The sequence below is a fragment of the uncultured Brevundimonas sp. genome, assembly GCF_937870815.1.
Classification (GTDB): Bacteria; Pseudomonadota; Alphaproteobacteria; order Caulobacterales; family Caulobacteraceae; genus Brevundimonas.
On sequence record NZ_CALMZS010000181.1, the window covers coordinates 1 to 41,590 of the forward strand.

At 70.5% G+C, this 41,590-nt stretch carries 41 protein-coding genes; 24 read left to right on the forward strand and 17 right to left on the reverse strand.

What is annotated here, in order from left to right; translation table 11 throughout:
- Together fliS and fliD are read right to left on the reverse strand one after the other, a co-directional pair.
- Nucleotides 1-332 (reverse strand): flagellar export chaperone FliS (gene fliS / locus Q0588_RS12000; RefSeq protein WP_298746336.1); only part of this gene is annotated, 332 nt, incomplete at its 3' end.
- Nucleotides 333-367: 35 nt separating this feature from the next.
- Nucleotides 368-2,470 (reverse strand): flagellar filament capping protein FliD, encoded by a 2,103-nt coding sequence (gene fliD, locus Q0588_RS12005; protein ID WP_298746338.1) that lies wholly within the window; start codon nt 2,468-2,470, stop codon nt 368-370.
- A 219-nt stretch (nt 2,471-2,689) separates the two neighbouring features.
- Between fliD and Q0588_RS12010 the strand changes: the two genes are divergently transcribed.
- Genes Q0588_RS12010 through Q0588_RS12030 form a run of 5 tightly spaced genes read left to right on the forward strand, consistent with a single transcriptional unit; the run spans nt 2,690 to nt 5,600 of the window.
- Nucleotides 2,690-2,938: a MoaD/ThiS family protein gene (locus Q0588_RS12010; protein ID WP_298746340.1), complete on the forward strand. Its 249-nt coding sequence runs from the start codon at nt 2,690-2,692 to the stop codon at nt 2,936-2,938.
- 1 nt (nt 2,939) lies between these two features.
- Nucleotides 2,940-3,398, forward strand: coding sequence for a molybdenum cofactor biosynthesis protein MoaE (locus tag Q0588_RS12015; protein WP_298746342.1), 459 nt, complete (start codon nt 2,940-2,942; stop codon nt 3,396-3,398).
- A complete protein-coding gene (moaB, locus tag Q0588_RS12020; RefSeq protein ID WP_298746344.1) occupies nt 3,398-3,934 on the forward strand; it encodes a molybdenum cofactor biosynthesis protein B in 537 nt (178 codons plus the stop codon). Before Q0588_RS12015 ends, moaB begins: the two co-directional genes overlap by 1 nt.
- Nucleotides 3,931-4,416, forward strand: a complete 486-nt coding sequence (gene moaC / locus Q0588_RS12025) for a cyclic pyranopterin monophosphate synthase MoaC (RefSeq protein ID WP_298746346.1) — start codon at nt 3,931-3,933, stop codon at nt 4,414-4,416. Before moaB ends, moaC begins: the two co-directional genes overlap by 4 nt.
- The gene (locus tag Q0588_RS12030) at nt 4,413-5,600 is read left to right on the forward strand and encodes a molybdopterin molybdotransferase MoeA (RefSeq protein WP_298746348.1); all 1,188 of its coding nucleotides are present in this window, start codon (nt 4,413-4,415) and stop codon (nt 5,598-5,600) included. The genes moaC and Q0588_RS12030 overlap by 4 nt, the downstream gene beginning before the upstream one ends.
- Here the strand turns inward: Q0588_RS12030 and Q0588_RS12035 are convergent, their stop codons facing one another.
- From Q0588_RS12035 to moaA, 3 genes are read right to left on the reverse strand one after another with little or no spacing between them, the layout of a single operon-like run.
- Entirely contained in the window at nt 5,601-6,191 is a 591-nt protein-coding gene (locus tag Q0588_RS12035) for a molybdenum cofactor guanylyltransferase (protein ID WP_298746351.1), read from the reverse strand.
- Nucleotides 6,188-6,928 (reverse strand): sulfite exporter TauE/SafE family protein, encoded by a 741-nt coding sequence (locus Q0588_RS12040; protein WP_298746353.1) that lies wholly within the window; start codon nt 6,926-6,928, stop codon nt 6,188-6,190. The genes Q0588_RS12035 and Q0588_RS12040 overlap by 4 nt, the downstream gene beginning before the upstream one ends.
- Before the next feature lie 10 nt (nt 6,929-6,938).
- Nucleotides 6,939-7,943, reverse strand: coding sequence for a GTP 3',8-cyclase MoaA (gene moaA / locus Q0588_RS12045; protein WP_298746354.1), 1,005 nt, complete (start codon nt 7,941-7,943; stop codon nt 6,939-6,941).
- Nucleotides 7,944-8,155: 212 nt separating this feature from the next.
- Between moaA and Q0588_RS12050 the strand changes: the two genes are divergently transcribed.
- Genes Q0588_RS12050 through Q0588_RS12090 form a run of 9 tightly spaced genes read left to right on the forward strand, consistent with a single transcriptional unit; the run spans nt 8,156 to nt 19,504 of the window.
- Nucleotides 8,156-10,918, forward strand: coding sequence for an MFS transporter (locus tag Q0588_RS12050; RefSeq protein WP_298746356.1), 2,763 nt, complete (start codon nt 8,156-8,158; stop codon nt 10,916-10,918).
- A complete protein-coding gene (locus tag Q0588_RS12055) occupies nt 10,915-14,649 on the forward strand; it encodes a nitrate reductase subunit alpha (RefSeq protein WP_298746360.1) in 3,735 nt (1,244 codons plus the stop codon). The genes Q0588_RS12050 and Q0588_RS12055 overlap by 4 nt, the downstream gene beginning before the upstream one ends.
- Nucleotides 14,646-16,175, forward strand: a complete 1,530-nt coding sequence (gene narH, locus Q0588_RS12060; RefSeq protein WP_298746362.1) for a nitrate reductase subunit beta — start codon at nt 14,646-14,648, stop codon at nt 16,173-16,175. The genes Q0588_RS12055 and narH overlap by 4 nt, the downstream gene beginning before the upstream one ends.
- A complete protein-coding gene (narJ, locus tag Q0588_RS12065; protein WP_298746364.1) occupies nt 16,172-16,858 on the forward strand; it encodes a nitrate reductase molybdenum cofactor assembly chaperone in 687 nt (228 codons plus the stop codon). Before narH ends, narJ begins: the two co-directional genes overlap by 4 nt.
- A gap of 9 nt (nt 16,859-16,867) precedes the next feature.
- The gene (gene narI / locus Q0588_RS12070) at nt 16,868-17,656 is read left to right on the forward strand and encodes a respiratory nitrate reductase subunit gamma (protein ID WP_298746365.1); all 789 of its coding nucleotides are present in this window, start codon (nt 16,868-16,870) and stop codon (nt 17,654-17,656) included.
- Nucleotides 17,653-18,582: a peptidylprolyl isomerase gene (locus Q0588_RS12075; protein WP_298746367.1), complete on the forward strand. Its 930-nt coding sequence runs from the start codon at nt 17,653-17,655 to the stop codon at nt 18,580-18,582. The genes narI and Q0588_RS12075 overlap by 4 nt, the downstream gene beginning before the upstream one ends.
- Entirely contained in the window at nt 18,567-18,881 is a 315-nt protein-coding gene (locus Q0588_RS12080; protein WP_298746369.1) for a hypothetical protein, read from the forward strand. Before Q0588_RS12075 ends, Q0588_RS12080 begins: the two co-directional genes overlap by 16 nt.
- Nucleotides 18,881-19,096, forward strand: a complete 216-nt coding sequence (locus Q0588_RS12085) for a hypothetical protein (protein WP_298746371.1) — start codon at nt 18,881-18,883, stop codon at nt 19,094-19,096. Before Q0588_RS12080 ends, Q0588_RS12085 begins: the two co-directional genes overlap by 1 nt.
- Nucleotides 19,097-19,099: 3 nt before the next feature.
- Nucleotides 19,100-19,504: a ribonucleotide reductase subunit alpha gene (locus Q0588_RS12090; protein ID WP_298746373.1), complete on the forward strand. Its 405-nt coding sequence runs from the start codon at nt 19,100-19,102 to the stop codon at nt 19,502-19,504.
- Nucleotides 19,505-19,629: 125 nt separating this feature from the next.
- Here the strand turns inward: Q0588_RS12090 and Q0588_RS12095 are convergent, their stop codons facing one another.
- From Q0588_RS12095 to Q0588_RS12110, 4 genes are read right to left on the reverse strand one after another with little or no spacing between them, the layout of a single operon-like run.
- Entirely contained in the window at nt 19,630-20,013 is a 384-nt protein-coding gene (locus tag Q0588_RS12095; protein ID WP_298746375.1) for a DUF302 domain-containing protein, read from the reverse strand.
- Nucleotides 20,010-20,354, reverse strand: coding sequence for a metalloregulator ArsR/SmtB family transcription factor (locus tag Q0588_RS12100; protein WP_298746377.1), 345 nt, complete (start codon nt 20,352-20,354; stop codon nt 20,010-20,012). The genes Q0588_RS12095 and Q0588_RS12100 overlap by 4 nt, the downstream gene beginning before the upstream one ends.
- Nucleotides 20,351-23,578: an efflux RND transporter permease subunit gene (locus tag Q0588_RS12105; protein ID WP_298746379.1), complete on the reverse strand. Its 3,228-nt coding sequence runs from the start codon at nt 23,576-23,578 to the stop codon at nt 20,351-20,353. Before Q0588_RS12105 ends, Q0588_RS12100 begins: the two co-directional genes overlap by 4 nt.
- The gene (locus Q0588_RS12110; protein WP_298746381.1) at nt 23,575-24,609 is read right to left on the reverse strand and encodes an efflux RND transporter periplasmic adaptor subunit; all 1,035 of its coding nucleotides are present in this window, start codon (nt 24,607-24,609) and stop codon (nt 23,575-23,577) included. The genes Q0588_RS12105 and Q0588_RS12110 overlap by 4 nt, the downstream gene beginning before the upstream one ends.
- 136 nt (nt 24,610-24,745) lie before the next feature.
- On the opposite strand from Q0588_RS12110, the gene Q0588_RS12115 reads away from it, so the two are divergent.
- Together Q0588_RS12115 and Q0588_RS12120 are read left to right on the forward strand one after the other, a co-directional pair.
- Nucleotides 24,746-26,056 carry an FAD-dependent oxidoreductase gene (locus Q0588_RS12115; RefSeq protein WP_298746384.1) on the forward strand — a complete coding sequence of 437 codons (1,311 nt, stop codon included), beginning with the start codon at nt 24,746-24,748 and terminating at the stop codon, nt 26,054-26,056.
- Nucleotides 26,053-26,256: a DUF2892 domain-containing protein gene (locus Q0588_RS12120; RefSeq protein WP_298746386.1), complete on the forward strand. Its 204-nt coding sequence runs from the start codon at nt 26,053-26,055 to the stop codon at nt 26,254-26,256. Before Q0588_RS12115 ends, Q0588_RS12120 begins: the two co-directional genes overlap by 4 nt.
- Before the next feature lie 31 nt (nt 26,257-26,287).
- Here Q0588_RS12120 and acs read toward each other — a convergent pair whose 3' ends face one another.
- The 3 genes from acs to Q0588_RS12135 are packed head-to-tail and all read right to left on the reverse strand — an operon-like array spanning nt 26,288 to nt 30,221.
- A complete protein-coding gene (gene acs, locus Q0588_RS12125; RefSeq protein WP_298746388.1) occupies nt 26,288-28,249 on the reverse strand; it encodes an acetate--CoA ligase in 1,962 nt (653 codons plus the stop codon).
- Nucleotides 28,250-28,299: 50 nt separating this feature from the next.
- Nucleotides 28,300-28,920 carry a glutathione S-transferase gene (locus Q0588_RS12130; protein WP_298746390.1) on the reverse strand — a complete coding sequence of 207 codons (621 nt, stop codon included), beginning with the start codon at nt 28,918-28,920 and terminating at the stop codon, nt 28,300-28,302.
- Nucleotides 28,921-28,949: 29 nt separating this feature from the next.
- Nucleotides 28,950-30,221, reverse strand: coding sequence for a nucleoside transporter C-terminal domain-containing protein (locus Q0588_RS12135; protein WP_298746392.1), 1,272 nt, complete (start codon nt 30,219-30,221; stop codon nt 28,950-28,952).
- Between the two features lie 147 nt (nt 30,222-30,368).
- On the opposite strand from Q0588_RS12135, the gene Q0588_RS12140 reads away from it, so the two are divergent.
- Nucleotides 30,369-32,426, forward strand: a complete 2,058-nt coding sequence (locus Q0588_RS12140) for a TonB-dependent siderophore receptor (protein WP_298746394.1) — start codon at nt 30,369-30,371, stop codon at nt 32,424-32,426.
- Here the strand turns inward: Q0588_RS12140 and Q0588_RS12145 are convergent, their stop codons facing one another.
- A complete protein-coding gene (locus Q0588_RS12145) occupies nt 32,427-33,302 on the reverse strand; it encodes a branched-chain amino acid aminotransferase (RefSeq protein ID WP_298746395.1) in 876 nt (291 codons plus the stop codon).
- Nucleotides 33,303-33,390: 88 nt separating this feature from the next.
- Here Q0588_RS12145 and Q0588_RS12150 point away from each other — a divergent pair, with 88 nt between their 5' ends.
- The 3 genes from Q0588_RS12150 to Q0588_RS12160 all read left to right on the forward strand — a co-directional run bounded on the left by Q0588_RS12150 (nt 33,391) and on the right by Q0588_RS12160 (nt 36,351).
- Nucleotides 33,391-34,122: a response regulator transcription factor gene (locus Q0588_RS12150; protein ID WP_298746397.1), complete on the forward strand. Its 732-nt coding sequence runs from the start codon at nt 33,391-33,393 to the stop codon at nt 34,120-34,122.
- 184 nt (nt 34,123-34,306) lie between these two features.
- Nucleotides 34,307-35,650, forward strand: coding sequence for an ATP-binding protein (locus Q0588_RS12155; protein WP_298746399.1), 1,344 nt, complete (start codon nt 34,307-34,309; stop codon nt 35,648-35,650).
- A gap of 206 nt (nt 35,651-35,856) precedes the next feature.
- Nucleotides 35,857-36,351 carry a hypothetical protein gene (locus Q0588_RS12160; RefSeq protein WP_298746400.1) on the forward strand — a complete coding sequence of 165 codons (495 nt, stop codon included), beginning with the start codon at nt 35,857-35,859 and terminating at the stop codon, nt 36,349-36,351.
- On the opposite strand, the gene Q0588_RS12165 is transcribed toward Q0588_RS12160, so the two are convergent.
- The 3 genes from Q0588_RS12165 to Q0588_RS12175 all read right to left on the reverse strand — a co-directional run bounded on the left by Q0588_RS12165 (nt 36,341) and on the right by Q0588_RS12175 (nt 37,990).
- Nucleotides 36,341-37,141: a pyrroline-5-carboxylate reductase dimerization domain-containing protein gene (locus Q0588_RS12165; protein WP_298746402.1), complete on the reverse strand. Its 801-nt coding sequence runs from the start codon at nt 37,139-37,141 to the stop codon at nt 36,341-36,343. The two genes, Q0588_RS12160 and Q0588_RS12165, sit on opposite strands and share 11 nt — an antisense overlap.
- A 4-nt stretch (nt 37,142-37,145) precedes the next feature.
- Nucleotides 37,146-37,649, reverse strand: coding sequence for a YbjN domain-containing protein (locus tag Q0588_RS12170; protein WP_298746404.1), 504 nt, complete (start codon nt 37,647-37,649; stop codon nt 37,146-37,148).
- Between the two features lie 65 nt (nt 37,650-37,714).
- Nucleotides 37,715-37,990 (reverse strand): accessory factor UbiK family protein, encoded by a 276-nt coding sequence (locus Q0588_RS12175; RefSeq protein ID WP_298746406.1) that lies wholly within the window; start codon nt 37,988-37,990, stop codon nt 37,715-37,717.
- A gap of 185 nt (nt 37,991-38,175) precedes the next feature.
- Here Q0588_RS12175 and lgt point away from each other — a divergent pair, with 185 nt between their 5' ends.
- From lgt to pgeF, 4 genes are read left to right on the forward strand one after another with little or no spacing between them, the layout of a single operon-like run.
- Nucleotides 38,176-39,069: a prolipoprotein diacylglyceryl transferase gene (lgt, locus tag Q0588_RS12180; RefSeq protein WP_298746408.1), complete on the forward strand. Its 894-nt coding sequence runs from the start codon at nt 38,176-38,178 to the stop codon at nt 39,067-39,069.
- A complete protein-coding gene (locus Q0588_RS12185; protein WP_298746411.1) occupies nt 39,069-40,142 on the forward strand; it encodes an SAM-dependent methyltransferase in 1,074 nt (357 codons plus the stop codon). The genes lgt and Q0588_RS12185 overlap by 1 nt, the downstream gene beginning before the upstream one ends.
- Nucleotides 40,139-40,612: a WYL domain-containing protein gene (locus Q0588_RS12190; protein WP_298746414.1), complete on the forward strand. Its 474-nt coding sequence runs from the start codon at nt 40,139-40,141 to the stop codon at nt 40,610-40,612. Before Q0588_RS12185 ends, Q0588_RS12190 begins: the two co-directional genes overlap by 4 nt.
- Nucleotides 40,613-40,621: 9 nt before the next feature.
- Complete coding sequence (pgeF, locus tag Q0588_RS12195) at nt 40,622-41,404, forward strand: peptidoglycan editing factor PgeF (protein WP_298746416.1); 783 nt, start codon at nt 40,622-40,624, stop codon at nt 41,402-41,404.
- Between the two features lie 29 nt (nt 41,405-41,433).
- Here pgeF and Q0588_RS12200 read toward each other — a convergent pair.
- Nucleotides 41,434-41,590, reverse strand: a 157-nt coding sequence (locus Q0588_RS12200) for a UDP-3-O-acyl-N-acetylglucosamine deacetylase (protein ID WP_298746418.1), incomplete at its 5' end; no start/stop codon positions are given.

A 41,590-nucleotide genomic window follows, 5' to 3' on the forward strand; every position in this document is an offset into this window, starting at 1 on the left:
TCGAGCTCTTCCGGCTGGGTGTTCAGGTTGGGCGTCAGCAGGCGGCGGGCCATGTATTCGTACAGCGAGTCGAGGCCTTCGGCGATCTGGCCGCCGACTTCGCGGTCGAGGCTGGGGCGCAGGCCGTTTTCGATGATCTGGATCGCCTTCGAGATCGCCGCGCCTTTTTCCGGGATATTGCCTGCCTTCATGTGCGTCAGCCCGTTGCGCACGGCCGTGAGGGCGCCGTCGTACAGCATGACGATCAGCTTGTGGGGGCTCGCGGCCATCACGCCGGTTTCGACACCGACCTTGGCGTAGGCATTCGCGCCGCTTTTCATTGATCCGAACATGGTATTCCTTCCAAATGCCGTAGTTATCCGACTGCTTAGCTCGACGACAAGTTACTCAGTTGAGCTAATTGTTGCGTTAAATAGTTGCTAGTGCTCATCATGCGAGCGATTGATGTGTCCAGCGCAGTAAATTGCGCGCGCAGGCGTTTTTCGATGCCAGCCAGCTTCACGTTCATCGCATCGCGCGACTTGCCGATGTCCTTGATGGTGTTTTGCAGGCTGCTGGTCTGGCCATTGATCAGGCCAGTCGAGCTGGTGAAGTTGTCGACCAGCTTGGTCAGGATGTCGGCGTAACCCTGCGAGAAGCTGACGGTGCCGCGGTCGGCCGGCACAGGGCCGCCGGTAATCTCGATCTTCAGGCCCGACAGGGTCGAACCGATGCCGGCCGTCAGCAACTGGCCGGAACCCGTTGCAGGAACGCCGTCGATGGTGCCTGCCACATCGACGCCGTCGGTATCGGTCTGGGTGCCCAGCAAGCCGGCCGCGGCGCTGCCGCTGACGTCGACTTTCGACGCCGAGCCGTAGCGGTTCGACATGATGGTCAGTTTGCCGTCAACGTCGGCGCTGACCGCGACCGTCACGCCGGCGGCCTTGAATTCGGAGGCGCCGTTGATGGTCGTCTGCAAGTAGGCAGCAAGCGAAGTTGGGGTGTAGGTGTTCGGCGCGAGGGTCAGGCTGGTGCTGATGCCGTCGACGCTCATGTTCAGCAGGTCGTTGGCGCCGCCGGTGATGGTCAGCCGGCCCATGTCGTAGCTGGCCTCCCCGAACACCGCCATCTGCTCGATGTCGTAGGGGATGTCGGCGTTGTAGGGCGAATTGAGCGGGAAGCCGTTGGCCACGGCCGCCGATGTGCCAGCGCCGAAGCTGGCGTCGGTGTAGGCGTCATAGCCCGGCGTCGGCAGGCGCTGGCCGTAAACGCGGTCGACCTGGGAATAGAAGGCGCCGACCAGCCACTGGAAGGGGCCGTCCCCGCTGGAGCTGAGCCGCAGCTCCTGGGAGAACTGCTGAAGGTCGGTGGTGTCGACCAGGGTGGAAGGCAGGGTCACCGCCGCATCGGGGAAGCCCAGGTCCACCGACACGCTGCCGGTGAGGGAACTGGCGTCCCGGTTCAGGACAATGGCGCGGTCGATGTAGCTGGTCACCGAATCGAGCGTCACGGAGCCGAGGTCGAAGCTGGCGGTGACATCGGTCAGCAGGGTGTCGTCGGCGAAACTCTCGTCGAGCAGCAGATACTGCTCCCGCTCGCCCAGGGTGACGGGGGGCCGGGTCGTGGTGAAGGGGTTGGCGAAGAGGTTGAAGGCTTCCTGACGGTTGAAGCCGTCCGCGCGGATCTCCTGGTAGACGATCCGCGGCGTTATGCGGACGACGTCGTTGGGCTGGAACAGCAGGGCGATCCGGCCGCCCGAACGGTGGCCGCCGTTGACGTTGTCCTCGCGGGGGCCGCCCTCGCGCAGGGCGTCGACATAGCCGCCGTAGCTCGTGTGATAGCCCACCGCGCGCAGGGCCAGGGTCTCGCCGAGGGGCAGATTGACGGCGCCCTTGAGGTGGCCGCCGAGCGCGTCGCCGTCGACCTGGTTGAGGTTCCCCTCCAGCAGGCCGCCGGTCTCGTTCAGCCGGGGCTGGTTGGTGATGTACCGGATGGTGCCGCCGACCGAGCCCGAACCGAACAGCGTTCCCTGCGGGCCGCGCAGGGTCTCGACCCGGTTGAGGTCGAACAGATCGAGGTCGGGGGTGAACAGCGACAGCGAGATCACCGATTCGTCGAGATAGACGCCGACCTGCTCCTTGACCCCCGGCTGGTCCCGCACCACCTGGCCGGCCGAGACGCCGCGCACCGACACCTGGCTCTGCCCCGGCCCGAGGTTCTGGATGGTCAGGCCCGCCACATTGCGGGACAGGTCCTCGAGGTTGACCGCCCCGGAGCGCTGAATGTCCTCCTGGGTCTGCGCATTGATCGAGAAGGGCACGTCCTGGATCAGGGCGTCGCGCTTGGTGCCGGTGACGATCACATCGCCGAGGTCGGCGGCGGCCGGATCCTGCGCCGCCGCGACGGCCGGAGCGGCCAGAGCCACGGCCAGCGAGGTGGCGGCCAGAAGGGCCCGCCTGGACCTCCCGCCAAGGTTCGATTCACGGTCCATAGGCAACCCCCTACTCTTGTTCCTGACTCGGACCGTAGCCAGAAAATCCGAACAGCGATAGGTCGTCTTTCGGTGTTTGAACGGAGCGACCCCGGCCCGGCGGAAGCGCACCGGCGCGAGCCCCCGTCACCCCGTCGGGGCGGGTCCGGGACGGGGCATGGCCCTATGTCGCGGAGCGCCTGCGTTGACTCGCCGGGGATCGGCCCCGACAAGACGCGGATGACCATCCGGATCCTGTTTCTGGGCGAGTTCGGCGTCCGGTTCGGGCGCGAGCACACGCTGGACTGTGCGGAGCCCCTGAGCGTCGCCGAGCTGCGCGGGCGGATCGGCGCACAGGTCGAGGGCGCCGGCGCGGTCCTGGCGCGGCCGGACACCCGGCTGGCGGTCGACCAGACCATCGTCCCGGACAGCGCCCGCGTCGGGCCGGGCCAGGAGGTCGCCGTCCTGCCGATCTTCTCGGGCGGCTGAGATGGCGGTCACGGCCCTCCTCACGCGACAGCCGCCCGCGCCGGAGGCGGAGCTCGCGGCCTTCCTCGCCGGCCGCACGGTGGACGGGGCGGTGGTCGCCTTCGTCGGCCTGGCCCGCGACGAGTCCCGGTCCGGACCGGTCACCGGCCTTTATCTCGACCACTACCCCGGCTTCACGGAGCGGTCGCTCGAGCGCATGGCGGCGGACGCCGATGCACGCTTCGCGGTCAGCGACATCCGCGTCATCCATCGCTGCGGCGAGGTCGCGCCGGGCGAGCCGATCGTCTTCGTGGCCGTGGCCGCGCCCCATCGCCGCGCCGCCTTCGAGGCCGCCGACTATCTGATGGACCGGCTGAAGACCGAGGCGGCGTTCTGGAAGCGGGAGGACGGCCCCGACGGCCCGCGCTGGATCGAGCCGACCGACCAGGACCGCGCGGACCGACAGAGATGGAGCGACTGATGCCCGGGATCGACGAGAGCTTCGACTTCCATCCGCTGAGCATCGCCGTGCTGACGGTGTCGGACACCCGCACGCCGGAGACCGATACCTCAGGCGGCCTGCTGGCCGAGCGGCTGACCGCGGCCGGACACCGGCTGGCCGGCCGGGCGCTGGTCCGCGACGACGTGCCGGCGATCCGCGCGCAGGTGCAGGCCTGGGTCGACGATCCCGGGGTGGACGTGATCCTGACCACCGGCGGCACCGGCTTCGCGCCGCGCGACGTCACGCCCGAGGCGGTCAAGCCGCTGTTCCGGCGCGAGATGGACGGCTTCTCCGTGGTCTTCCATCAGGCCAGCCTCGGCACGGTCGGACTGTCGACCCTGCAGTCGCGGGCCTTCGCCGGCCAGGCCGGCGACAGCTTCGTCTTCTGCCTGCCGGGATCGACCGGAGCCTGCCGCGACGCCTGGGACCTGGTGCTGGGCCTGGAGCTGGACAGCCGCTACCGGCCCTGTTCGCTGGCCGGCCAGATTCCGCGACTGCGCGAGGTCTGCGCGTGAGCGGGCTGAGCCACCTCGACGCCGCCGGCCGCGCCCGCATGGTCGACGTCACCGGCAAGCCGGCGACGGACCGGACCGCGGTCGCCGAGGGGACCCTGACCTGCGCCGCCGCCACGGTCGAGCGCGCGCTCGCCGGGGACGCGCCCAAGGGGGCGGTGGTCTCGACCGCCGAACTGGCCGGCGTCATGGCGGCCAAACGCACCGCCGAACTGATTCCGCTGTGCCACCCGCTGCCGCTGAGCCAGGTCGCGGTGACGGTGACGCCCGACCGGGCCCTGCCGGGCTTCCAGATCCGCGCCGAGGTGCGCACCCGCGGGCAGACCGGGGTCGAGATGGAGGCCCTGACCGCGGTCGGCGTGGCCGGCCTGACCCTGTTCGACATGCTCAAGGCGATCGACCGCGCCATGGTCATCGGCGCCATCCGGGTCACGCACAAGAGCGGCGGCCGCGGCGGCGAGCGGCGCGAGGAGGCGGCCCCGTGATCGGCTTCGACGAGGCCCTGGCCCGGGTCGAGGCGGCGGCGACGCCCCTGGGCCGCGAGACCGTCGCCCTGGCCGGGGCCGGCGGCCGCGTGCTGGCCGCCCCGGTCGTGGCGGAGCTGGACTCGCCGGCCTCGGACACCTCGGCCATGGACGGCTATGCGGTGCGCGCGGCCGAGGTGGCCGACCTGCCCGCCCGGCTGCGGGTGGTCGGCGAATCCTTCGCCGGGCGCGGCTTCGACGGGCGGATGGGGCCCGGCGAATGCGTGCGCATCTTCACCGGCGCGCCCATGCCCGAAGGCGCGGACCGGGTGATCATCCAGGAGATCGTGCGCCGCGACGGCGACGCGGCCCTGTTCGGCCACGCCGTGGGCGGCGGCCGTCATGTGCGGCCGCTGGGATCCGACTTCCGCGCCGGCGAGGTGCTGCTGGCCCCCGGCCGCCGCCTCGACGCCCGGGCCATGGTCGCCGCCGCCGCCGCCGACCGGGCGACGGTCGAGGTCTGGCGCCGGCCGCGGGTGGTCGTGCTCGGCACCGGCGACGAACTGGCCGAGCCGGGAACGGCGGCCGGGATCCCCGGGTCCATTCCCGAAAGCGTGTCGTTCGGCGTCGCCGCCCTGGTCGCGCAGTACGGGGGCGAGACGGCCGGCCGCCGCCGCCTGGGAGACGATCCCGCGACCCTCGAGGCGGCGGCGGCGGCGGCCCTGGACGAGGCCGACCTGGTCGTGGTCACCGGCGGGGCCTCGGTCGGCGAGAAGGACTACGCACGGGCGATGTTCGGACCGGCGGGGCTGGAGCTGATCATCGACAAGGTGGCCATCAAGCCGGGCAAGCCGGTCTGGATGGGCCGGGCCGGGGGCCGTCTGGTGCTGGGCCTGCCCGGCAATCCGACCTCGGCCATGGTCACCGGACGGCTGTTCCTGGCCCCGCTGGTCGCCGGGCTTTCCGGCGCCGCCGCCGGCTCGGCGCTGGACTGGCGGGCGGCCCCGCTGGGCGCGGCCCTGGCCGCCTGCGGCGATCGCGAGACCTTCCACCGGGCGGCGTGGCGCCGGGGCCGGGTCGAGCCGCTCGCCGACCAGGACTCCAGCGCCCAGAAGGCCCTGGCGGCGGCCGACCTGCTGATCCGGCGGCGGCCGGGCGAGCCGGCGGCGGCGGCCGGCGAGGCGGTCGAGACCCTCGGTTTCTGATCAGCCCAGCCGCGCCTCGGCCGCGGCGAGGTCCTCGGCCGTGTTGATGTTGAAGAAGGGGTCGGCGGGCTCGACCGGCCAGTCGACCGCCGTGAACCCCGCCGCCTCGGCGAAGCCCCTCAGCGAGCGACGGCCGGAGGCCGCATAGGCCGGCAGGCTGTCGAGGGCCGCGACCCGCCACAGGCCGCAGACCGGATGCAGTCGGCCGCCGCTGGCGGCGATGGCGGCGACATGGGGGCCGAGCGCCGCGCCGAGCCGGGCGGCCAGGTCCGGCGGCGCGAAGGGCATGTCGGCGGGCAGCGTCAGCACGGCGGCCCGGCCCTGTTCGCGGGCGTAGGCGAGGGCCGCGGCCAGACCGCCCAGGGGCCCCTCGACCGGCGCGTCGAGGATCACCGTCGCCGCGCCGGCGTCCCCGGCCTGCGCCGGGTGGCGGACGGCGAGCCCGACCCGGTCCGAAAAGGCCCCCGCCCGGGCCAGGGCGTGGGCCAGCAGCGTGCGGCCGCCCAGCCTGCGCTGCGGCTTCGCCCCGCCGATGCGGCGGCCCTCCCCCCCGGCCAGCACCACGGCGGCGATGTCCTCGACGGGCGTCATGTGAAGATCAACTTGGCGCCGGCCAGCAGCAGGACGGCTCCCAGGAGCACGAGAAGCCACGGCCGGGGCAGGCGATGCAGGCCCAGCCATGTTCCGCCCACCGCCCCCAGGGCCACGGCGGCGACGAACAGGGGCAGGGCCGGCGGCAGGGCCGGCCAGACGCCGAGATTGCCCGCCAGGCCGGCGATCGAATTGACGACGATGAAGACTGCGGAGATCCCGGCGGTGCGCCGCGGCTCCTCCCACCCGAACAGCAGGATCAACGGGCTGAGGAAGATGCCGCCGCCGGTGCCGGTGAGGCCGGCCAGAAGGCCCAGCCCGGCCCCGGCGGGCAGCGCGATCCAGGCCCGGGGCGGGCGCACCGCGCGGGCCGCGGTCCACGCCGGCCGCCACAGCATCCGCGCCGCGGCGAACCACAGCACCGCGCCGAGCAGCGGACGGTAGGCCTCGGGCGGCAGGGCGACGCGGCCGCCGAGCCAGGCCATGGGCACGGCCGGGACCGCGAAGATGAGGAACAGGCGCGGGTTGAACTGGCCGGCGCGCAGATAGGAGGCCGCCGCATAGCCGGCCACCACGAGGTTGAGGGCCAGGGCGGTCGGGCGCATCACCTCGACGGGCACGGCGAACAGGGCCATCAGGCCGAGATAGGCCGAGGCGCCGCCGTGGCCGACCGAGGCGTAGAGGGCCGCCGCCCCGCCCATCAGCAGGGCGAGCAGGATCACCGTCGGCAGGTCCACGCCCCCTCCGTCAGCCGCCGACGTCCGCCATGCGGCGGAGGTCCCCGGACTGCGCGAGCATCAGGCCGTGGCCCCGCGCCTTGGTCGGGAGGGCCTCGAGAATCCGCGCCTCGAGACGGCCGGGATCGACCTCCTCGCCGAGGAGGTCGCGCAGGTCCACCCCGCCCTCGCCGAACAGGCACAGCCGCAGCCGCCCGCGGGCGGTGACCCTCAGCCGATTGCAGCCGTCGCAGAAATGGGCCGCGTAGGGGGAGATCAGGCCGAAGCGGCCCCTGTAGTCGGGATGGGCGTACTCCACGGCGGGCCCGTCCTCCGGCCGGCGCGGCAAGGGGGTCCAGCCGCGCTCGGCCAGCCACCGGCCGACCACGGCGCCGCCCAGATGCTGGCGCTCGAAGACATCGACATTGTCGAGGGTCCGCATCAATTCGATGAAGCGGACCGTGGTCGGCCGATCCCGCAACCAGGCGGCGAATGGCCCGATGCCCGCCTCGAAGGTGTCGCGCATCAGCACCGCGTTCACCTTCACCGCGGCGTCCAGGGCGATGGCCTGGTCGATCCCGGACAGGATGTCGGCGAGGCGGTCGTGGCCGGTCAGCCGGGCGAAGGCGTGCGGGTCCAGCGAATCGACGCTGACATTGAGATGGGTCAGGCCGGCGTCGCGCCAGGCCCCGATCCGTTCGGTCAGCTTCCAGCCGTTGGTGGTCATGGCCACCCGGCTGACGCCCGGCGTGTTCGCCGCGCCGGCGATCATCGCCGGCAGGTCCGGGCGCACCGACGGCTCGCCTCCGGTCAGGCGCACCTTGGTCACCCCGAGGGCGGCGAAGCCGGCGACCAGCCGGCGGACCTCGGCCACTGAAAGAAACCGCGCCTCCGGATCGCGCGCATAGCCGTCGGGCAGGCAGTAGAGGCAGCGGAAATTGCACACTTCCGTGATCGACAGGCGCAGGTAGCGGAAACGGCGGCCGAAACTGTCCGTCAGGCCCGCCCGCCCTCGTTCCGCCCCGTCCGGACTCACCGTTCACGCCTCATCATCATCCGTCCCGTCCCGGGCGGCGGGCCTGCCGCAAAACACCCTACCGTCGTCCGGGGGGGCCACGGCAAGCATATTTCGCCAAGGCCCAGCTTGTTCTCGAACAAAGACCATGATCACGTGAAGGGTATCGAACGGACGATGTCAGCTTGGCGTCGGCGTCTCCAGACGCCTCCCTCCCCTTCGAAGGCTATCCAATGACGGACGAAAGTCCCGCGATCCAAGGCAGCCGGACCGCCCTGTGGGCCAGCACCTTCGCCTTCACCGTCTGCTTCGCCGTCTGGACCATCTTCTCCATCATCGGCCTCGACATGAAGACGGAGCTGGGTCTGTCGGAGACCCAGTTCGGCCTGCTGGTCGGCACCCCGATCCTGACCGGCTCGCTGACACGGGTGCTGCTCGGGGTCTGGACCGAACAGCTGGGCGGCCGGCGCATGCTGGCCCTGGTGATGCTCACCGCGGCTCTGGCCACCCTGCTGCTGTCATTCGCCGACACCTACATCGAGATGCTGCTGGCGGCCCTGGGCGTCGGCCTGGCCGGCGGCGCCTTCGCGGTCGGCGTCGCCTATGTGCCGAAATTCTTTCCGCCGCGGCTGCAGGGCACCGCCCTCGGCGTCTTCGGGGCCGGCAATGTGGGCGCGGCGGTCACCAAGTTTCTGGCCCCGGTGGTCATGGTGGCCTGGGGCTGGCAGGCGGTGGCGCAGATCTGGGCGCTGGCGCTGGCGGTCACCGCGGTCGCCTTCTACCTGGTCACGCAGGAGGACCCGGACACCGTGGCGCGTCGCCGGGAGGGCCGCAGGCCGGTCCCGGCGGCCCAACAGCTGGCGGCCCTCAGGAACCTGCAGGTCTGGCGCTTCGCCCTCTACTATTTCTTCGTCTTCGGCGCCTTCGTCGCCCTCGCCCTGTGGCTGCCGCGCTACCTGATCGGGGTCTACGGCCTGGACGTGAAGACGGCCGGCATGCTGGCGGCCTTCTATTCGGTTCCGGCCAGCCTGTTCCGCATCTACGGCGGCCGGCTGTCGGACAAGTACGGCGCCCGGGCGGTGCTCTACTGGACCTTCGGGGTCTCGGCGCTGTGCCTGTTCATGCTGTCCTACCCGCCGACGGACTACACCGTCCACGGGGTCCGCGGCCCGATCAGCTTCTCGACCTCGATGGGCCTGGCGCCCTTCCTGGTGACCCTGTTCGTGCTCGGCTTCTTCATGAGCCTGGGCAAGGCCGCGGTGTTCAAGCACATCCCGGTCTACTACCCGAAGCAGATCGGCGCGGTCGGCGGCCTGGTCGGCATGGTCGGGGGCCTCGGCGGCTTCGTCCTGCCGATCGTGTTCGGGGTGATGAACGACCTGACCGGCGTCTGGACCAGCTGTTTCGCCCTGCTGTTTCTGATCGTCACCGTGTCGCTGCTGTGGATGCATTTCGCGGTCCGGCAGATGGAGGCCAAGGCGGTCCGCGCCGGACAGGAGCTGACGGCGCTTCCGGAACTGCCGGAGATGGAGCCGATCCACGAGCCCGCCCGGCCGCTGCTGGACACCCTGCGCAAGGCGCGCGCCGGCCTGCTCAGCGACTGGCGCCCCGAGGACGCGGACTTCTGGCGGACCATCGGCCGTCCGATCGCCCGCCGCAATCTGTGGATCTCGACCTACTGCCTGCTGCTGGCCTTCGCCGTCTGGATGGTGTGGAGCGTCGTGGTCGCCCAGCTCCCGCGGCTCGGCTTCGCCTTCACCACCGACCAGCTGTTCTGGCTGGCCGCCCTGCCCGGCCTGTCCGGCGCGACCCTGCGGATCTTCTACGCCTTCATGGTGCCGGTGTTCGGCGGCCGGCTGTGGACGGCGGTGTCGACCGCGTCCCTGCTGATCCCCGCCTTCGGCATCGGCTATGCGGTGCAGGATCCGGACACCCCGTTCCTGATCTTCCTGGTGCTGGCGCTGCTCTGCGGCTTCGGGGGCGGCAATTTCGCCTCGTCCATGGCCAACATCAGCTTCTTCTTCCCCAAGGCGGAACGCGGCAACGCCCTGGCCCTGAACGCCGGGCTCGGCAATCTCGGGGTCAGCGTCATGCAGTTCCTGGTGCCGATCGTCATCACCTTCTCGATCTTCGGCGCGCTCGGGGGGCCGGCCCAGACGGCGGTGGACGACGGATCGCGGCTGTGGCTGCAGAACGCCGGCTTCATCTGGGCGCCGTTCGTCATGGTCGGCGCGCTGGCGGCCTGGTTCGGGATGAACGACATCGCTTCGGCCAAGGCCTCGTTCGCGGACCAGGCGGCGATCTTCCGGCGCGCCCAGACCTGGCTGATGTGCTGGCTCTACACCGGCACCTTCGGCTCCTTCATCGGCTTTTCGGCCGGGTTTCCCCTGCTGGCCCGGATGGCGTTTCCCGAGGTCAATTCGCTCCAGTACGTGTTCCTGGGGCCGCTGGTCGGGGCCCTGTCCCGGGCCGGCACCGGCTGGGTCTCCGACCGCTGGGGCGGGGCCCGGGTCACCCTGTGGGTGTTCGTCGGCATGATCGCCGCGGTCGGGGCCATGCTCTACGCCCTGTCGGCCGGGACCTTCTGGGGCTTCTTCGGCAGCGTCGTCGCCCTGTTCTTCCTGACCGGGGTGGGCAACGCCTCGACCTTCCAGATGATCGGCCCGATCATGACGCTGGAGACGGCGCGCCTGGCCCCCGAGCTGGCCCCGGCCGAACAGCGGGTGCGCGCCGACCGCGAGGCCGCCGCCATCGTCGGCTTCACCTCGGCCATAGCCGCCTTCGGGGCCTTCTTCATTCCCAAGGCCTACGGCGCCTCGATCGACGCCACCGGCGGGCCGGAGACGGCCCTCTGGGCCTTCATGGCCTTCTATCTGACCTGCGCGATGCTGACGTGGTTCGCCTACGTCGGGCCGCGCGGGCTGTTGCGGGCGACCGAAGCCGGCCGCGCCGCGCCTCCTCTTCCTCCAGCCCCATCGGAAGGCCGCCCGTCATGAGCCATTTCCTCGATCGCCTGACCTATTTCCGGCGCGACAAGGAGACCTTCTCCGACGGTCATGGCGTGACCACCCGCGAGAACCGGGACTGGGAGGACGCCTACCGCTCGCGCTGGGCGGCGGACAAGATCGTGCGCTCGACCCACGGGGTGAACTGCACCGGGTCCTGTTCGTGGAAAATCTACGTCAAGGGCGGGATCGTCACCTGGGAGACCCAGCAGACCGACTATCCGCGCACCCGCCCCGACCTGCCCAACCACGAGCCGCGCGGCTGTCCGCGGGGGGCCAGCTACAGCTGGTACCTGTATTCCGGGACACGCATCAAATATCCGCTGGTGCGGGGGCGGATGCTTCGCCACTGGCGCGAGGCCCGCAAGACCCTGACCCCGGTGGCCGCCTGGCGGTCGATCGTCGAGGACGCGGAGAAGCGCCACAGCTGGGTGTCGCGGCGCGGGCGCGGCGGCTTCATCCGCGCCGGCTGGGACGAGGTCTCGGAGATCATCGCCGCGGCCAACGCCTACACCATCAAGGAGTATGGACCCGACCGCATCGCCGGCTTCTCGCCGATCCCGGCGATGTCGATGATCTCCTATGCGGCGGGCAGCCGTTACCTGTCGCTGATCGGCGGCACGGTGCTGAGCTTCTACGACTGGTACTGCGACCTGCCGCCGTCGTCGCCGCAGACCTGGGGGGAGCAGACCGACGTGCCCGAGAGCGCGGACTGGTACAACGCCGGCTTCCTGCTGGTCTGGGGTTCGAACATCCCGCAGACGCGGTCCCCCGACGCCCATTTCTACACCGAGGTGCGCTACAAGGGGACCAAGAGCGTCGTCATCACCCCCGACTACAGCGAGGCGTCCAAATTCGCCGACCTGTGGCTGCATCCCAAACAGGGCACCGACGCCGCCCTGGCGCTGGCCTTCGGGCACGTGATCCTGAAGGAATACCACTGCGACCGGCAGACCGAGTATTTCGCCGAATACGGCCGCCGCTACACCGACTTCCCGCTGCTGGTGAAGCTGGTCGAACGTGACGGCCGCCTGGTCGCCGACCGCTTGGTGCGCGCCGCCGACTTTCCCGACCAGCTGGGCGAGACGGCCAATCCGGACTGGAAATGCGTCGGCATCGACGAGATCAGCGGCGAGATCGTCTGTCCGCAGGGCCAGTCGGGCCACCGCTGGGGCGACGCCGGCAAGTGGAACCTCGAGGAAAAGGACGGCAAGGGCGCCGACATCCGGCTGAAGACGACCCTCGCGGAGGGCTGGGACGAGGTGCTGCCGGTCGGCTTCCCCTATTTCGGCGGGACCGCGCCGGAGAGCTTCGTCTCGACCAGCCACGAGCAGATTCTCGAGCGCAACGTCCCCGTCCGGCGGGTGACGCTCAAGGACGGCGAGACCCTGGTCGCCACCGTGTTCGACCTGTTCTGCGCCAACTACGGGATCGACCGCGGCTTCGGCGGAGGCAACGTCGCCACCAGCTATGACGACGACGCACCGTTCAGCCCGGCCTGGGCCGAGAACGTCACCGGGGTGCCGCGCGAGGCGATCATCACCACCGCGCGCGAGTTCGCCACCAACGCCGAAAAGACCCGCGGCCGCTCGATGGTCATTCTCGGGGCCGGGCTGAACCACTGGTACCATATGGACATGGCCTACCGCGGCATCATCTCCATGCTGGTGATGTGCGGCTGCGTCGGCCAGTCCGGCGGCGGCTGGGCCCACTATGTCGGCCAGGAGAAGCTGCGCCCGCAGACCGGCTGGACGCCGCTGGCCTTCGCCCTCGACTGGCTGCGCCCGACCCGGTTCATGAACGGCACCTCGTTCTTCTACGCCCATACCGACCAATGGCGTTACGAGAGCCTGCGGATCGACGAAATCCTGTCGCCGACGGCGCCCGAGGGCGACTGGTCGGGGAGCATGATCGACTTCAACGTGCGCGCCGAGCGCATGGGCTGGCTGCCGTCGGCGCCGCAGCTGGAGGCCAATCCGCTCAGCATCGGCAAGGCCATTTTCGAGGCCGGGGCCGAGCCGAAGACCTATGTCTCCGAACGGCTGAAGTCGGGCGAGCTGACGCTGTCCTGCGTCGATCCCGACAATCCGCGGAACTGGCCGCGCAACATGTTCTTCTGGCGCTCGAACGTCCTGGGGGCCAGCGGCAAGGGCCACGAATATTTCCTCAAACACCTGGTCGGGGCCCTGCACGGCGTGGTCGGCGTCGACCTCGGCGAGGACGGCCACGAGAAGCCGCAGGAGGTGGTCTGGCGCGAGGAGGCCCCGGTCGGCAAGCTGGACCTGATGGTCAACATCGACTTCCGCATGTCGACGACCAGCCTCTACTCCGACATCGTGCTGCCGACGGCGACCTGGTACGAGAAGCACGATCTCAACACCTCGGACATGCACCCCTTCATCCACCCGCTGACCGCCGCGGTCGATCCGGTGTGGGAGTGCAAGAGCGACTGGGACATCTTCCGCACCATCGCCAGGAAGTTCTCGGAGCTGGCGCCGGAGGTGCTCGGCGTCGAGCATGACCTGGTGCTCACGCCGATCATGCACGACACGGCGCAGGAGCTGGCCCAGCCCTACGCCCCTCGCGAGTGGGCCAAGGGCGAGTGCGACCCCGAGCCGGGGCGCACCATGGCCAACGTCGCCCTGGTCGAGCGGAACTACCCCGACACCTACGCCAAATTCACCTCGCTGGGACCGGCGCTGGAGAAGCTGGGCAACGGCGGCAAGGGCATCAGCTGGAACACCGACGCCGAGGTCGCCCTGCTGGCCGGCCTGAACGGCGTGGTCGCGGACGGACCGGCGGCGGGGCGGCCGAACATCCTCACCGACATCGACGCCTGCGAGACCATCCTGTCGCTGGCCCCGGAGACCAATGGCGAGGTGGCGGTCAAGGCGTGGCAGGCCCTGTCGAAACTGACCGGCCGCGACCACGCCCACCTCGCCGAAGGCAAGGAGGAGGAGAAGATCCGTTTCCGCGACGTGGTCGCCCAGCCGCGCAAGATCATCTCGTCGCCGACCTGGTCGGGGCTGGAGTCGGAACACGTCTGCTACAACGCCGGCTACACCAATGTGCACGAGCTGATCCCGTGGCGGACCCTGAGCGGACGCCAGCAGCTGTACCAGGACCACCACTGGATGCGGGCCTTCGGCGAGGGGTTCGTGACCTGGCGGCCGCCGATCGACACCCGCACGGTGCGGGCGGTGCACAACAAGCTGCCCAACGGCAACGCCGAAATCCTGCTGAACATCCTCACCCCGCACCAGAAATGGGGGATCCACTCGACCTATGCGGAGAACCTGATCCTGCTCAGCCTCAACCGCGGCGGACCGGTGATCTGGCTCAGCGAGGTCGACGCCGCCCAGGCCGGGATCGAGGACAACGACTGGATCGAGGCCTTCAACGTCAACGGCGCGGTCACCGCCCGGTCCATCGTCTCCCAACGGGTGATGGCCGGCACGGCGATCATGTACCACGCCCAGGAAAAGCTGGTGAACACGGTGGGCTCGGAACTGACCGGCCAGCGCGGCGGGGTGCACAACTCGGTCACCCGCATCAACATGAAGCCGACCCACATGATCGGCGGCTATGTGCAGCTGGCCTATGGCTTCAACTACTACGGCACCGTCGGAGCCAATCGAGACGAGTTCGTCGTCATCCGGAAAATGAGTGCGATCAACTGGTTCGACAAGGCTGCCGAACCCGACCTGGAGCCCGCCGAATGAAGATCCGCGCTCAGATCGCCATGGTCCTGAACCTGGACAAGTGCATCGGCTGCCACACCTGTTCGATCACCTGCAAGAACGTCTGGACCAACCGCGAGGGGGTCGAATACGCCTGGTTCAACAACGTCGAGACCAAGCCCGGCATCGGCTATCCCAAGGACTGGGAGAACCAGAAACGCTGGAAAGGCGGCTGGGTCCGCAAGAAGAACGGCCGGATCGAACCTCGCATCGGCTCGAAATGGCGCATCCTGGCCAAGTTGTTCGCCAACCCCGACCTGCCCGAGATCGACGACTTCTACGAGCCCTACACCTTCGAGTACGAATGGCTGCAGAAGGCGCCGGAGCTGGAGGCCCAGCCGTCGGCCAAGCCGCGCTCGCTGATCACCGGCGACGTGATGACCAAGATCGAATGGAGCGGCAACTGGGAGGACGACCTCTCGGGCGAGTTCTCGAAACGGTCGGCCGACGCCAATTTCGAGGGCATCGAGAAGGAGATCTACGGCCAGTTCGAAAACACCTTCATGATGTACCTGCCCAGGCTGTGCGAGCACTGCCTGAACCCCGCCTGCCTGGCCGCCTGCCCCTCCGGCGCGATCTACAAGCGGGCCGAGGACGGCATCGTCCTGATCGACCAGGAGCGGTGCCGCGGCTGGCGCATGTGCGTCTCGGGCTGCCCGTACAAGAAGATCTATTACAACTGGTCCTCGGGGAAGTCGGAGAAATGCATCTTCTGCTTCCCGCGCATCGAGGTCGGACAGCCGACGGTGTGCTCGGAGACCTGCGTCGGGCGGATCCGCTATCTCGGCGTGTTCCTGTACGACGCCGACCGCATCAGGGAGGCCGCCTCGGTCGAGGACGAGAAGGACCTCTACGAGGCGCAGCTGTCGCTGTTCATGGATCCGAACGACCCGGCGGTGATCGCCCAGGCGCGCGCCGACGGCGTGCCCGAGGCCTGGCTCGAGGCGGCGGTCCGGTCGCCGGTCTACAAGATGGCCAAGGTGTGGAGGGTCGCCTTCCCGCTGCACCCGGAATACCGCACCCTGCCGATGGTCTGGTACGTGCCGCCGCTGTCGCCGATCCAGTCGGCGGCCAAGGCGGGCAAGATGTCGGTCAACGACGGCATGCCCGACGTCCGGTCGCTGCGCATCCCGATGCGGTACCTCGCCAACCTGCTGACCGCCGGCGACGAGGAGCCGGTCGCCCGCGGCCTCGAGCGGATGCTGGCCATGCGGTCGTACATGCGGTCCAAGACCATCGAGGGCCGGATCGACGAGTCCATCGCCGAGCGCGTCGGCCTGACCGGCGCGATCATCGACGACATGTACAAGATCATGGCGCTGGCGGCCTATGAGGATCGCTACGTCATTCCCACGGCGCACCGCGAGACCGACGAGGACGCCTATGTGCTGCGCGGCTCGGGCGGCTTCACCCTGGACCGCAACACCAACGGATCGTCCGGGCTGAACCTGTTCGGCGGACCCAAGACGACCAAACGGCGGTCGCCCTACATGGATGTCTCGACATGATCCGTTCACTGCGCGCCCTCTCGCTGCTGCTCGGCTATCCGTCGGCCGAGCTGCAGGCCCATATCGGCGACATCCGCGAGGCGCTGCGGGTCGAACGCCTGGCCCCGGAGTCGGCCCTGAAGGCGCTCGAGCCGCTGCTCGCCAGGCTGGAGACCGGGGACCTGTTCGATCTGCAGTCCGACTACACCGACCTGTTCGACCGCTCGCGCAAGCTGTCGCTGCACCTGTTCGAGCATGTCCACGGCGACAGCCGCGACCGGGGCCCGGCCATGGTCGACCTGGGCCAGACCTACATCGACCGCGGCTTCATCATGACGCTGGCGGAACTGCCCGACTATTTGCCGCTGTATCTGGAGTTCCTCGCCTGCCAGCCGTTCGCGGAGGCGCGCGACCTGCTGGGCGAGCCGGCCCATGTGCTGGCCGCCCTGCAGCAGCGGCTGGCCGAGCGGGCCAGCCCCTATGCGGCGGTGTTCGCCGCCCTGCTGGGGCTGGCGGAGGCGCGGCCGGACGCCGCGGCGCTCAAGGCCCTGCTCGAGCGCGACCCGGCCGGCGAGGCGGACGTCGACGACGAGTGGAGCGAGGCGCCGGTGACCTTCGGCCGACCGGATCACGAGGCGGGCGGGCCGACCGGCCTGGTCGCCAAAATCCGCGCGGGACGGCGTTCCGCGCCGGCCCGGACCTAGGAGGGCGCGATGGAAGGGGTTCTGAACCAACTGGCCTTCGGCTGGTATCCGTATCTGGCGGTGACCGTGCTGGTCCTCGGCAGCCTGCTTCGCTTCGACAAGGCGCAGTATTCGTGGCGTTCCCAGTCGAGCCAGTTCCTGCGCCGCAAGCAGATGCTGATCGGCTCCAACCTGTTCCACCTGGGCATCCTCGCCCTGCTGGGCGGGCATTTCGTCGGCCTGCTGACCCCGATCGGAGTCTTCGACTTCTTCGGCGTCGGCCACGGCTTCAAGCAGATGACGGCCCTCGTGGTCGGCGGCGTCGCCGGCCTCGCCGCCTTCGTCGGGGCCTCCCTGCTGCTGCACCGGCGGCTGTTCGATCCCCGCATCCGGCGCAGCTCGTCGAAGATGGATATTCTGGTGCTGCTGCTGCTGTGGCTTCAGCTGACCCTCGGCCTGGCCACCACCTGGTGGACCATGAAGCATCTCGACGGCTCGGAAATGGTCCTGTTCATGGGCTGGGCCAACGGCCTGCTGACCTTCAACCCGGCGGCGGCCGACCTGATCATCGACGCCTACTGGGTCTACAAGCTGCACATCATCCTGGGTCTGACCATCTTCCTGATCACGCCGTTCACGCGCCTGGTTCATGTGTGGAGCATTCCGCTCTTCTTCCTGATCCGGCCGGGCTACCAGCTGGTCCGCTCGCGCGGGGCCGTGCGGCGGCCTTCGACGACGCCGACGGCGGGTCCGCCGGGGTCGGCCCCGAGCTTCGGCGGGCCGGCGGTGGTCCGCGGCGAGGCGGAGAGCGTCCAGTGACCGGCGCGCCCCGCTTCGTGCTGACCCGGTCGTCCGGCCGGGCGTCGCCGCCGCCCCCGCCGGTCCGCCCGGCCGCCGCCAGGGAGGCCGGCCGCGGCGCGCCCCCGCCGCGGCCGCCCGTCCCCGACTTCCCCGATGTCCGGGTCGACGACGTCGACATCGAGGCCGAGGCCATCGCCCGCGAGCTGCAGCACCACCCGGCCGCCGATCCGGTCGAGGCCTGGACCGCGGCGGCGCGCGCCCTCGTCGTCCGGGAACTGCTGCTGCGGCGGGCGCGGCGGCTGGGGCTGACGATCGCCGACGATGCGGACGCCGACGCCGGGGAGGCGCCGGAGGAGGCGCTGGTTCGCGCCCTGCTCGAGCGCGAGCTGACCCCGGCCGAACCGGACGAGACCGAGTGCCGGCGCTACTATGAGGGCCAGCGCCAACGCTTCCGCACCCCCGAACTGTTCGAAGCCGCCCACATCCTGATCGAACCGGAAACGGACGAGGCCGCCGGCTGGGCCGCGGCCGAGGCCCAGGCGCGGCGGCTGGCCGACGAGATCGGCCAGAGCCGTCCCGCCTTCGTCCGCGCCGCGAGGACCCACTCGACCTGTCCCTCGGCCCAGCAGGACGGCTCGCTCGGACAGGTGCGCCGGGGCGAACTGGCGCCTCCGGTGCAGGCGGCGCTGGAGGACACCCCCGCCGGAACCAACCGGACCGAGCCCGTCCGCTCGCGCTTCGGCTGGCATCTGCTGCGGCTGGAGCGACGCATCGAAGGGCGGGACCTGCCCTATGAGGTGGTCAGGGAGCGCATCCGCGACACCCTGGAGGCGCGCGCCTGGGCCGTGGCGGCGGGAAATTACGTGGCCGGCCTGGCGGCGGCGGCGCGGATCGAGGGGGTGGAGCTGGCCGCGCCGGCGCAGGGCCCGTGCGCCTCATGCTGACGCTGGGAGACCTGCTGGCCCGCGCCCGGGCGGCGACGCCGGCCTTCGAGCGCTGGCTCGAGGCGGCCGCGCCGGAGCTGGCGGAACAGGTCCGGACCGCGGCCGAGGCCGGGGGGCAGACCCCGGGACGGTTCGCGCGGAGCACGGTCGCGGCGTTCGACCGCGAGGCCGACGCGGAGGCGTGGACGCGCCTCAACGGGCGACTGCACGGCGCCGCCGACCCGGGTCTGGCTTGTCTCGAAGAAATGGTACGCTGGCGTCTCGCGGCCGCGCCGCGCCCACGGCTGGAGGAAGCCTGATGTCCGACCCCTCTCCCCCCCAGGACTCCGCCCCGGAGGGCCTGAACCCGGAGCTGAAGCGCGAGCACGACGCCAGCTACACCGAGGACCAGCACGGCAGCACGCCGCTGGACACCATATCCGTCCCCAGGCAGGGCCCCGCCGTCTGGCCGGTGATCTGGGCCGTGGCCGCCGTCGCCCTGGTGGCGATCACCCTGTTCCTGGTGCTGGCCTGATCCATGAGCGGCTCCCATTTCCGGCAACTGGTCGCCGCCGCGCTCGATCAGCCCGAACCCCACCGGCTGCTGTTCGTGTTCGCGGGGGCGGAACTGCCGGACGACGCCACGCCGGCGCAGCGCCAGCGGTTCCTGCGCGGCGAGGGCGGTGCGCTTGCGCCGCTGATGTGCGTCGACAAGGCGCCTGGGGACCTGCCGGACTTCAAGACCCTGGCGGACGAATCCCGCCACGCCGGACCGCCCTGGAGCCTGGTCTTCGCGGCCGGACTCTCCGGGCGGAACGGACAGCCGCCGGCGCAGGCCGAGATCGACCGGGCCCTGCAGCAGATGGTCGAGGCGGTTCGCGACGGCGGTTTCGGGGCCTTCCCGGCCTATGACGGGACGGGCGAGCCGGTGGTCTTCGGCTAGAGTGAAATCGGTTTGGACGCGATCGCGTCCAAACCCGGATCTTCGCTCCAGCATTAGACTGGAGCCTGATTCACGGCATCGGCGGCATCGCGAAGCGATTCCCCCTCAACCGATCAGGCTCCAGGTCAGATGTCGTCGACGGCGGCGCGGAGCTGGGCCCCGACGGTTCCGGCGTGATTGAGGAGGCCGGCGTTGTCGATCGCGCGCATCGAGGCGACCGGGTCGATCGCGAACACCTCGACGCCGGCGTCGGCCTGCTGGACCACCACATTGCAGGGCAGCATGGCGCCGACGTGGGGCTCCATCTCCAGGGCTTCGTGCGCCATGCGCGGATTGCAGGCGCCGAGGATGCGGTAGGGCCGGAAGTCCGCGCCGATCTTGGCCTTCAGGGTGGACTGGACGTCGATCTCGGTGAGGACGCCGAAGCCGTGCTTCTGCAGGGCCTCGCGGGTGCGTTGCAGGACGGCGTCGAAATCGCCGTCGATCGTCCGGGCGTGGAAATAGGTCATGGCTGGTCTCCGTTGGGCGGGTCACGATAGATGTCGCACAGCAGGGCGATGACCCGGGCGGCGGCCGGGTCGACGATGCCGTAGTAGATGGTCTGGGCCTCGCGGCGCGGGGCGATCACCCCCTCCGCCCGCAGCCGCGCCAGATGCTGGGAGCAGGCCGACTGCGACAGGCCGACACAGGCGGCGAGCTCGCCGACGGCGCACTCGCCCTCGCTGAGCCGGCACATCAGCATCAGCCGCTGCTGATTGGCGAACAGCCGCATCAGCCGCGCGGCCGGGGCGGCGCTGCCCTCCAGTTCGGCCAGATCGGCCCGGTCGGGTCTGGGAAGGTTGTCGGTCATGGCGTCTCTTTGGCGGGGGCGGGGGCGGTCAGCGGCCGCCCGTCGTCCTTCAAAGCGATATAGATGGCCGGGATCACCAGCACCGTCAGCACGGTCGAGGACATCAGGCCGAACAGCAGGGAGATCGCCAGGCCCTGGAAGATCGGATCGAACAGGATCACCGCCGCCCCGATCATCGCCGCCAGCGCCGTCAGCAGGATCGGCTTGAAGCGGATCGCCCCGGCCTCCAGCAGCACCTCGCGCAGGGGCCGCCCGGGAGTCCGGGCGTGGCGGATGAAGTCGACCAGCAGGATCGAATTGCGCACGATGATCCCGGCCAGGGCGATGAAGCCGATCATCGAGGTGGCGGTGAACGGCGCCCCGAACAGCATGTGGCCGATGACGATGCCGATCAGGGTCAGCGGGATGGGCGTCAGGATCACCAGCGGCAGGCGGAAGTCGCGGAACTGGGCGACGACCAGCACATAGATGCCCAGCAGGGCCACGCCGAAGGCCGCCCCCATGTCGCGGAAGGTGACCCAGGTGATCTCCCATTCGCCGTCCCACAACACCGTGGGCCGGGTCTCGTCGTCAGGCTGGCCGTTGAGACGCACCTCCGGCCGGGGCAGGCCCTTCCAGTCGTGGGCCTTGATGGCCGCGTCGATGGCGAGGATGCCGTAGATCGGGGCCTCGAACTGGCCGGCCAGTTCGGCGGTGATCATTTCGGCGGCGCGGCCGTCGCGGCGGTAGACCGGCCAGCCGGCCAGATCGCGCCGGGCCTCGACCACCTCGCCCAGTTCGACCAGCCGGCGGCCGCCGCCGATGGTGGTGACCGCGACCGGCATGACCGCCAGCTGTTCCGTCCAGGCGCGCGCCGACTGGGGCAGGCGCACGGCGATCTCGACCGGGGTGCGCTCGTCTTCGCGCACGGCGTAGCCGAGCACCTGGCCGCCCATCACCGCGGCGATGGAATCCTGCACCTCGCGCTCGGACAGGCCGAAGCGCTCGATCTTCTCCCGGTCCGGGATCAGACGCAGGACCGGACGGCGGACGCCGAAGCTGTTGTCCACGTCGACCACCGAGTCCTGGGCCCGGAACAGGGTCTCCAGTTCGGCGGCGACGGCGCGCCGGGTCGCCGCGTCGGGGCCGTAGACCTCGGCCAGCAGGGTGGCCAGCACGGGCGGTCCGGGCGGCGCCTCGACCACCTTGAGCGACGCCCCCGCCGGCAGGGGCAGATCCGCCAGCCGGCGGCGCAGGTCGAGGGCGACGGCGTGGCTGCTGCGCTTGCGGTGCTCCTTGTGGGCCAGCCGGACCGCCAGATCGCCCTGCTCCGGTCGGTCGCGCAGGAAGTAGTGGCGCACCAGGCCGTTGAAGTTGAACGGCGTCGCCGTTCCGGCGTAGCTCTCCATCGACTCCACCTCGGGCAGGGTCCGGGTCACGGCCGCGGCCCCAGCCAGGGTGCGCTCGGTGGTCTCCAGACTGGTCCCCTCGGGCATGTCGAGAACGACCTGCAGCTCGGACTTGTTGTCGAACGGCAGCAGCTTCACCGGCACCGCCCGGAAGCCGAACATCGACATGGCCAGCAGGGTGGCGAGGCCGACCGCGATCAGGAAGGTCCAGGCGCTGCGGCGCGAGCGGATCACCGGCGTCGCCGCCCGGCGGTAGAGACGGCCCAGACGGCCCTCGCCCTGTTCGGCGTGGGCGCCCGCCACGGCCCGGCGGGCCAGACGGATCATCAGCCACGGGGCGATGACCACGGCGACGAAGAAGGAGAACACCATGGCCGCCGAGGCGTTGACCGGGATCGGGGCCATGTAGGGGCCCATCAGGCCCGAGACGAACAGCATCGGCAGCAGGGCCGCGACCACGGTCAGGGTGGCCACCACGGTCGGATTGCCGACCTCGGCCACCGCCTCGACGGCGGCCTGGGCGCGGCTCCGGCCGTCGTTCATGCCCCAGTGACGGGCGATGTTCTCGATCATCACGATGGCGTCGTCGACGAGGATGCCGATCGAGAAGATCAGGGCGAACAGGCTGACCCGGTTGATGGTGTAGCCCATCAGGTTGGAGGCGAAGAGGGTCAGCAGGATGGTGGTCGGAATGACCACGGCGGTGACCGCGGCCTCGCGCCAGCCGATGGCGAAACCGATCAGCACCACGATCGAGACGGTCGCCAGCCCCAGGTGCATCAGCAGTTCGTTGGCCTTCTCATTGGCCGTCTCGCCGTAGTCGCGGGTGACCACGACCTCGAGCCCTTCCGGGATCAGCGAACCCTTCAGGGCCTCGACCCGCTGCATGACGCCGTGGGAGACCACCACCGCATTGGCGCCCTGCCGCTTGGCCACCGCCAGGCTGACCGCCGGGGTGAGGCTCCAGCCGTCGCCGGTGCGGGCGTAGTGCGCCGCCCGGGCCTGGTCCTCGCGCGGGGCCTGCACGACGGTGGCGACGTCGCGGAGATGGACCGGCTCGCCGGACAGCGACCGGACCGTCAGCAGGGCCGCGTCGTCGGGCGCGGCGATCCGTTCCCCGGCGCGCAGCGTCAAGGCCTGGCCCCGGTCGCGGACCGATCCGGCCGGGAAGCTGCGGTTGGCCTGGGCGACGGTCTCGAGAATGGCGGACAGGGCCACGCCGCGCGCGGCCATCCTCGCCGGGTCCGGCTCGACGCGAATTTCGGACGGGCGACCGCCGACGATGAAGGTCTGGCCGACGTTCTCGACCTTGCCGACCTCGGCGCGCAGGCGGACGGCGATGTCATAGAGCGCCTGGTCGCTCCAGCGGCGGGCCACGTCGGCCCGCGGGGTCAGGGTCAGGACGACGGTCGGCACGTCGTTGATGCCGCGCGTCACGACCTGCGGCTCGGACACGCCGGCGGGAATGGAGTCGAAATTGGCCCGCACCCTCTCGTGCACGCGCAGCGCCGCGTCGTCCGGGTCGGAGCCGACCACGAAGCGGGCGGTGACCATGACCCGGTCGTCCTCGACCTGGGTGTAGACGTGCTCGACGCCGTCCACCCCGCGGACGATGGCCTCGAGGGGCTTGGCCGCCAGTTCGGTGGCGTCGGCGGCCCCCAGCCCCGGCGCGGCGACCATGATGTCGATCATCGGCACGCTGATCTGCGGCTCCTCCTCGCGCGGAATCGACAGCACGGCCATCAGGCCGACGGCGATGGCCGCCAGCAGCATCAGCGGCGTCAACGGCGAGTTCAGCGTGGCGCGGGTCAGCCGCCCGGACAGGCCGAGGTTCATCGGGCCCGCTCCGGCGCGAGGACGACATCGCCGGGCGCCAGGCCCGACAGCACCTCGACGCGGTCGCCGGACACCGGCCCGCCGAGCTGGACCGGCGCTTCGCTGATCCGTCCGGCGCGATCGACGGTGCGGACGAAGTCGATGCCGTAGCGGGTCGACACCACCCGGCGCGGCAGCACGATGGCGCGCCGCTGGCCGGCCGGGACCTGGACGACCACGTGCTGGCCGACGCGATCGCTGGACAGGCCCTCGACGGCGACGTCGGCGGTGGTGCGGCCGGCCGTGGCGGCGGGATAGACCTGGGCGACGACGCCGCCGGCCACCCCGGGCAGATCGTCCCCCTGGAGCCGGACGGTCTGGCCGACCCGGAGGTTCCGGCCCTGGGCTTCCGGCAGTTCGAGGCGCAGCACCAGCGGCCCGGCGGTGATGGTGGCGACGGACTGGCCGGCGCCGACCACCGAGCCGACCGGCACGTCGGCGGTCAGCACCCGGCCGGTGGTCGGCGCGAGGATGCGGCCCTGGGCGGCGGTCTCGGCGCTGGCCCCGCGCTGGGCGCGGGCGGCGCGAACCTGGGCGTCGGCGGCGCGGGAGGCGGCGCGGGCCTGGTCCAGCCGGGCCTGGGCGTAGATGCCCTTGTCGAACAGGGTCTGGATGCGGGCGAGGTCGGCCCGGGCCCGTTCGGCCTCGGCCTCGGCCGCCGCGACCTGGGCCCCGAAGGCCGCGGTCTGGAGGCCGACCCGGTCATCCGACACGACGCCGATGACCTGTCCCCGGCGGACCAGGTCGCCCTCGCGCACGCTCAGCTGGACGAGGGTGCCGGGAATGCGGGTCCGGGCCTCGGCGAGGTCTCGCGAAGCGACCACCGCCGACGCCGGCTTGACCGCGTCGATGGTGGCCTCGGCCACGGTCAGCCGCTCCCCCCGGACGGCGGGGGCGGCGGCCGTCTCGGGCTGGCCGCCGCAGGCCGACAGGCCGCCCGCGAGGGCGGCCGAGACGGCGAGGGCGGCGAGCAGGGCCGGGGGTCTGGTCATGGAGGGGTCCTGTGCAAGCGGCTTGCGCTAATATTAGAGAATGCTAATATGAATGCAAGCCTGGTGGCTGGCCGCCCGGCGCCGATCGCGAGCCAGGATCGGGCATCGCAGGATTCTCTCGGGAAGGAGACCGCCCATGGAACGGCCCACCATCGTCATCCTCGGCGCAGGCCTCGGCGGGACCATCGCCGCCTACGAGCTGCGCAAGTCTCTCGGCGACCGCGCCCGCATCGTCGTGGTGTCGAAGGGCGACACCTTCCATTTCACGCCGTCCAACCCCTGGGTGGCGGTGCACTGGCGCAAGCGGGACGCGATCGAGGTCCGGCTGCCGGAGGTGATGAAGCGCAGGGGCGTCGAATTCCTCGACGTCCCCGTCGGCCGCATCCGGCCGACCGAAAAGGGCATCGATCTGGCCGATGGCCGGGTCATGCATTACGATTATCTGGTCATCGCCACCGGCCCGGAACTGGCCTTCGACGAGATCCCGGGCCTCGGCCCCGACGGCCACACCGTCTCGATCTGCCATGTCGATCACGCGGTCGAGGCCGCCGCCGCGTTCGACCGGCTCGTCGAGAACCCCGGCCCGATCGTGGTCGGAGCGGTCCAGGGCGCCTCCTGTTTCGGGCCGGCCTATGAGTTCGCCATGATCCTCGACACCGAACTGCGGCGGCGCAAGCTGCGCGACAGGGTGCCGATGACCTTCGTCACCTCGGAGCCCTATATCGGCCACCTGGGCCTCGACGGAGTCGGCGACACCAAGGGATTGCTGGAAAGCGAGATGCGCCAGCGGCACATCAAATGGATCACCAACGCCAGGGTGAAGAGCGTCGACGCCGGCATGATGCATGTCGAGGAGGTCGGCGAGGACGGGGCCGTCAAGGCCGGGCACGACCTGCCCTTCGCCTACTCCATGATGCTGCCGGCCTTCCGGGGCGTGGAGGCGGTGCGCGGCGTCGAGGGGCTGACCAATCCGCGCGGCTTCATCCTCGTGGACAAGCATCAGCGCAATCCGGCCTGGCCGGACATCTTCGCGCTCGGCGTCTGCATCGCCATTCCGCCGACCGGCCCCACGCCGGTGCCGGTGGGCGTGCCCAAGACCGGCTTCATGATCGAGAGCATGGTCTCGGCCATCGCGGCCAATCTGAAGCAGATTCTCGATGGTCAGGCGCCGACCCACGAGGCCAGCTGGAACGCCATCTGCCTGGCCGATTTCGGCGACGGGGGCGTGGCCTTCATGGCCCAGCCGCAGATTCCGCCGCGCAACATCAACTGGTCGGCCAGCGGCCGCTGGGTGCATGCGGCCAAGGCGGCGTTCGAGACCTATTTCCTGCACAAGATACGCAAGGGCCAGGCGGAGCCCCTGTACGAGAAGCTCGCCCTCGACCTGATCGGCGCCCACAAGGTGCGCCGCCCCCCCTCTCCCTCCAACCAGGAACTCAACCAATGACTCTTGATCGCGCCGTCATGATGCTGGCGGGAACCATGGTGCTGGCCAGCGTGGCGCTGGCCCACTGGGTCCATCCGGCCTGGGTGTGGCTGACCGTGTTCGTCGGGGCCAATCTGCTCCAGGCCTCGGTCACCGGCTTCTGCCCGGCCGCGCTGGCGTTCCGCCGGCTCGGCGTCCAGCCGGGCAAGGCGTTCCGCTAGGGCCCGCGGCGCGGCCTGATCGACGCCCGCGTCAGGCGAACGCGGCGGCCCCGGCCCGGTTGCGCACGAGATCCTCGACCACGGCCGGGTCGGCCAGGGTCGAGGTGTCGCCCAGGGCGTCGACCTCGTTCGCGGCGATCTTCCTGAGGATGCGCCGCATGATCTTGCCCGAGCGGGTCTTGGGCAGGCCGGGAGCCCACTGGATCACGTCGGGCGCGGCGATCGGACCGATCTCGGCGCGGACCTGGGCGATCAGCTCCTTGCGCAGGGCCTCGTCCGGCTCCACCCCGGCGTTCAGCGTCACATAGGCGTAGATGCCCTGCCCCTTGATGTCGTGCGGGAAGCCGACCACGGCGGCCTCGGCCACCGCCTCGTGCAGCACCAGGGCGCTCTCTATCTCGGCCGTGCCCATGCGGTGGCCCGAGACGTTGATCACGTCGTCGACCCGGCCGGTGATCCAGTAATAGCCGTCCGCGTCGCGGCGACAACCGTCACCGGTGAAATACTTGCCCGGATAGGTCGCGAAATAGGTGTCGAAGAACCGCCCGTGGTCGCCCCAGACGGTGCGCATCTGACCCGGCCAGCTGTCGGTGATGCACAGGTTGCCGGAGGCCGCCCCCTCCAGCACCGCGCCGCCGGCGTCGACCAGCTGCAGTTCGACGCCCGGCAGCGGCCTGGTCGCCGAGCCCGGCTTCAGCGCCGTCGCTCCCGGCAGGGGCGAGATCAGGATGCCGCCCGTCTCGGTCTGCCACCAGGTGTCGACGATCGGGCAGCGGCCCTCGCCCACCACCTTGTGGTACCAGCGCCAGGCCTCGGGGTTGATCGGCTCGCCGACCGTGCCGAGCAGGCGCAGCGAGGCGCGCGAGGTGGCCTTCACCGGCCCGTCGCCCTCGCGCATCAGGGCCCGCAGCGCCGTCGGGGCGGTGTAGAAGATCTCGACCCCGTGCTTGTCGATGACCTGCCAGAAGCGGCTCGAGTCCGGATAGTTCGGCACGCCCTCGAACATCAGGGTGGTCGCGCCGTTGGCCAGCGGCCCGTAGACGCCGTAGCTGTGGCCGGTGACCCAGCCCACGTCGGCGGTGCACCAGAACACCTCGCCGGGGCGGTAGTCGAACACCAGTTCGTGGGTCCAGGCCACCCAGAACAGATAGCCGCCGGTGGTATGCAGCACCCCCTTGGGCTTGCCGGTCGATCCCGAGGTGTAGAGGATGAACAGCGGATCCTCCGCCTTCATCGGCTCGCACGGGCAGTCGTCGGAGACGCCGTGCCTGGCCTCGCCATAGCGCACGTCGCGGCCCTCGACCATCGGCACATCGGCGTTGGTGTGCGAGACCACCAGCACCTTTTCGACGATGGCCCCGGCCTCCTTGCCCAGGGCCGCGTCGACATTGGCCTTCAGCGGCACCCGCTTGCCGCCGCGCAGGCCCTCGTCGGCGGTGATCACCAGCCTCGAGCCGCAGTCCTCGATCCGCCCCGACAGGCTGTCGGGCGAAAAACCGCCGAACACGACCGAATGCACCGCCCCGATGCGCGCGCAGGCCAGCATGGCCACGGCGGCGGCGGGGATCATCGGCAGGTAGATGGTGACGCGGTCGCCCTTGGCGACGCCCAGCGTCTTCAGGACATTGGCCATGCGGCAGACCTCGCGGTGCAGCTCGCGGTAGCTCAGCCGGCCCGACTGGCCCGGGTCGTCGCCCTCCCAGAGGATCGCCGTCTCGTCGCCCCGTGTCTGCAGATGGCGGTCGAGGCAGTTCCAGGCGACGTTGAGCACCCCGTCCTCGAACCAGCGGATGCGGAAGTCGGCCTTGTCGAACGACACGTCCTTGATCCGGGTCGGCGGCGTCACCCAGTCCAGCCGGCGGGCCTGCTCGCCCCAGAAGGCGTCCGGATTCTCGCGCGCCGCGACCCTGGCGGCCTCATAGGCGTCGGCGTTGATGCGGGCCCGCCGGGCCCATTCGGACGGGACGGGATAGACGTCGTTATGGTCGCTCATGGCCGGATGCTGCCCGCGCCGCCGTTCCCGGTCAATGCGTCCTGACTCCTCTAGACGCCGGCCGCGGCCGCCGGGCGGGCCCGGCAGGCCTCGAGCCAGCGCGCCAGATGGGTGAAGGCCTCGGGCGGCCGGTAGCGCACCAGCCGCGCGAAATCGAGGCCGACGACGGCGACGATGTCGGCGATGGTGAAGCGGTCCAGCGCCATGAATTCGCGCGCGGCCAGATGGCGGTCCAGGGTCTTCATGAAGCGCTCGGCGGCGGCGCGGTTGTATTCCGCCACCTGCGGCAGCTGGGTCGCCTCCAGCGCGGCCAGGGCCGGGTGCGAATGGCGCACGCTCAGCATGATCGGATTGGCCAGGTAGAACTCGGCCCGGCGCGTCCACATCTCGACCACCGCCTGCTCGCGGGCGTCGTGGCCGAACAGGTTCGGCGCGGGGTACAGCGACTCCAGATAGCGGCCGATGGCGATCGATTCGGAGATCGTCGTGCCGTCGTCCAGCGTCAGCGCCGGCAGGTGCGGCACCCCGACCCGCGCCCGATAGTCGGCGGTCTTGTGCTCGCCGGCGAGGATGTCGACCTCGACCACCTCGACGTCCTCGATGCCCTTCTCGGCCATCACCCAGCGCACCCGCCGGGGATTGGGCGCGCGGTGGGAGGTGTAGAGCCTCATCCCGATCTCCGTTGCTTATCGCAACGCTATCAGGCGAAGATCATCCCCGGCAAGGCCCCGACGACGGCGGCCGCCATCAGCGTCGCCAGGAAGCCGGCGAACAGGGCCTTCCAGACCAGGCCGAGCACCTCCTCGCGGCGCTCGGGCATCAGCACGCTGAGCCCCGTCACGGTGATGCCGACCGAGCCGATGTTGGCGAAGCCGCACAGCGCATAGGTCATCAGCATCCGGGTGCGCTCGCTCATCTCGCCGGGCGGGATCCTGCCCAGTTCGATGAAGGCGACGAACTCCGTCAGGGTCAGCTTGACCCCGAGCAGCCAGCCGGCCTTTCCGGCCTCGGCCCACTCCACGCCGGCCAGCCAGGCCACGGGCGTGAAGGCCCAGCCCAGCAGGCGCTCGACGGTCACCTCGCCGCCGAACAGCCACAGGCCGCCGAGCATGACATTGACCAGGGCCACCAGGGCCACGAACACGATCAGCACCGCCGAGACATTGAGCACCACCATCAGGCCGTCGGCCGTGCCCCTGACGATGGCGTCGATGGCGCTGTCGTACTTCAGGGCGGATTCGTAGTCGGCGTGGGCCCCGCCCTCGCCCGGCGCTTCCGGGACCATGATCCGCGCCAGCAGGATGCCCGCCGGGGCCGAGACGATCGAGGCGACCAGCACATGCCCGGCCGCGTCGGGCAGCACCGGCCCCAGAATGGCCGCGTAGGCCACCATGGTCGACCCGGCCACCGTGGCCAGGCCGACCACCATCAGCAGGAACAGCTCCGACCGGGTCAGCTTGTCCAGATAGGCCCGGATCACGATCGGACTCTCGATCATGCCGAGGAAGATGTTCGCCGCCACCGCCAGCGCCGAGGCCCCGCCCAGGCCCATGGTGCGCTGGAACAGGATGCCGAAGCCGTGGGTGATCCATTTCAGCACCTTCCAGTGCCACAGCAGGGCCGACAGGGCGGAGATCACCAGAATCAGCGGCAACACCTGGAAGGCGAAGGTGAACAGCGCCCCGTCATTGGTCACCGCATAGGGCTGGTCGCCGCCGGCGAGATAGCCGAACACGAACTGCGTGCCCCGCTGCGTCGCCGTGTTCAGCCCGTCCACGGCCCCGGTTATGGCCGCGAGGACGGCCTGGGAGCCGGGAATGGCGAACAGGGCCAGGACCAGCGCCGCCTGCACGCCGACGGCCCCCAGGGCCAGCTTCCACGGAAACGCCCGGCGGTTTTCCGACAGGGCCCAGCAGGCCGCCACAATGGCCAGCAGCCCCGCCAGGCTCTGGAGATTCAGCAGGCTGAACATAAACGGCTCCCCGGATTCCCCCCCCTTTGCTGCCGGAGACCGTGCGGGGGCGCAAGCGGCGCCGGCCCTCGACGGAAACCGGTTGCTAATGCGAATGCCTCGCATTATGGAGGCTCCTCCCTCCACCCGAGCAATCCGGCAGACCCCATGCGCACCCTCCTGACTTCGACGGCCATCCTTCTCGCCCTGCCGACCCTGGCGGCGGCCCAGGAGGCGACGGAGCTGGAGCCGATCCTCGTCACCGGACGGAACCACGGCTATGTCGCGGTGAATTCGGTGACGGCGACCAAGACCGACACGCCGCTGCTCGACGTGCCGCAGAGCGTCAATGTGGTGACGCGCGAGCAACTGGACGACCAGGCGCTGCGCAGCCTGGGCGAGCTGCTGCGCTACGTGCCCGGGACCACGGTCGGCCAGGGCGAGGGGAACCGCGACCAGATCACCCTGCGCGGCCAGAACACCACGGCCGACTTCTTCCTCGACGGGGTGCGGGACGACACCCAGTACTATCGCGGCCTCTACAATCTGGAGCGGGTGGAGGTGCTGAAGGGCCCCTATGCGCTGATCTTCGGCCGCGGCGGCGGCGGCGGCATCATCAACCGGGTGCAGAAGACGCCCCAGGCCGGCGGCGCCTTCATGGGCGGCCGGGTCAGCGCCAACAGCTTCGGCGCCTGGGATGTCTCGACCGACGTCAACGCCCCGCTGGGCGACATGGCCGCGGTCCGGTTCAACGCTGTCTACGAGGCGCTCGACAACCACCGCGACTATTTCGACGGCGAACGATATGCGGTGAACCCCTATGTCGCGGTCGATTTCGGGGCCGGCTGGCGGGCGGGGCTGTCATACGAATACGTCAATGACGACCGGGTCGTGGACCGGGGGGTTCCGTCCCTGGCCGGCGCGCCCCTGACCGGCTATCGCGACCAGTTCTTCGGCGTCCCGGGAGTCAACCGCACGACGCTGGAGGCCAACATCGCCAAGCTGCGCATCGACGGCGCGCCGGCCCGCAACGTCGAGGTTTCGACCACCGTCCTGTATGGCGACTACGACAAGGTCTACACCAACGTCTTCGCCAACGGCCCCGCCACGGCCCGGGATGGCACGGTTCCGCTGGCCGGCTATACGGACCCCACCACCCGCCGGAACCTGCTGGTGCAGAGCAATCTGGTGTGGGACGTGGCGGCCGGGGGCCTCAACCACCGGGTGCTGTTCGGCCTCGAGTACGGCGACCAGGACTCGGCCAACCGGCGCCGCAACGCCGTGCTGACCCGCACAGATCTCGACCTGGCCGATCCGGTGTTCCCGGGCGTCTCCTTCCCGGCCCTCAACCGCGACACCGTCTCGAACGTCGAATCAGTGTCGGCCTATGTGCAGGACCAGATCAGCGTCGGCGACCGCTTCGACATCGTCGCCGGCCTGCGCTACGACCGCTTCGACATCACCGGCCTCGACCGGCAGGCCGATCCGGATCGCCCCTTCGCCCGGGCCGACGACAAGGTTTCGCCCCGCCTCGGCCTGATCTACAAGCCCCAGCCCAACGTCTCGATCTACGGCAGCTACAGCCAGTCCTTCCTGCCGCGGTCGGGCGACCAGTTCCTGACCCTGTCGCCGACCGAACAGAATCTCGAACCCGAGGCGTTCACCAACCATGAGGTCGGCGCCAAGTGGGACATCCGGCCCGATCTCAATGTGACCGCCGCCCTGTTCCAGCTGGACCGGACCAATGCGACGACGCCGGATCCGCTGAACCCGACGGCCACGATCAATGTCGGCGAGACCCGCACCCGGGGCCTGGAGGTGGCGGTGACCGGCCGGATCCTGCCGGACTGGCAGGTCAGCGGGGGCTATTCGCGGCAGGACGCGCGGCTGCGGGGCAATGACGCGGTTCGTCTGGCCCAGACGCCCAAGCACCAGTTCAGCCTGTGGAACCGCTACGACGTCAGCCCGCGGCTGGGCTTCGGCCTCGGGGTCATCCACCAGTCGAGCCAGTACGCCGCCATTCGCACGACGGCGGCGACGACGCGCCTGCCGGCCTTCACCCGGGTCGACGCGGCCGCCTTCTACCGGGTCAGCGACGACATCGAACTGCAGCTGAACGTCGAGAATCTGTTCGACACGACCTATTTCCCGGACGCGCACAACAACAACAACATCTCGACCGGGGCCCCGCTGAACGCCCGGCTGACCCTCAGCACCCGTTTCTAGCTAGAGACGCCGCACCAGCCGGCCGTAGTCCTCCATCAGGCCGAGGCTCAGGGCGCCGGGGGTGAACCGGTATTCGCCGATCTCGCTCACCGGCGTCACCTCGGCGGCGGTGCCGGTCAGGAAGCATTCGCTGAAGGTCGAGAGCTCCTCGGGGCGGATGTTGCGGACGACGACCTCGATGCCCTTGGCGGCGGCCATTTCGATCACCGTCTGGCGGGTGATGCCGTCGAGGATGGCGTCGACCGGCGGGGTGTGCAGCACGCCGTCCTGGACGAAGAAGACGTTGGCGCCGGTGGCCTCGGCCACATAGCCGCGCCAGTCCAGCATCATGGCGTCGGCGTAGCCACGCCGCTCGGCCACGGTCTTGGACATGGTGCAGATCATATAGAGGCCGGCGGCCTTGGCCGCCGACGGGGCCGTGGCCGGGTCCGGCCGGCGCCATTTCGACCATTCCAGCCGGATGCCGCGCGCCTTGGTCTCGGGATCGAAATAGCTGGGCCACTCCCACACCGCGATGGCGACGCGGGTCGTGTTGTGGACCGCCGAAACGCTGACGGCCTCCGGCCCGAGGAAGGCCACCGGCCGCACATAGCAGTCGGACAGTCCCATCTTCTCGCAGGTCGCCTTGCAGGCGGCGTCGATCTCGGCCACGCTGTACGGAAGGTCGAAATCCAGCAGGTTTGCAGAGCGCTTCAGGCGTTCGCTATGCGGGGTCAGCTTGAAGATTTCGCCGCCATACATACGCTCACCCTCGAAAACCGACGAGCCGTAGTGAAGGGCATGGGTCAGAACGTGCGTTTTCGCGTCCCTCCAGGGCACGAAATCGCCGTCCATCCAGATCCAGCCGTCACGATCGTCGAAAGGAACGAAGGCCATTGAAGAACGTCTCCCGCGTCTGTTCCGGGGTTAGACCCGTCGGAACCGCCCAGGTCAACGCCTGCCCGACAAGCCGGATCGCCGCCGCATGAGCGACGTTCGCCCCCACGGCCGCTCCGGACCGATCGCCGGGTCCGGAGCGGGCCGCCATCTGCTGGTCGTCGACGACGACGACCGGATCCGGGAACTGCTCAAAGAATTCCTCGCCCGCGAGGGCTATCGCGTCACCGGAGCCGCCCACGCCGCCGCGGCGAAACGGCTGATGGAGCTGATCGAGTTCGATCTGGTGGTGCTGGACGTGATGATGCCCGGCGAGAGCGGTTTCGACCTGACCACCTGGGTCCGCTCCAAGGCCGAGACCTCGAGGACGCCGGTCCTGCTGCTGACCGCGCGCGGCGATCCCGACGACCGCATCGAGGGCCTATCGCGAGGCGCCGACGACTATATGTCCAAGCCGTTCGACCCGCGCGAACTGGCCCTGCGCGTCGACGCCATCCTGCGCCGCACCGGCGGCAAGCCGCTGACCCCGCGCGAGATCAAGCTGGGCCCCGCGGTGTTCGACATGGAGCGGCTGGAGCTGACGCGCGACGGCAAGATGCAACGCCTGACCGAGGCCGAGGCCCAGCTTCTGAAGACCCTCGCCATCCACGCCCATTCGGCGGTCGAGCGGATGAGTCTGTCGCCCGACACCGCCGACATCACCGGCCGCGCCGTCGACGTCCAGGTCACCCGGCTGCGCCGCAAGCTGGAGGCGGACCCCAAGAACCCGCGCTACCTCCAGACCGTCCGCGGCGTCGGCTACATGCTGGCCCCGGACTGATGGTGCACGCTCTTCACCTTCCTTCCCCCCTTGCGGGGGAAGGTGGGCCGCGGAGCGGCTCGGATGGGGGGGCTGGCGGTTTCGAGCACCCTGCGACGTACGGAGGTCAACTGGACGGATGGGTGTCTCACCCCCCATCCGTCAGGCTCCGCCTGACACCTTCCCCCGCAAGGGGGGAAGGGTCGTGAAACTCCTGCCGGCGTCGTTATGGGCCCGGGTGCTGAAGCGGCGCCTGCCGACCTCGCTGTGGGGCCGGTCGCTGCTGATCATCGTCCTGCCGGTGCTGGTCATGCAGGTGGCCGTCACCTGGGCCTTCTTCGACATGCACTGGCAGACGGTGACGGCGCGGCTGTCGGAGGGTCTGGCCGGCGACATCGCCTGGGCCTCGGAGAGCTACGCCGACGATCCGACGCCGCGCAACCTCGAGATCATCGCCGACCGGGCCCAGCGCTCGATGTCCCTGTCCGTCGACCTGCGCGAGGGCGACGTCCTGCCGGAGGAGCCGGACCGCGGCCCCATCGGCGTCATCGACCGCACCCTCGAGGAGGCCCTGAGGTCGCGCGTCGACCGGCCGGTCTGGTTCTCGACCACCCGTTACCCGGCCTATGTCGACATCCGCGTGCAGCACCCGGACGGGGTCCTGCGGGTGATCGCCCCGCGGGAGCGGGCGGTGGCCACCCAGGCGCACATCTTCGTCGTCTGGCTGTTCATCGCCACCGTCATGCTGATGGGCGTGGCCATCCTGTTCATCCGCAACCAGGTCCGCGCCATCGAGCGGCTGGCCGAGGCGGCCGAGGCCTTCGGGCGCGGCGAGACGAGCGAGCGCTTCAAGCCCCACGGCGCGCGCGAGGTCCGGGCGGCGGCCAGGGCCTTCATGGACATGCGCGACCGCATCCAGCGCCATATCGAACAGCGCACCGCCCTGCTGGCCTCGGTCAGCCACGACCTGCGCACGCCGCTGACCCGCCTGCGGCTGGAACTGGCCCTCGCCCCGCCGTTCAAGCGGGCCTCGGCCATGCGGGGCGACCTCGACGAGATGGAGCATATGATCGACGAATACCTGGCCTTCGCGCGCGGCGAGGCCGGCGAGGCGGCGCAGACCGTGTCGGTCGGGGCCCTGCTGGCCGACGCCGGCGAGGACGTCCGCCGCGCCGGGGCGGAGGTCGAGGTGGCGGCGCCGGAAAACCTGACCGCCAGCCTGCGTCCGCTGTCCATCAAGCGGGCCCTGGCCAATCTGGCCGGCAACGCCGCCGCCCACGGCGATCACGTCCGCCTCGCCGCCCGCGCCCTGCCGTCCGGCGGCCTCGAGATCACCGTGGAGGACGACGGACCGGGCATTCCCGACGACATGCACGAGGAGGCGTTCCGCCCGTTCTCGCGGCTCGACGCCTCGCGCAACCAGAACCGCAAGGGCGTCGGCCTCGGCCTGGCCATCGCCAGGGACGTGGCGCGCAGCCATGGCGGCGACATCACCCTGGGCCGCAGCGACCTCGGCGGACTGCGGGCCGCCATCCGCCTGCCGGGCTGAGCCGATCACAAATCATCGCCGCGGCTGGCGCAAGCGGCGCTTTGGACGCATCTTCTTCCCGACGGCGGGGCTGGAGCCTGATCGGTTGAGGAGGAATCGCTTCGCGATTCCGCCGATGCCGTGAATCAGGCTCCGGTATAATGCTGGAGCGAAGATCTGGGTTTGGACGCGATCGCGTCCAAACCGATTTCGCTCTGGAGGACACGATGCGCAAATTCGCTTTTCTGGCTCCGCTCGGGGCCCTGCTGGCGGCGGCGGCCGGCCCGGCCGCGGCCGATCCGGCGGCGATCAACGTCACCCTCGGCGCCGAACTCCAGGACCGGGCCGACGAGCTGGGCGAACGGGAGGTGCGCGGACAGGCGGACCGGCTCGCCGAGGTCGTCGGCCGGGCGCTGGCCGGCGGCGGCGATCTGGACGGGGCGCGGATCGACCTGGTGCTGACCGATCTCAGGCCGAACCGGCCGACCATGAAGCAGCTGGCCCGGCAGCCGGGACTGGACGCCCTCCGCAGCCTGTCCATCGGCGGCGCCTCCATCGAGGGCCGCATCACCACCGCCGACGGGCGGATGCTGCCGGTCCGCTACGGCTGGTACACGAACAACCTCGCCGAGGTCCGGGGCTTCGGCGTCTGGCACGACGCGGACCAGGCCTACCGGCGGCTGGCCGTCCGCCTGGCCGAAGGACGCTACGTCAGCCGCTGATTCGCCTGGCGCGGGCGACGGCGGCCTCGACCGCCGCCGCGGCCGCGCGATCGAGGGCCTCGGCGGCGGCGTCGAGCCCCGCCCGCGTCGTTCCCCCGGGCGAAGCCACGCGGGCGATCAGCTCGTCGAGGGAGGCGCCGGTCTCCGCCCCGGCTCCGGCCGACCGCAGGGCGCCGCGCGCCAGCCGCCCGGCCGCCTCCGCCGACAGGCCCTGGGCCGTCCCGGCCCGGGCCAGGGCCTGCACGAAGGCGTGGATGAAGGCCGGGGCCGACCCGGCCACCGCCGTGGCCGCGTCCAGCAGGGCCTCCTCGTCCAGGTCGACGATGTCGGCGATCGGCCCGAACAGGCGGCGCGCCTCCTCGCGGGCGGCGGCGTCCGGGGCCCAGAGGGCGGCGACGCCGCGCGCCTGGGCCACCCCCGTGGTCGGCATCAGGCGGGCGACGGGGCGGGCGGCCGCGGCGGCGAGGGCGTCGGCCTTCACCCCCGCCATCACCGAAAGGATCGTCGCGCCCGGCGGCAGGCCGGCCAGCAGCGGGGCGAGCGCCTCGCGCCAGCCGGCCGGCTTGACCGCCAGCACCACGGCCCGCGCGCCGGCGAGGGCCGCGACGGGCGGATTGATCCGTGCGCCCCGCCTCCGGGCGGCTTCGGCGGCCGGCTTCCCCGACGGGGTCAGGACGATCAGGTCGGCGGGCGGAACCGCCCCGGTCGCCAGCCAGCCCTCGAGGATGGCCGATCCCAGCCGTCCGCAGCCGACCAGGACCACGGCGGCGCCGGGAGAGGGAGCAGCCATGGTCTCAGGCCGTGCCGACCGTCTCGAACAGGCAGGAGTCGATCGCCTCCTGCGGCTTCTTGTTGCCGCGGATCATGAAGTCGAAGGCCGGATAGTAGCGGTCCGCCGCCTCCACCGCCGCATCGATCATCGAGGCCGCCTGTCCCAGGGTCGGCCGCTCGCCCATCGGCAGGGCCAGAGAATGGCGGAAGACGATCTCGCCGTCCTCGGCCCAGACCTCGAAATGGCCCATCCAGGTGCGCTGGTTGATCAGTCCGACCAGCTCGTAGGCGGCCGCGCGGCGCGACTTCGACGCCTGCAGGTCCAGGGCGCAGCACAGCTGCAGGCAGTCGCCTTCCGGCCGCCACGCGAACCACAGCTCATAGTCCTTCCAGTCGCCGGCCAGGGCGAAGGCGAGATCGCCCTCGTCGGTGCGGTCGAACGGCAGGTTCTCGGCCACCAGCACGTGCTCCACGACGTCCAGGGGATCGAAGGGAAGCTCAACTTCGTCGGGCCGGGCAGTGTCCATCAAGGCGTCTCCGGGCGCGACTCACGCCCTCTGGGGGGAACGGTAGGCGGGTTCGCAGATTCGGCTCAACCGGCTGCGTCCTGCGCGGGAGAAGCCGCTGTGGACGTTCCCTTTTGAGGCTTCTTCGCGCCCTTCAGCGCCGCGATTTCGGTCCGAAGCGCCGCGATCTCGGCCTTCAGCGCATCGAACTCGTCGCGCCGGACCAGATCCATGTCGGCGGCGAAGCGGTCGGCCTGGGCGCGGAAGGCGGCCCTGGCCTCCTCGCCCGCGGCCTGGGCCAGGCCCACGGCGCCCGTCGTCAGCTTGGCGAACTCGTCGAGGATAGGGTTTCGGGTCTGCATCAGAACTCTCCGACTCGGCCAAGCGAACGTCGTTAATGAAGGTTCACCGGATATGATGAACGAAACCTTGCTGTCGATGCGACCTGTGGCCTGATTTGGGCACCCGCGACCGTTGCGGAAATTTCAGGGACGGGGGCGGCGACGCTTGCTAAACCCGCTGCGAGGAACCGCCAGCAGGAGCGCCCGTGCAATTCCCCGACATCGACCCGGTCTGGTTCCAGATCGGCCCCTTCTTCGGACTCGGACCGCTCGAGATCCGCTGGTACGCCCTGGCCTATGTGGCCGGCATCGTGCTCGGCTGGTGGTACGCCAACCGGCTCGCCCGCAACGAGGCGGTGTGGAAGCCCGGCAAGCCGCCGGTCACCACGGTCCAGCTGGACGATCTGGTGCTGTGGATCACCCTGGGCATCATCCTCGGCGGCCGCCTCGGCTACGCCCTGTTCTACAAGCCGTCGCTCTACGCCGGCCTGGTCGTCGGCTCGGACTGGGGCGAACGGCTGGCGCTGTTCCGGCTGTGGGACGGCGGCATGTCCTTCCACGGAGGCCTGATCGGCGTCACCCTGGCGATCGTCTGGTTCGCCCGGAAGAACAGGATCCGCCTGCTCAGCCTCGGCGACCTGGTCGCGCCCGTCGTGCCGCTGGGCCTGTTTTTCGGACGCATCGCCAACTTCATCAACGGCGAGCTGTGGGGCCGCCCCACCGACGCGCCCTGGGGCATGGTGTTCTGCAACGACACCCTCCTGAACCTCTACGGCCACTGTCCCGCGGGCCTCGTTCCCCGTCATCCCAGCCAGCTCTACGAGGCGGCCCTGGAGGGCGTGGCCCTGGCCGTCATCCTGGCGCTCGCGGTGTTCAAGGGCCGCCTGCTGGCCAAGCCGGGCTATGTCACCGGCATCTTCCTGCTGGGCTACGGCCTGGCCCGCGCCTCGCTGGAGACGGTGCGCCAGCCCGACTTCGGCATGGAGAACCTGCCGCTGGGCCTGACCATGGGGATGATGCTGTCGATCCCGATGATGCTGATCGGGGCCTGGCTGATCTGGCGCGCCCGCAGCCGGCCGCCGGTGGCCGCGGAGGACTGATGCCGCTGAAGGAGCGTCTGGCGCGCGAGATCGCCCTGACCGGGCCGCTGACCGTCGCCGGCTACGTCACCCGCTGCCTGCACGACCCGCAGGGCGGCTATTACGCGACCCGGCCGGCGATCGGCGCGACCGGCGACTTCATCACCGCGCCGATGATCAGCCAGATGTTCGGCGAGCTGATCGGCCTTTGGGCCGTCGAACTGTGGCAGCGGCTGGGCGCGCCCGAGCGGGTGCGGCTGGTCGAGGTCGGGCCCGGCGACGGCACGCTGATGGCCGACGCCCTGCGCGCCGCCCGGCTGAGCCCGGAGTTCCTGCGGGCGATCGACCTGGTGCTGATCGAGCCCAGCCCGCCCCTGCGCGAGGCCCAGGCGCGGATGCTGGCGGACAGCGACCTGCATCCGCGCTGGGTCGCCTCGCTGGACCGGATCGAGACCGACGCCCCGGTCATACTGATCGCCAACGAGGTGCTGGACTGCCTGCCCGCGCGCCAGTTCGTGAAGACGGAGGACGGCTGGGCCGAGCGCTGCGTCGGCGTCACCGACGACGGCGCCCTGACCTTCGGCCTGAAGGCGATCACCGGCGGCTTCAAGCGGCCGCCCTTCGAGGTCGAGCCGGGCCAGACGGTGGAGATCTCCGAACAGCAGGCGGTGTTCGGCCGCGAGGTCGCGGCCCTGATCAAGGCGGCGTCCGGCGCGGCCCTGCTGATCGACTACGGCCGCGCCCGCCCCGGGGCCGGCGACACCCTGCAGGCCCTGCGCCGCCACCGGAAGGTCGATCCGCTGGAAACCCCGGGCGAGGCCGACCTGACCCAGTGGGCCGACTTCCCGACGGTTCTCGAGGCCGCCGTCCACGCCGGGGCCGACGTCACCGGCTGCCTCGCCCAGGGCGAGTTCCTGCGCCGGCTGGGCATCGAGGCCCGCGCCGACCGGCTGAGGCAGGGCCGTCCCGAGGCCGCCCCGGTGATCGACCGCCAGCTGGCCCGGCTGACCGCCGACGACCAGATGGGGACCCTGTTCAAGGCCTGCGCGATCTTCTCGCCGCGCCGCCTCGCGGTTCCGGGATTTGAAACATGACTCTCGATCTGAAACTGACCGATGACGAGGCGGACGCCGTCCTCCTCGGGCTTCAACTGATCATCATGCGTGACGACGAGGACGTCAGGGATGTGGCCTGTGATCTGGCCGACCGGATCGTGGACATGACTCCTCGCCCGGAACCCGCGCCGGTGGCCCGCCCTCCATCGACCCGGCCCGGCGACTGGCCCGCCATGCTGACCGAAGCCATCGCCCGGGAAGCGGCCGTCGAGATCGTCTACGTCGACCGTCGCGGCGTCGAAACCCGGCGGTGCATCTGCCCCATTCTGCCGCCGGGCCGCGGTGACGCCGGCTATGTCGCCGCCTGGTGCGAGCGCCGACAGGACTACCGGCATTTTCGCCTCGATCGCATCCGCGGGATGACGCCGACCGCCGTCCCCTATTCGCGCCGTCATCGCCTGCTGCTGGCGGAGTGGCGGGCCATCGCCGACCTCGACGATTTCTTTTGACAAGCAGCCATGACCCCCGACGAAGCGCCGACCCCCATCACCCATCCGCTCCTCTCCCGGCCCGGGCTCCGCCACGGCTTCTTCACCCGGCGGGGCGGGGTCTCGACCGGCCTCTATGAAGGCCTGAACACCGGCCTCGGCTCGAACGACGATCCGGCCGCCGTGGCCGAGAACCGGCGGCGCGTGGCGGCGCATTTCGGCGGCGACCCGGACGACATCGCCGCCTGCTACCAGATTCACTCGGCGGTCGCCCGCGTCGCCGAGGCGGGCTGGAAGGACGGACGGCCCGAGGGCGACGCCGTGGTCAGCGTCGCGCCGGGGGTGATCTGCGCCGTGCTGACCGCCGACTGCGCCCCGGTGCTGCTGGCCGACGCCGGGGCGGGGGTGGTCGGCGCCGCCCATGCGGGCTGGAAGGGCGCCCTGACCGGCGTCATCCACTCCACCGTGGCGGCCATGGAGGCGCTGGGCGCCCGCCCCGCCCGCATCGCCGCCGTCGTCGGCCCCTGCATCGCCCAGGCCAGCTATGAGGTCGGCGCCGACTTCCAGGACCGGTTCGACCATCACGATCCGGGCGGCGCCCGCTTCTTCGCCCCGGGCGCGACGGCGGACAAGCGGCTGTTCGACCTGCCCGGCTATGTGCTGTGGCGGCTGGAGCAGGCCGGGGTCGGCGAGGCGGCGTGGACCGGCGGCGACACCCGAACGGATGCGGCGCGCTTCTATTCCAACCGGCGGGCCTTTCTGGACCGGGAAGCCGATTTCGGGCGGCTGATGAGCGCCATCACACTCGCCTGATCCCTCTCCCGATGGGAGAGGGGCGCGCTCTATCCCGCCATCGCCAGTTCCGGCACGCGGGTCGTCTCGCGCCAGGCCTGCGGATTGGCCAGCAGTTCGCGGACCAGCCGGTTGTTGATGTGGTGGCCGGCCTTGACGCCCTCGTAGCGGCCCAGCAGGGGCGCGCCGAGAACGTACATGTCGCCG

What these genes read in the sequence shown, in the direction of transcription:
- Q0588_RS12145 (WP_298746395.1), bottom strand. Translation starts at nt 33,302, where the DNA reads ATGGCCTTCGTTCCTTTCGACGATCGTGACGGCTGGATCTGGATGGAC.
- Q0588_RS12130 (WP_298746390.1), bottom strand. Translation starts at nt 28,920, where the DNA reads ATGAGGCTCTACACCTCCCACCGCGCGCCCAATCCCCGGCGGGTGCGC.
- Q0588_RS12150 (WP_298746397.1), top strand. Translation starts at nt 33,391, where the DNA reads ATGAGCGACGTTCGCCCCCACGGCCGCTCCGGACCGATCGCCGGGTCC.
- Q0588_RS12135 (WP_298746392.1), bottom strand. Translation starts at nt 30,221, where the DNA reads ATGTTCAGCCTGCTGAATCTCCAGAGCCTGGCGGGGCTGCTGGCCATT.
- Q0588_RS12015 (WP_298746342.1), top strand. Translation starts at nt 2,940, where the DNA reads ATGGCGGTCACGGCCCTCCTCACGCGACAGCCGCCCGCGCCGGAGGCG.
- Q0588_RS12190 (WP_298746414.1), top strand. Translation starts at nt 40,139, where the DNA reads ATGACTCTCGATCTGAAACTGACCGATGACGAGGCGGACGCCGTCCTC.
- narJ (WP_298746364.1), top strand. Translation starts at nt 16,172, where the DNA reads ATGATCCGTTCACTGCGCGCCCTCTCGCTGCTGCTCGGCTATCCGTCG.
- Q0588_RS12165 (WP_298746402.1), bottom strand. Translation starts at nt 37,141, where the DNA reads ATGGCTGCTCCCTCTCCCGGCGCCGCCGTGGTCCTGGTCGGCTGCGGA.
- Q0588_RS12055 (WP_298746360.1), top strand. Translation starts at nt 10,915, where the DNA reads ATGAGCCATTTCCTCGATCGCCTGACCTATTTCCGGCGCGACAAGGAG.
- Q0588_RS12110 (WP_298746381.1), bottom strand. Translation starts at nt 24,609, where the DNA reads ATGACCAGACCCCCGGCCCTGCTCGCCGCCCTCGCCGTCTCGGCCGCC.
- moaB (WP_298746344.1), top strand. Translation starts at nt 3,398, where the DNA reads ATGCCCGGGATCGACGAGAGCTTCGACTTCCATCCGCTGAGCATCGCC.
- pgeF (WP_298746416.1), top strand. Translation starts at nt 40,622, where the DNA reads ATGACCCCCGACGAAGCGCCGACCCCCATCACCCATCCGCTCCTCTCC.
- Q0588_RS12160 (WP_298746400.1), top strand. Translation starts at nt 35,857, where the DNA reads ATGCGCAAATTCGCTTTTCTGGCTCCGCTCGGGGCCCTGCTGGCGGCG.
- Q0588_RS12105 (WP_298746379.1), bottom strand. Translation starts at nt 23,578, where the DNA reads ATGAACCTCGGCCTGTCCGGGCGGCTGACCCGCGCCACGCTGAACTCG.
- narH (WP_298746362.1), top strand. Translation starts at nt 14,646, where the DNA reads ATGAAGATCCGCGCTCAGATCGCCATGGTCCTGAACCTGGACAAGTGC.
- Q0588_RS12170 (WP_298746404.1), bottom strand. Translation starts at nt 37,649, where the DNA reads ATGGACACTGCCCGGCCCGACGAAGTTGAGCTTCCCTTCGATCCCCTG.
- narI (WP_298746365.1), top strand. Translation starts at nt 16,868, where the DNA reads ATGGAAGGGGTTCTGAACCAACTGGCCTTCGGCTGGTATCCGTATCTG.
- Q0588_RS12185 (WP_298746411.1), top strand. Translation starts at nt 39,069, where the DNA reads ATGCCGCTGAAGGAGCGTCTGGCGCGCGAGATCGCCCTGACCGGGCCG.
- Q0588_RS12115 (WP_298746384.1), top strand. Translation starts at nt 24,746, where the DNA reads ATGGAACGGCCCACCATCGTCATCCTCGGCGCAGGCCTCGGCGGGACC.
- Q0588_RS12085 (WP_298746371.1), top strand. Translation starts at nt 18,881, where the DNA reads ATGTCCGACCCCTCTCCCCCCCAGGACTCCGCCCCGGAGGGCCTGAAC.
- Q0588_RS12035 (WP_298746351.1), bottom strand. Translation starts at nt 6,191, where the DNA reads ATGACGCCCGTCGAGGACATCGCCGCCGTGGTGCTGGCCGGGGGGGAG.
- Q0588_RS12120 (WP_298746386.1), top strand. Translation starts at nt 26,053, where the DNA reads ATGACTCTTGATCGCGCCGTCATGATGCTGGCGGGAACCATGGTGCTG.
- Q0588_RS12090 (WP_298746373.1), top strand. Translation starts at nt 19,100, where the DNA reads ATGAGCGGCTCCCATTTCCGGCAACTGGTCGCCGCCGCGCTCGATCAG.
- Q0588_RS12010 (WP_298746340.1), top strand. Translation starts at nt 2,690, where the DNA reads ATGACCATCCGGATCCTGTTTCTGGGCGAGTTCGGCGTCCGGTTCGGG.
- Q0588_RS12140 (WP_298746394.1), top strand. Translation starts at nt 30,369, where the DNA reads ATGCGCACCCTCCTGACTTCGACGGCCATCCTTCTCGCCCTGCCGACC.
- Q0588_RS12100 (WP_298746377.1), bottom strand. Translation starts at nt 20,354, where the DNA reads ATGACCGACAACCTTCCCAGACCCGACCGGGCCGATCTGGCCGAACTG.
- fliD (WP_298746338.1), bottom strand. Translation starts at nt 2,470, where the DNA reads ATGGACCGTGAATCGAACCTTGGCGGGAGGTCCAGGCGGGCCCTTCTG.
- Q0588_RS12050 (WP_298746356.1), top strand. Translation starts at nt 8,156, where the DNA reads ATGACGGACGAAAGTCCCGCGATCCAAGGCAGCCGGACCGCCCTGTGG.
- Q0588_RS12095 (WP_298746375.1), bottom strand. Translation starts at nt 20,013, where the DNA reads ATGACCTATTTCCACGCCCGGACGATCGACGGCGATTTCGACGCCGTC.
- acs (WP_298746388.1), bottom strand. Translation starts at nt 28,249, where the DNA reads ATGAGCGACCATAACGACGTCTATCCCGTCCCGTCCGAATGGGCCCGG.
- Q0588_RS12175 (WP_298746406.1), bottom strand. Translation starts at nt 37,990, where the DNA reads ATGCAGACCCGAAACCCTATCCTCGACGAGTTCGCCAAGCTGACGACG.